Annotated in this window: 57 protein-coding genes and 1 pseudogene (1 of these 58 only partly in view); 44 read left to right on the forward strand and 14 right to left on the reverse strand. The window is 42.5% G+C overall.

All coding sequences use genetic code 11. The annotated features are described in order from the left end of the window. The 5 genes from T344_RS30130 to T344_RS31095 all read left to right on the forward strand — a co-directional run bounded on the left by T344_RS30130 (window position 1) and on the right by T344_RS31095 (window position 4,872). Complete coding sequence (locus T344_RS30130; protein ID WP_051572313.1) at window positions 1-759, forward strand: ferritin family protein; 759 nt, start codon at window positions 1-3, stop codon at window positions 757-759. Window positions 760-1,090: 331 nt separating this feature from the next. Continuing rightward, entirely contained in the window at window positions 1,091-1,738 is a 648-nt protein-coding gene (locus T344_RS0126300) for a DedA family protein (RefSeq protein WP_004623385.1), read from the forward strand. Between the two features lie 212 nt (window positions 1,739-1,950). Beyond that, a complete protein-coding gene (locus T344_RS0126305; RefSeq protein WP_004623392.1) occupies window positions 1,951-2,625 on the forward strand; it encodes a response regulator transcription factor in 675 nt (224 codons plus the stop codon). Beyond that, window positions 2,622-4,109, forward strand: a complete 1,488-nt coding sequence (locus T344_RS0126310; protein ID WP_027631180.1) for a sensor histidine kinase — start codon at window positions 2,622-2,624, stop codon at window positions 4,107-4,109. Before T344_RS0126305 ends, T344_RS0126310 begins: the two co-directional genes overlap by 4 nt. An 82-nt stretch (window positions 4,110-4,191) precedes the next feature. Continuing rightward, window positions 4,192-4,872 carry a hypothetical protein gene (locus T344_RS31095; protein ID WP_051572314.1) on the forward strand — a complete coding sequence of 227 codons (681 nt, stop codon included), beginning with the start codon at window positions 4,192-4,194 and terminating at the stop codon, window positions 4,870-4,872. Window positions 4,873-4,969: 97 nt separating this feature from the next. Here the strand turns inward: T344_RS31095 and T344_RS29405 are convergent, their stop codons facing one another. Next, window positions 4,970-5,896: a DMT family transporter gene (locus tag T344_RS29405; RefSeq protein WP_084331350.1), complete on the reverse strand. Its 927-nt coding sequence runs from the start codon at window positions 5,894-5,896 to the stop codon at window positions 4,970-4,972. Between the two features lie 183 nt (window positions 5,897-6,079). On the opposite strand from T344_RS29405, the gene T344_RS0126325 reads away from it, so the two are divergent. Beyond that, entirely contained in the window at window positions 6,080-6,958 is an 879-nt protein-coding gene (locus tag T344_RS0126325) for an AraC family transcriptional regulator (RefSeq protein ID WP_027631181.1), read from the forward strand. Between the two features lie 4 nt (window positions 6,959-6,962). Here T344_RS0126325 and T344_RS0126330 read toward each other — a convergent pair whose 3' ends face one another. Continuing rightward, window positions 6,963-7,733, reverse strand: coding sequence for a glucose 1-dehydrogenase (locus T344_RS0126330; RefSeq protein ID WP_027631182.1), 771 nt, complete (start codon window positions 7,731-7,733; stop codon window positions 6,963-6,965). Between the two features lie 167 nt (window positions 7,734-7,900). On the opposite strand from T344_RS0126330, the gene T344_RS0126335 reads away from it, so the two are divergent. The 23 genes from T344_RS0126335 to T344_RS0126460 all read left to right on the forward strand — a co-directional run bounded on the left by T344_RS0126335 (window position 7,901) and on the right by T344_RS0126460 (window position 31,362). Further along, window positions 7,901-8,560, forward strand: a complete 660-nt coding sequence (locus tag T344_RS0126335; RefSeq protein ID WP_027631183.1) for a ThuA domain-containing protein — start codon at window positions 7,901-7,903, stop codon at window positions 8,558-8,560. Window positions 8,561-8,685: 125 nt separating this feature from the next. After that, the gene (locus tag T344_RS0126340; protein WP_027631184.1) at window positions 8,686-10,650 is read left to right on the forward strand and encodes a bifunctional metallophosphatase/5'-nucleotidase; all 1,965 of its coding nucleotides are present in this window, start codon (window positions 8,686-8,688) and stop codon (window positions 10,648-10,650) included. A gap of 134 nt (window positions 10,651-10,784) precedes the next feature. Then, window positions 10,785-11,117: a PadR family transcriptional regulator gene (locus T344_RS0126345; RefSeq protein WP_027631185.1), complete on the forward strand. Its 333-nt coding sequence runs from the start codon at window positions 10,785-10,787 to the stop codon at window positions 11,115-11,117. After that, window positions 11,110-11,634 carry a DUF2812 domain-containing protein gene (locus T344_RS0126350; protein WP_027631186.1) on the forward strand — a complete coding sequence of 175 codons (525 nt, stop codon included), beginning with the start codon at window positions 11,110-11,112 and terminating at the stop codon, window positions 11,632-11,634. The genes T344_RS0126345 and T344_RS0126350 overlap by 8 nt, the downstream gene beginning before the upstream one ends. 34 nt (window positions 11,635-11,668) lie before the next feature. Further along, window positions 11,669-12,565: an ABC transporter ATP-binding protein gene (locus tag T344_RS0126355; RefSeq protein ID WP_027631187.1), complete on the forward strand. Its 897-nt coding sequence runs from the start codon at window positions 11,669-11,671 to the stop codon at window positions 12,563-12,565. After that, window positions 12,562-13,860, forward strand: coding sequence for an ABC transporter permease (locus T344_RS0126360; RefSeq protein ID WP_027631188.1), 1,299 nt, complete (start codon window positions 12,562-12,564; stop codon window positions 13,858-13,860). Before T344_RS0126355 ends, T344_RS0126360 begins: the two co-directional genes overlap by 4 nt. A gap of 195 nt (window positions 13,861-14,055) precedes the next feature. Next, on the forward strand, window positions 14,056-15,105 hold the full coding sequence (locus T344_RS0126370; RefSeq protein WP_027631190.1) for a type I phosphomannose isomerase catalytic subunit: 1,050 nt from the start codon (window positions 14,056-14,058) through the stop codon (window positions 15,103-15,105). A 340-nt stretch (window positions 15,106-15,445) separates the two neighbouring features. Beyond that, the gene (locus T344_RS0126380) at window positions 15,446-16,159 is read left to right on the forward strand and encodes an ABC transporter ATP-binding protein (protein ID WP_027631191.1); all 714 of its coding nucleotides are present in this window, start codon (window positions 15,446-15,448) and stop codon (window positions 16,157-16,159) included. Next, window positions 16,147-17,703, forward strand: coding sequence for a putative ABC exporter domain-containing protein (locus T344_RS0126385; RefSeq protein ID WP_027631192.1), 1,557 nt, complete (start codon window positions 16,147-16,149; stop codon window positions 17,701-17,703). The genes T344_RS0126380 and T344_RS0126385 overlap by 13 nt, the downstream gene beginning before the upstream one ends. 54 nt (window positions 17,704-17,757) lie before the next feature. Beyond that, window positions 17,758-18,177, forward strand: a complete 420-nt coding sequence (locus tag T344_RS0126390; RefSeq protein WP_162178057.1) for a pyridoxamine 5'-phosphate oxidase family protein — start codon at window positions 17,758-17,760, stop codon at window positions 18,175-18,177. A 272-nt stretch (window positions 18,178-18,449) separates the two neighbouring features. Continuing rightward, complete coding sequence (locus T344_RS0126395) at window positions 18,450-19,454, forward strand: energy-coupling factor ABC transporter permease (RefSeq protein WP_027631194.1); 1,005 nt, start codon at window positions 18,450-18,452, stop codon at window positions 19,452-19,454. Between the two features lie 28 nt (window positions 19,455-19,482). Further along, window positions 19,483-20,289 carry a cobalt ECF transporter T component CbiQ gene (gene cbiQ / locus T344_RS0126400; protein WP_027631195.1) on the forward strand — a complete coding sequence of 269 codons (807 nt, stop codon included), beginning with the start codon at window positions 19,483-19,485 and terminating at the stop codon, window positions 20,287-20,289. Window positions 20,290-20,602: 313 nt separating this feature from the next. Next, on the forward strand, window positions 20,603-21,364 hold the full coding sequence (locus T344_RS0126410) for an energy-coupling factor ABC transporter ATP-binding protein (RefSeq protein ID WP_027631196.1): 762 nt from the start codon (window positions 20,603-20,605) through the stop codon (window positions 21,362-21,364). A 56-nt stretch (window positions 21,365-21,420) separates the two neighbouring features. After that, entirely contained in the window at window positions 21,421-21,849 is a 429-nt protein-coding gene (locus T344_RS0126415; RefSeq protein ID WP_027631197.1) for a DUF3842 family protein, read from the forward strand. Window positions 21,850-21,955: 106 nt separating this feature from the next. Beyond that, window positions 21,956-22,150 carry a CooT family nickel-binding protein gene (locus T344_RS0126420; protein WP_004627424.1) on the forward strand — a complete coding sequence of 65 codons (195 nt, stop codon included), beginning with the start codon at window positions 21,956-21,958 and terminating at the stop codon, window positions 22,148-22,150. 69 nt (window positions 22,151-22,219) lie between these two features. Then, complete coding sequence (locus T344_RS0126425; protein WP_027631198.1) at window positions 22,220-23,107, forward strand: tetratricopeptide repeat protein; 888 nt, start codon at window positions 22,220-22,222, stop codon at window positions 23,105-23,107. A gap of 134 nt (window positions 23,108-23,241) precedes the next feature. After that, complete coding sequence (locus tag T344_RS0126430; RefSeq protein ID WP_027631199.1) at window positions 23,242-23,790, forward strand: biotin transporter BioY; 549 nt, start codon at window positions 23,242-23,244, stop codon at window positions 23,788-23,790. A 207-nt stretch (window positions 23,791-23,997) separates the two neighbouring features. Further along, window positions 23,998-24,579: an RNA polymerase sigma factor gene (locus T344_RS0126435; RefSeq protein ID WP_027631200.1), complete on the forward strand. Its 582-nt coding sequence runs from the start codon at window positions 23,998-24,000 to the stop codon at window positions 24,577-24,579. A gap of 3 nt (window positions 24,580-24,582) precedes the next feature. Continuing rightward, window positions 24,583-25,485 (forward strand): hypothetical protein, encoded by a 903-nt coding sequence (locus T344_RS0126440; RefSeq protein WP_027631201.1) that lies wholly within the window; start codon window positions 24,583-24,585, stop codon window positions 25,483-25,485. Window positions 25,486-25,689: 204 nt separating this feature from the next. Beyond that, window positions 25,690-26,547: a formate/nitrite transporter family protein gene (locus T344_RS0126445; protein WP_034863297.1), complete on the forward strand. Its 858-nt coding sequence runs from the start codon at window positions 25,690-25,692 to the stop codon at window positions 26,545-26,547. Window positions 26,548-26,765: 218 nt separating this feature from the next. Next, window positions 26,766-28,934: a DNA topoisomerase III gene (locus tag T344_RS0126450; RefSeq protein ID WP_027631203.1), complete on the forward strand. Its 2,169-nt coding sequence runs from the start codon at window positions 26,766-26,768 to the stop codon at window positions 28,932-28,934. Between the two features lie 432 nt (window positions 28,935-29,366). Beyond that, complete coding sequence (gene larE, locus T344_RS0126455) at window positions 29,367-30,188, forward strand: ATP-dependent sacrificial sulfur transferase LarE (RefSeq protein ID WP_027631204.1); 822 nt, start codon at window positions 29,367-29,369, stop codon at window positions 30,186-30,188. Window positions 30,189-30,201: 13 nt separating this feature from the next. Next, window positions 30,202-31,362, forward strand: coding sequence for a trans-sulfuration enzyme family protein (locus T344_RS0126460; RefSeq protein WP_027631205.1), 1,161 nt, complete (start codon window positions 30,202-30,204; stop codon window positions 31,360-31,362). A 119-nt stretch (window positions 31,363-31,481) separates the two neighbouring features. On the opposite strand, the gene T344_RS0126465 is transcribed toward T344_RS0126460, so the two are convergent. Continuing rightward, the gene (locus T344_RS0126465) at window positions 31,482-31,928 is read right to left on the reverse strand and encodes an RrF2 family transcriptional regulator (protein ID WP_004627469.1); all 447 of its coding nucleotides are present in this window, start codon (window positions 31,926-31,928) and stop codon (window positions 31,482-31,484) included. A gap of 506 nt (window positions 31,929-32,434) precedes the next feature. Here T344_RS0126465 and T344_RS0126470 point away from each other — a divergent pair. The 3 genes from T344_RS0126470 to T344_RS0126480 all read left to right on the forward strand — a co-directional run bounded on the left by T344_RS0126470 (window position 32,435) and on the right by T344_RS0126480 (window position 34,980). Next, entirely contained in the window at window positions 32,435-33,454 is a 1,020-nt protein-coding gene (locus T344_RS0126470) for a methionine ABC transporter ATP-binding protein (protein ID WP_027631206.1), read from the forward strand. Next, window positions 33,444-34,103 (forward strand): methionine ABC transporter permease, encoded by a 660-nt coding sequence (locus T344_RS0126475; protein ID WP_027631207.1) that lies wholly within the window; start codon window positions 33,444-33,446, stop codon window positions 34,101-34,103. Before T344_RS0126470 ends, T344_RS0126475 begins: the two co-directional genes overlap by 11 nt. 67 nt (window positions 34,104-34,170) lie before the next feature. Continuing rightward, entirely contained in the window at window positions 34,171-34,980 is an 810-nt protein-coding gene (locus tag T344_RS0126480) for a MetQ/NlpA family ABC transporter substrate-binding protein (RefSeq protein ID WP_027631208.1), read from the forward strand. Between the two features lie 309 nt (window positions 34,981-35,289). Here the strand turns inward: T344_RS0126480 and T344_RS0126485 are convergent, their stop codons facing one another. After that, entirely contained in the window at window positions 35,290-35,490 is a 201-nt protein-coding gene (locus T344_RS0126485) for a hypothetical protein (protein WP_207641881.1), read from the reverse strand. Window positions 35,491-35,579: 89 nt separating this feature from the next. Then, window positions 35,580-35,717 (reverse strand): hypothetical protein, encoded by a 138-nt coding sequence (locus T344_RS31100; RefSeq protein ID WP_154669480.1) that lies wholly within the window; start codon window positions 35,715-35,717, stop codon window positions 35,580-35,582. Between the two features lie 135 nt (window positions 35,718-35,852). Between T344_RS31100 and T344_RS29410 the strand changes: the two genes are divergently transcribed. Then, entirely contained in the window at window positions 35,853-36,383 is a 531-nt protein-coding gene (locus tag T344_RS29410; RefSeq protein WP_051572315.1) for an HXXEE domain-containing protein, read from the forward strand. A 45-nt stretch (window positions 36,384-36,428) separates the two neighbouring features. Further along, complete coding sequence (locus T344_RS0126500; protein ID WP_027631210.1) at window positions 36,429-37,556, forward strand: alpha/beta hydrolase family protein; 1,128 nt, start codon at window positions 36,429-36,431, stop codon at window positions 37,554-37,556. 59 nt (window positions 37,557-37,615) lie between these two features. Here T344_RS0126500 and T344_RS29415 read toward each other — a convergent pair. The 6 genes and pseudogenes from T344_RS29415 to T344_RS0126530 all read right to left on the reverse strand — a co-directional run bounded on the left by T344_RS29415 (window position 37,616) and on the right by T344_RS0126530 (window position 42,932). Further along, window positions 37,616-38,616, reverse strand: a pseudogene (locus tag T344_RS29415) (ABC transporter substrate-binding protein). Window positions 38,617-38,670: 54 nt separating this feature from the next. Further along, window positions 38,671-39,486, reverse strand: a complete 816-nt coding sequence (locus T344_RS0126510; RefSeq protein WP_027631211.1) for an ABC transporter permease — start codon at window positions 39,484-39,486, stop codon at window positions 38,671-38,673. Then, complete coding sequence (locus T344_RS0126515; RefSeq protein ID WP_027631212.1) at window positions 39,479-40,246, reverse strand: ABC transporter ATP-binding protein; 768 nt, start codon at window positions 40,244-40,246, stop codon at window positions 39,479-39,481. The genes T344_RS0126510 and T344_RS0126515 overlap by 8 nt, the downstream gene beginning before the upstream one ends. Window positions 40,247-40,555: 309 nt before the next feature. Continuing rightward, window positions 40,556-40,828: a hypothetical protein gene (locus tag T344_RS0126520; RefSeq protein ID WP_004627406.1), complete on the reverse strand. Its 273-nt coding sequence runs from the start codon at window positions 40,826-40,828 to the stop codon at window positions 40,556-40,558. A 119-nt stretch (window positions 40,829-40,947) separates the two neighbouring features. Next, window positions 40,948-41,844: a polysaccharide deacetylase family protein gene (locus tag T344_RS0126525; protein ID WP_207641882.1), complete on the reverse strand. Its 897-nt coding sequence runs from the start codon at window positions 41,842-41,844 to the stop codon at window positions 40,948-40,950. 26 nt (window positions 41,845-41,870) lie between these two features. Next, the gene (locus T344_RS0126530) at window positions 41,871-42,932 is read right to left on the reverse strand and encodes a M23 family metallopeptidase (RefSeq protein ID WP_027631214.1); all 1,062 of its coding nucleotides are present in this window, start codon (window positions 42,930-42,932) and stop codon (window positions 41,871-41,873) included. A 332-nt stretch (window positions 42,933-43,264) separates the two neighbouring features. Here T344_RS0126530 and T344_RS0126535 point away from each other — a divergent pair, with 332 nt between their 5' ends. The 9 genes from T344_RS0126535 to T344_RS29420 all read left to right on the forward strand — a co-directional run bounded on the left by T344_RS0126535 (window position 43,265) and on the right by T344_RS29420 (window position 52,988). Then, window positions 43,265-44,176 (forward strand): amino acid ABC transporter substrate-binding protein, encoded by a 912-nt coding sequence (locus tag T344_RS0126535; protein ID WP_027631215.1) that lies wholly within the window; start codon window positions 43,265-43,267, stop codon window positions 44,174-44,176. 162 nt (window positions 44,177-44,338) lie between these two features. Beyond that, window positions 44,339-44,971 (forward strand): amino acid ABC transporter permease, encoded by a 633-nt coding sequence (locus tag T344_RS0126540; protein WP_027631216.1) that lies wholly within the window; start codon window positions 44,339-44,341, stop codon window positions 44,969-44,971. 396 nt (window positions 44,972-45,367) lie between these two features. Then, on the forward strand, window positions 45,368-46,126 hold the full coding sequence (locus T344_RS0126545) for an amino acid ABC transporter ATP-binding protein (protein WP_027631217.1): 759 nt from the start codon (window positions 45,368-45,370) through the stop codon (window positions 46,124-46,126). Between the two features lie 317 nt (window positions 46,127-46,443). After that, on the forward strand, window positions 46,444-46,983 hold the full coding sequence (locus tag T344_RS0126550; protein WP_027631218.1) for a helix-turn-helix domain-containing protein: 540 nt from the start codon (window positions 46,444-46,446) through the stop codon (window positions 46,981-46,983). Window positions 46,984-47,007: 24 nt separating this feature from the next. Beyond that, a complete protein-coding gene (potA, locus tag T344_RS0126555) occupies window positions 47,008-48,060 on the forward strand; it encodes a spermidine/putrescine ABC transporter ATP-binding protein (protein WP_027631219.1) in 1,053 nt (350 codons plus the stop codon). Continuing rightward, window positions 48,057-48,884, forward strand: a complete 828-nt coding sequence (locus T344_RS0126560; protein ID WP_027631220.1) for an ABC transporter permease — start codon at window positions 48,057-48,059, stop codon at window positions 48,882-48,884. The genes potA and T344_RS0126560 overlap by 4 nt, the downstream gene beginning before the upstream one ends. Continuing rightward, the gene (locus T344_RS0126565; protein ID WP_027631221.1) at window positions 48,878-49,684 is read left to right on the forward strand and encodes an ABC transporter permease; all 807 of its coding nucleotides are present in this window, start codon (window positions 48,878-48,880) and stop codon (window positions 49,682-49,684) included. Before T344_RS0126560 ends, T344_RS0126565 begins: the two co-directional genes overlap by 7 nt. A gap of 32 nt (window positions 49,685-49,716) precedes the next feature. After that, a complete protein-coding gene (locus tag T344_RS0126570) occupies window positions 49,717-50,790 on the forward strand; it encodes an ABC transporter substrate-binding protein (protein ID WP_027631222.1) in 1,074 nt (357 codons plus the stop codon). A 284-nt stretch (window positions 50,791-51,074) separates the two neighbouring features. Then, window positions 51,075-52,988, forward strand: coding sequence for a DUF4832 domain-containing protein (locus tag T344_RS29420; RefSeq protein ID WP_051572316.1), 1,914 nt, complete (start codon window positions 51,075-51,077; stop codon window positions 52,986-52,988). Between the two features lie 322 nt (window positions 52,989-53,310). Here T344_RS29420 and T344_RS0126580 read toward each other — a convergent pair whose 3' ends face one another. The 3 genes from T344_RS0126580 to T344_RS0126590 all read right to left on the reverse strand — a co-directional run bounded on the left by T344_RS0126580 (window position 53,311) and on the right by T344_RS0126590 (window position 57,217). Continuing rightward, window positions 53,311-54,231 (reverse strand): AraC family transcriptional regulator, encoded by a 921-nt coding sequence (locus tag T344_RS0126580; protein ID WP_084331353.1) that lies wholly within the window; start codon window positions 54,229-54,231, stop codon window positions 53,311-53,313. An 85-nt stretch (window positions 54,232-54,316) separates the two neighbouring features. After that, entirely contained in the window at window positions 54,317-55,861 is a 1,545-nt protein-coding gene (locus T344_RS0126585; RefSeq protein ID WP_027631224.1) for a glycoside hydrolase family 31 protein, read from the reverse strand. A 75-nt stretch (window positions 55,862-55,936) separates the two neighbouring features. After that, on the reverse strand, window positions 55,937-57,217 hold the full coding sequence (locus T344_RS0126590) for a Gfo/Idh/MocA family protein (RefSeq protein ID WP_027631225.1): 1,281 nt from the start codon (window positions 57,215-57,217) through the stop codon (window positions 55,937-55,939). Window positions 57,218-57,617: 400 nt separating this feature from the next. On the opposite strand from T344_RS0126590, the gene T344_RS0126595 reads away from it, so the two are divergent. After that, window positions 57,618-57,671 carry the 5' portion of an ABC transporter permease gene (locus tag T344_RS0126595; protein WP_084331354.1) on the forward strand. Its footprint extends 936 nt past the window's final position, so only the first 54 of its 990 coding nucleotides appear in the window; its start codon is at window positions 57,618-57,620; the stop codon falls past the right edge of the window.

Here is a 57,671-nt window from a genome sequence, read left to right on the forward strand (position 1 = left end):
ATGACATCACCTGTAACCCAGCAAAAGCCCAACCAGCAGGCAATGTCAAACAAGAAGGGGCAGATGGAACCGATGCCCAAGATGACCTTGCCTACAGTACCTGCTCCAAAGGATAATTCCATGTTTGCAGTATCGATGAAGGGGATAAAGTCGGGACAGCAGAAGTCCAATATGATGAATCAGAATATGAATAATACGATGGGTCAGCATATGGGGAATGCCAATGTGATGGGTCAGCATATGGAGAATGCCAATGTGATGGGCCAGCAAATGGAAAACAGCAATTTGATGGGACAGTCCCTGAAAGGTAATGAATTGTCAGATACCGCAGATATCCAGGTCAGTTTGGTTGAAGCGCTGAGTCTTATTAAAGATGCGGTTGAAGGTGAAACAGAAGACCGGATGTTTTATGATTTTTTAATAAACAATGCGGCGTCAAGAAAAGACAAGGAAATAATCAAAGGTATCCGGGACGATGAGATAAAGCATGCAAGACTATTCAGACAGCTATATTATGAGCATACCGGAAAGGTTATCGGACCCAAGCAGAATGTTCAATTTGAAAGACCGGCCAGCTATTGTGAAGGGCTTATAAAGGCACTGATGGGTGAGCTGAACGCCGTGAGAAAATACCGCAGAATTCTTTTTGCCATGAAGGAAAGAAGTCATATAGATATATTGACCGAAATTATAACTGATGAAATAAGACATGCAAATCTATACAATCTGTTGATTCACAATAATGATTGCAAGTATTGATGCCGATGACTTGAATCATTGTGTTCCCGGCCGGTATCCAGCAGTGAATTGCCGCGAAGTTCTCTGAAACAGAATGGCTTTCCATTGCCGGATAACGGCCTCGTAATGCAAGGCAAAATGTAAAAAAATTTCTATGTTCTTGCTACGGGAAATAAGTCTGCAATTATTAATAAATCTTAAATTTATAATGAAAGGGTGTACATAATCAGACTTTTAGGTTAAATTGTATGTATATATGAAAAGATTACCTAATAGAATAAGGCATTGGTAAGTTTTATTGGTATTCAAATAATTGCATATGAATGCATAAATATAATAAAAGAGGCTGATTATGAACTTAATATTTCAATTTATCGACTTTGTAGTGCATTTGGATGTACATCTGACCCAAGTGGCAAGAGACTTTGGAATGTGGACATACCTTTTTCTGTTTTTAGTTATTTTTTGTGAGACAGGCCTGGTTTTTACTCCGTTCCTTCCCGGTGATTCAATGATATTTGTGATTGGAAATCTGGCCAAAAGCGGAGAACTGAACTTCCCGGCAATAATCGCGGTCCTGATGGTAGCAGCGGTTCTGGGAGATACCTGCAACTATCATATAGGCAAATTTTTTGGTCTTAAATTATTCAGTAAAGATAATGCCAGATTCCTTAAAAAAGAATATTTGATAAAGACGCAAAATTTCTATGAAAAATATGGGGGCAAGACCATAATAATTGCAAGGTTTATACCCATCATCAGAACCTTTGCACCTTTTGTGGCGGGAATGGGTTCTATGAATTATTCAAAATTTTTAAGCTATAATGTTATAGGCGGTATTTCATGGGTTGCGCTATTTTCTTTTGCAGGATTTTTCTTTGGCAAAATTCCTTTTGTTGAGAATAATTTCAGTGTTGTAATTCTGGCTATCATATTCATATCTCTGTTGCCGGGGGTAATTACCTTCTTAAGGGAAAGGAAGTCTTCACCTGCCAAGTAATCCGGCAATAGCTGTAATAATTTATTCAGAGTTTTAGAGTTTAAATTATCACCGGCCTTTGGAGTTGTCACTCTCCAGGCCGTTTTTTATCGTACAAATCATGCAATTGGAATTGATTTTTGAATGTTCACTTAATGTTCACAAATGATTATTATAATTTTATATGTAATCATTTGATAATAAATCAATCTAATCCGGGAGGAGGCTGCTTTATGATAAAAATATTACTTGCTGACGATGAAGAAAGAATGAGGAGATTGGTTTCGGACTTTCTGAAAAGGCAGGGATATAGTGTTGTAGAAGCAGAAAACGGACAGCAGGCTATTGAAATATTTAATACGGCAGGTGATACTCTGGCTTTGGTAATATTGGATGTTATGATGCCGGTGGTGGACGGGTGGGAAACTCTCAGACATATTCGCCGGCACTCCAAGCTTCCAGTTATCATGCTGACAGCCAAAAGCACCGAAGCGGATGAACTGTTCGGATTTGGACTGGGAGCCGATGAATACATAACAAAACCCTTCAGTCCGATGATACTGATAGCAAGGGTACAGGCGGTGCTTAAAAGATATAATGTGACGGTAAACGAAAAAAAGACTTACAATGGACTTGAAATAGACCAAACTGCTCATACTGTATTTGCAGACGGGGAAGAAATAGAACTGACACCAAAGGAATTCGAATTGCTGGTATATCTTTGTGACAATGTGGGGATAGCTCTGTCAAGGGACAAAATACTTAATTCTGTCTGGGATTATGAATATTTCGGGGACGCCAGAACAGTGGATACACATATAAAGAAGCTGAGACTTAAGCTGGGAAAAAAAGGAGATTACATACAGACTATCAGAGGCCTGGGATATAAATTTGAGGTAGAAAAATGAAAATATCATTAAAAACCCAGTTATTTTCAACTTTTTTTGGAATGATAGTATTCTTCGTCGTACTTTCGTTGATATTAAGCAGTACATTGCTCGAAAAATACTATTACAGTAAAAAAGAGGATGCCATGCTTCAGACTTTCGACTCAATTCGTGATGTATATAACCACGATCCCGACAATGTAATGTTTGATCTGGAAAAGATTGAAAGTCTTAGAGGTATTGGGATCATTTTTTTCGATAAGGATTTCAATATAATTTATCAGTCCAGACAGAGAGTTTTGAGTGCCGGTGCCAGGAAATTCAGAGTCGAGCCCAGGGAGCCGGCTCCCGATTGGAGAAATCTGAGAGATAAGTTTTCAAAGGTAGCCCCGGACAAGCCGCTTATAGAAAAACGTTTTGACATGAGAATGGAATCCAGTTTCGTATCGCTGTACGGCAAAATTGATGATGATGTGTTCGTTTATCTGGGGTCACCGGTGGCCGCAATACAGGAAAGCGCCAAAATAGCAGTTAGATTCTATATTTTCACAGGTGTTTTCATGGTTATATTCGGAGGTATAATCATATACTTTTTATCTCTGAGACTGACAAAACCAATCATCAAGCTCAACGGGATTGCAAAAAAGATGGCTGTTCTGGATTTTGAAGAAAAGTATGACGAAAAGAGAAATGATGAGATCGGAACACTGGGAGATAGCATAAACTCACTTTCAAATCAGCTGGAACGTTCGATTGGAGAGCTGAAGGCGGCGAATTACAAGCTGATGCAGGACATTGAGAAGGAAAGACAAATTGATGAAATGAGAAAGGATTTTATCAGCAACGTCTCACATGAACTTAAAACTCCCATAGCCCTGGTCCAGGGTTATGCCGAAGGGCTAAAGCTCAATGTCAACGATGATGAGGAAAACAAAAACTATTACTGCGAAGTAATTATTGATGAAGCCAATAAAATGAACAATATGGTGAGAAAGCTCCTGGCACTTTCCGAGCTGGAGTTTAACCGCATTGAGCCCGACAGGGAGGAATTCCGTGTAAATGACCTTATCAGGAATACCTTGAAGAAAAATTCCCTGCTTTTTGCCGAAAAGGGAGCCAGTGTGACCTTTGATGACAACGGCAATGGAGACATAAGGATAAATGCCGACTACTATCTGATGGAACAGGTGCTTATGAACTACCTAAGCAACGGGCTGAATCATCTGGACGAAAAAAAGATTATCAATATATATGCCAGGGTATTGGAAGACAAGGTTCGGGTGGAAGTATTCAATTCCGGTGCGAATATACCCGAAGAAGCACTGGAAAGTATCTGGCTGAGCTTTTATAAGGTGGATAAGGCAAGAACACGGGCATATGGAGGAACAGGACTTGGTCTTTCCATCGTAAAAGCCATTCAGAAAGCCCATGATAACAGCTATGGTGTGGAAAATAAAACCGATGGCGTTCTTTTCTGGTTTGAATGCGATTTAGTAAAAGGGTAAAAATTGGCAGACGGAATTTACAAAATGTACACAATATTTACACAATAGATGAGAAAGATATTGTTGAAAGGAGGTGATAGTATTGAAGAAGCTTCAAATCCTTGTTACTATCGCTTTTATCATTTCAATAATGTCTTTCGGTGTTTTTGCAATGCCGGAAGCCGGCGCCGGGCCAAACAGCAATATTGAAAAGAGTAATATTGATAACAACAATACTGAAAAGGGTAATGTTGAAAACAATAATACTGAAAAGGGTAATGTTGAAAACAATAATACTGAGAAAAGCAATATTGAAAACAACAATACTGAGAAAGGCAATGTTGAAAACAACAATACCGGAAAGAGTAATGTTGAAAACAACAATAAGGAAAAAAGCAATATTGAAAACAAGGGCGGCATATTGAAAAAGGGTAAATGCGGGAAATGTAGCAAGGACCCATTAAAAAGGCTTGAAGAGAGAAAGGAAAGTATACAGAAGGATTTAAAGGAAGGCAGGATAACCAAGGAAAAGGCTGAGGAATTGACAAAGAAAATCGATGAACGTATTGTCAAGGTCAAGGAATTCAACAGTCTGACCCTGCCTCAAAAGAAAGAGCATCTCTCAAAAAATTTCAGCTCTCATTTGGAAAAGCAAATTAAGGATGGAAGAATTACAAAGGAAGAGGGAGAAAAAATACAGGCCGATTTTAACAAGCAGCTTGAAAGCTGGGATGGCAAAGAGCCTCCAAAATTCATGCACAAAATAAAAAAACATAGGGATTAGAAATCAAAAGCCTGTAATGATAAAAGACACGTATGTCCGAAATTAATCCGACGTGCGTGTCTTTTACCGCATAAAGGGGGATGCCATGCTGCCGGACCTATATCCTTGAATTGGAGGATGGCCGTAGTTTGAACTTCTTCCCGGGATTGAAGCCCGGCAGTCTCAAAGCCGAAATTATTACAGTTAAAAGTATTACTACACAGCCGATTACTGAAGCTATTCCGGTAAAGTGTTCACCGAGTATGACTGCACCCAGCAGTGCGGTGGTTACGGGCTCAAAAGCATATAGTATGGTTGCGCTTTCAGGTCTGACATATTTGATTGCGGAACTCTGAAACAGCGAAGTGAATACGGTAACCATGGCATTCAGGCCGATCAGCAGGAAGAACAACGGACTGAGCATATTGGTGAACGTTATACCGCCCGACTCAAATACAAGAGCCAGTACAAAAAACATAACGAGATTGGTAGAGTGCTGTATGAAAGTAAACTGTATTGGATTTACCACCTGTGAAAATTTATTCTGCAGAGCAATAAACAGTGAGAAAAATATGGCGTTGCACAGTGCGAAAACATCTCCGGCATTGATGTTCAGCCCTTTTCCGGCACAGGTGATGAGATATATTCCCAGCATTGCCGAAAGAGCAAGCAAAACAGTTTTTGCAGAGGGGGATTTTTTCTCCAGTACAGCCATGATTACGGGGGTTATTACGATTGAAAGCTGTACTATGAAAGCGGTATTTGAACCTGAGGTCCTTTTCAGGGCCAGCATGCAGAAAGTGTTGCTGACTACTGAAACCAGACTGATCAGGGTACTTATGACAATGACTTTTTTGCTGAAGCTGTTGAGCCGCTTTCTGAATATCAGAAAGGTTGCAGCCAGACTCAGGGCCGCGCAGATAAACAGTATTGTAAATGATGGCAGAAAGCTCAACAGCATTTTTTGCCATATGTAGGATGAGCCCCAAAAAATAGCATTTAGTAGTAAAAAGAACTGAGCGTTGTTTCCGGTGATGATTTTCATTGCTGCCTCCATATAAGTTATTTACATAAATATTATATTCCAAGCTTTTGCAAAGTTTATTGCATTTTATGTTTAAAAATTTGCGAAAGCTGCTATTTTATCATTTATTTTTTCGCAGACATATAATAGAATTAAAATGGATAATAAGAATGGATAATAAAAATACAGAACCGGGAGGTCGGTATGGAACAAGGCGTTAAGAGAGGATACCTGCATAATGATTTCAAGTTCTTTCATTTACGGGATAAGAAGAACATTCAGTTTGAGCATCATTATCACGATTTCAACAAGATAATAATTTTTATTGACGGTAATGTGATCTATAACATCGAAGGGAAGTCTTACCGGCTAAAACCCTGGGATGTCCTGTTTGTGCCGGGGAATCAAGTTCATAAGCCAATTATAGCGCCTGATCAGGAGTATGAGAGAATAGTCATATGGATCAACAATACTTTCCTGGAGGAGCACGGCAATGCGGAAAACGACCTGCTGACCTGTTTTAATATAGCAAGGGAGAACAAGCATCTGGTCAGACTGGGAGAGAACTCCCTGAAATCCGTAAAGGCCATTCTTTCCAGAATTGAAAGTGAAATAAAAAACCGGCAATTCGGCTCTGTCATATTGGGGAATGCACTGTTTGTACAGTTTATGGTATATGTCAACCGGCTTCAGTTAAAGCCCGAAAAACAGGATGAGAGTATAGAAGTGGAGTATGACGAGCAGATACAGAAAGTCATCCGGCATATTAATGCCAACCTTGACGGAGATTTAAGCATAGCCACACTTGCAGGAATGTTTTACATAAATAAATATTATCTGATGCACAAGTTCAAGGACAATACAGGCTATTCAATACATAGTTATGTAAATAACAAGAGAATGCAAAAGAGCGCCGAGTACATAAAAACGGGCATGGCTCCTTCGGAGGCCGCAAGCAGGTGCGGCTTCAATGACTATTCCAGCTTTGTAAGAGCCTTTTCGAAAATGTATGGTGCCGCTCCGAAAAGGTATTACAAAGCCGCAATACTGTCAAAAGATAATGTTTACCAGGTGGAGGGGTAAAAGCTTATTCATATATCATCTTTTTGGTCATACCGCCGTCAACCGTTAAATTCTCTCCGGTAATGAAGCCGGATTTATCTGAAGCCAGAAACAGGCATGCCTGTGCTATATCTTCCGGAATGCCCACTCTTCCGGCAGGATGCTGCTTGTGGTCCCGTTGGGACAGTACTTCCTGCTTTGCCGCCGAACTCTTTTTCCAGGAGGAAACATCTATCCAGCCAGGGCTGACGGAGTTGACTCTTATGCCGTATTGACCCAGTGATATGGCCAACGCGTGTGTCAGGGCAAAAATACCGCCCTTGGAAACTGAGTAGGGTTCGGTATCGGGTTCTGACATGAAAGCCCTGGTGGAGGCCATATTTATGATGTTTCCGTAATTCATGTCCCGCATATGGGGTGCGCAGAACTTGGCGCAGTAATACATACCCGACAGATTGACAGAGATAGCTTTATCCCATTCCTCCACAGGGGTTTCAAAAATATTGCCGAAGCCCGAAACGGCAGCATTGTTAACAAGGATGTGAACCGTATCGTATTTCCTTGCGGCTTCATCTACCATGGCTCTGACCGAAGCCGCATCCGAAACATCGGTTTTGATATATGCGGCCTCAAGGCCTGAGCTTATAATGAATTTTTCATTTTCCAGACCGGCTTCCATGTCAATATCGGCTATTACCACCCTGGCTCCCTCCGACGCAAATGCCCTTGAGACAGCACGGCCGATTCCCTGACCTCCTCCTGTTACTATCACTGTTTTGTTCTTGAATTCATCCATTTTGAAAATCCTTCCGGTTAAAAATTTTTAATCCAATGGTTGCGGGGGTGTGTTTGAAATAAATTCCAACATGTTCTTGACATAATATTACTCATAAAATAACATTGTATCAATATTAATTTATTTGTGCTTGTAATTGTATGCTTTAAGAACGGAGGGAGATTATCATGAAGAAGAAAATTCTGACCATACTCGGTGACTTTTATCACAGTCATGACCTGGCATATACCGCAATGGAAAAAGCAGTGGCTGACTTGCAGCAAAAGGCCGGTGCAGATATTGAACTGATTGATTCATCTGTGGAAAATCTCGGAGAAATACTTAAACAAAAGTATGATCTGGTTGTACTATATAAGGAGAACAGAGTTAATCCTACCGATGAGGTTGTTTATAACTGGATGACCTCCCAACTGGAGCAGCAGATAACACGGTATGTAAAGGACGGAGGCAGTTTGCTGGCCTGGCATTCGGGTCTGGTAAGCTATGAGAGCCATGAACAGTTCACTGAAATGCTTCGCGGATATTTTGAATACCATCCCAGTGAGAGACAGGTAAAATATACGGGAGTGGGCAGTAATACTGGTATAATGCCTAAAGAGGCTTTTGAAGTGCTGGACGAACACTATATGATCAAAGCCATCCCGGTTGAAAACAGTGTTTTTCTCACTTCCGAGTCCACAGAAGGGAAGGTTGAAGCCGGTTGGGCTCATGAATACGGCAACGGGAGAGTCTGCTGCCTGACGCCCACTCACAGGGCCGAAGGGATGACAAATGAGGTCATGCTGGATCTTCTGGGCCAATGCGTAACCTGGTGCCTGAAATTATAATGCCTGCAAATTAACGGGAAAATGTGCCTGAAAACAGCAATTGGTAACTTTCAATTTGCAGTTATATTATTAATTAGCAGCTGTATTAGGCCTTATATAAGATGATTTTTGATTTTGGAGGGTATATGAAGTTCGGTAAATTTATCTGCCTTCTGGCTGTTTTAACAACTGTTTCAGCAGTATGCATGACTGCAAGGACAGCAGCAGCCCATGAAAACAAAACAATCAGGATACTTTTTACCCATGATATGCACGACCACCTTCTTCCGAACAAAGCGGAAAAGGATGGCCGGCTTGTGAGCTCCGGAGGATATGCCAGACTGAAGACGGCAATTGATCAGGAAAGAAAAAATTATCCGGGTTCTGTTTTGGTGGATGGGGGAGACTATTCCATGGGATCCCTTTTCCAAACCCTGTTTTCCGGTGCTGCACCCGAGCTTGGTATACTGGGACGGATGGGTTATGACGTGACGACGTTTGGGAATCATGAATTTGATTTCAGGGATACCGGCCTTGCGAGACATTTATATGCTGCTAAAATCAGCGGTGAAAAACTGCCAGAAATTGTAGCATCGAATTTATATTTTCCGGACAGAGAGAAAATTACCGGAGAGCTGTCGGAATTGAAAAACTCCATGACAGCTTTCGGAATAAAAGAATATACCGTTCTGGAACGCAGCGGTCTGAGAATAGGTGTTTTTGGCTTAATGGGAAAGGATGCGGCCGACAGTGCTCCCATGACCGGAGTTGAATTCAGGGATATTGTGAAAAGTGCAAAACTGACCGCAGGTAAACTGAAGGACCGGGAGAAGGTTGATATAATAATATGCCTGTCCCACTCCGGAACCTCAAAAGTGCGGTCCGAATCGGAAGATTTGCTGCTGGCGGAAAAAGTGCCCGAAATAGATGTCATAATCAGCGGGCACACCCATACCAGGCTGGAAAGGCCTATAATAGCAGGAAAAACCATCATCGGCTCCTGCGGGGAATACGGTAATTATCTTGGTATAATTGATCTGAGGCAGGGAACCGACCACCGCTGGGAGCTTGAAAAGTACAGTCTCAGGCCTGTTTCGGAAGATATCGAGTTGGATGCGGGCATATTTGAAGCTATTGAAAATTACAAGTCGGCTGTCCAGAAAGAGTATCTGGACAAATTTGCTTTAAAGTTTGATGAGGTTTTGGCAGAAGCTCCCTTCAGCTTTATTCCCACTGAAAAAATAGGGGCTGAATTTAAGGAAGAACCCCTTGGCAGTCTGATTGCCGACGGCTACATGTATTCTGTCAAAAAAGCTGAAGGGGCTGATTATGAACCGGTGGATGTTTCTATCGTTGCTGCAGGAACCATGAGAGGGTCTTTTGTCAGGGGTGAAATCTCGGTGGGTGACGCTTTTACAGCCAGCTCGCTGGGAACAGGTCCCGACGGTGTTGCGGGCTATCCTCTCATTTCGGTTTACCTCACCGGAAGGGAGCTTATGGAGCTGTGTGAAGTGGATGCATCGGTATCCCCGCTGATGAGCAGTGCCCAGCTATATATGTCCGGCCTTGTCTATACCGTCAATCCAAACAGGATGATATTTAACAGGGTGACAGAGGCGCATTTGACAAGACCTGACGGAACGCCTGAAAAGCTGCAGGAAAAGAAGCTGTACAGGCTTGTGACAGGTTTGTATAATGCACAGATGCTCTCCATAGTGGGAGAGAAATCTTTTGGTTTACTGTCCCTTGTTCCAAAGGATAGGAAGGGCAATCCCATATCGGATTTTGAGGAACATATAATTTACGATACCTCCAATCCAGGTAAAAATGAGGTCAAGGAATGGCTTGCCATAGCCCAATACCTTAAAAGTTTTCCCACGGTAAACGGAATCAGTCAGGTACCCGTCTATTACAGACAGCCTCATGGAAGGAAAGTAATAGATAACGATACCGGCCTGGGGGCTATATTGAAAAATCCCGGCAGGGTTGCTGTAAAGATATATATGATCTTATTGGCAGCCGTTATAATTACCGGTGCGGCAATTTATTTGCTTTTGCGGCTGAGGCGGTATCTGCGGAATAAAAAAAGAAAATTTCCTTTTATATTATAGAGTATATCTTGACGTGATATATCACGACATGATATACTCTATTCATGCTATATCACAGCTCGATATATTGAGCTGTGATATAGTGTTAAAAATATTTTTAAAATAACATTTAATTCTGTCAGAGGAGATGGAATATGCGGGAGCAACTGAGAAAAACTTATATGCCAATGACAGAGTCGGCATATTATATACTGCTTTCATTGAAAGAGCCCAGGCACGGGTACGGCATTATTCTGTATGTCAAGGAAATAACCCGTGACAGAATAGGCCTCGGGGCAGGTACAATATACGGCACCCTCACCAAATTTGAAAAGGACGGATTGATTGAAACCGCCGGAGAAGAGGACCGAAGAAAGCTGTACCGGCTTACCGAAGACGGTGTGTGGCTTCTGGAGCAGGAATTGGCCAGGATTGACGAGCTGGCCAGAAACGGGCATTGCATTATAGGGGGAAACAGTAATGATTAGGATATGTAAAATATGGTGGGCATGGAATTATGAGGAGATTGAAAACTGGTTGGAAAAGATGGAGGCCAACGGCCTCAGACTTGTTGAAACACATCTTAAGGGTATGATTTTTTATTTTGAGAAGTGCCAACCCTCTAAAGCAAGATACTGTATAGACTACCAGACAAAGCTTACACCCGATTATCTGAGCATAATAAATGACGATGGCTGGAAGCTTTATCAGATAGGCATGGGCTGGTATATATTAAGAAAGGATTATCAACAGGACCGCCCGGATTTATACACTGATTTTGAGGCACTCATAGCAAGAGACAAGCTGCTGCTGCTTATAGCATTGATACTGTTGGTATTTGAATTAGTGTCCCTGGGCAGCCTGGTATATAGCACCTGGAAGGAGCCGGTTATAGAGTGGATAGCTTATACAAGCATTTTTGGAGCGGTAGCCATATCCTTGTTTGTTTTCATTATCACCAATCTTGCTTTACAGATAAAAAAATTTACGGATAAAAAGCGTTAAGATATAAAAAAATAATTTTTAAGAGGTGAATTAATTGAGTTTAACGGTTGAAAATGTGTCCAAAAAATTCGGAGAGAAGCAGGTAGTCGACAATATCAGTTTTGAGGCCAGGGAACCGGGAGTTTTCGGACTGCTGGGCACCAATGGGGCGGGCAAGACAACCACTATCAGAATGATTTTGAATATTGTAAAGAAGGACAGCGGAGTCATTAAATGGGATAACAAGCCTGTCACAGAGCAGATAAAAAGCTTTGGCTATCTTCCTGAGGAAAGGGGCCTCTATCCCAAGGTTAAAGTTTCAGAGCAGCTGATGTATTTTGCAAGGCTTAGAGGGGTGAGCTCTCAGAAGGCCAAAAAGGATATTGAGTACTGGCTGGAGAGACTGGAGGCTGCCCAGTATATAAATATGCCGGCCGAAAAGCTCTCAAAGGGAAACCAGCAAAAAATTCAGTTTATAGCCTCCGTAATCCATGATCCCGAGCTGATATTCATGGACGAACCCTTCAGCGGTCTTGATCCTGTCAACACCGATCTCTTTAAAGGCGTAATTTATGAACTTACCAATAAAAATAAAATTATTATCATGTCCAGCCACCAGATGGCCACAGTGGAAGAGTTCTGCAAGGATATAGTGCTCTTGAAAAACGGGAATACCGTATTGAAGGGAAACCTCAAGGAAATCAAGCACAGTTACGGGAGAAACAATCTTATTATCAATTGTGAAGGTAATATTGCAGAACTGGCGGCAGAAGAAAATATCATCAGCTACAGGCAGAATGCCTCAGGCTATGAATTCAAGATCAGTGACGAGGAACAGGCATATAAACTGCTTGAAAAGATATTGAGCAGGAGGCTTTTACTGGATAAGTTCGAAATAAGGGAGCCCTCCTTGCATGAAATATTCATTGAAAAGATGGGAGAAGCAAAATGAGAGATTTTTTAGAAGTTTTTAAATACACATTTAAAGAAAACATAAGGAAGAAATCATTCATAGTTTCAACTGTTATCATACTTGTGATCATAATTGCCGGTATGGTGATTCCCGCAGTTGTAGCAAATATCAAGGCTTCGGACGGCAATAATGCGGCTGCTCCGGGCGCTGCGGCCTCAAATGAACCAAAAAGCATTTTATATATTTTGGACAAAAGCGGAAATTATTCAGATAAGCTCAATGTGTTTCAGGAACAGTTCGGGGAATATGACGTTAAACTGCTGACTGAAGACAGGGTTGACAGTGTCAAGTCGGAAATTGAAAAAGACGGAAAAAATTATCTGCTGATTATTGAGAATGAAAATGATAAACCCAGGATTGATTATTATACGCAGCAATACTCCGGGGGACCGGATATCAATGCGGTCAGAAGGATATTGGGAGATATCTACTCTACAAAGCTGCTTCAGGCCGAAAACGTCCCAGCTGAAACAATTACCAAAGCACTGGGCGACTTGAACGTAAATGTCAATGCCCTCGGAAAAAGTATGCTGGGAGCATATATCCTGGGTATAGTTATCGGAATGATCCTGTTCTTTGCAATTTATTTCTACGGCTACGGTGTATCAATGTCGGTAGCCTCTGAAAAAACATCTCGGGTAATGGAACTGCTGGTAACTTCAATAAAGCCGTCCAGAATAATACTTGGAAAAACTGCCGGAATGGGATTGCTGGGCTTGACGCAGCTTGCCATTCTGATGGCCGTCGGAATTGTTACCTATATTCTTGTGTTCCCGCAGAAACTGACCATTGAAGGAATGCCTTTGGAGTTTTCCAGTTTCACACCGCTTTCGGTATTGTTGATCATTATTTACTTTATACTGGGGTATACCTTGTATGCATTGATGAATGCCGTAGTTGGAGCAACGGTCAGCAAGGCCGAAGATGTACAGTCTGCCATGATGCCCATGTCGTTTTTGTCGGTAATTTCATTTTACCTGTCATACAGCACTTTTGCCATACCTGCCAGCAACTTTGCAGCACATGAAACCACCATGTCGAGGGTGATTACCCTGGTACCGTTCACATCACCTTTTTCGGTTCCTGCAAGGCTGATGACGTCAAATATACCGCTGTGGCAAATCGGACTTTCGCTGCTGATCCTCATTGCGTCCATATTTTTGATCGGTACTCTTTCAATCAGGTTATACGCCTTTGCTGTCCTGCACTACGGTGACAGACTGAAATTAGGCAGGCTCTTTGAAATGTCAAGGACTGAGAAAACAAATCAATAAACCTCAAAATGCAATGGGACTGTTTATTTGTTTATTTGGTATATTGCTAGAAGTACTTGTATGGAATATCATTGTAGTTGACAATAACCCGGCACCAATCATTTATTATTATCCTTTTAACTTCAGCAGATATATGCCGGAAAAAATGAAGCACTCTTTTGAAAATTTTTTAAAATAACCAGGAGGTTTATAAAAATGTACTATCCGATTAAATTTCAACCCGTATATAAGGCTTACATCTGGGGAGGACGCTATTTTGAAAAGTTTGACCGTGAACTGCCGGAGGGTATTCTTGCAGAAAGCTGGGAACTGTCCTGCCATAAAAACGGTGTAAGCATTGTTTCAAACGGGGAACTTGCGGGGAAATCCCTGCCCGACATAGTAAACGCAGATCCCGGGAACATTCTTGGAACCAGATTTCCTGCCGATTGTCAGGAAATACCCCTGTTGATAAAATTTATTGATGCAAATGACAAACTGTCTGTCCAGGTGCATCCTGATGACAATTACGCTGCGGTATATGAGGGCGGCCTGGGCAAAAACGAGATGTGGTACATAATGGATGCAAAGCCCGGCGCCAAGCTGGTTGCAGGTTTGAAACCCGGCGTGACCAGGGAGGTGTTTGCCCGGGCCATAAGTGATAACCGCATTGAGGAATGTCTGCTGGAGGTTGAGGTACAGCCCGGGGATGTGATAAATATTCCGGCCGGTCTGCTGCATGCCATTGGCGCCGGTATAGTGATAGCCGAAATACAGCAGACTTCGGATACCACCTACAGGGTATTTGACTACAACAGGGTGGACAGCAGCGGAGTGGGGCGCCCTCTGCATCTGGACAAGGCTCTGGATGTCACAAACTTCGGCGCCGGCAGCAGGAATGTGAAAACAAACGGCATAAAGCTTAAAATAAATGAGAGCTGTACAAAAACCATATTCCTGGCAAACCGCTTCTTTGCCTGTGAGAGATACCAGTCGGAGGGCAGTATTGCCGAAAAGACCGACGGCAGTAAATTCTATATCTTCATATGCCTCGAAGGCTGCGGAACAATCAGTTCCGACAGTATGACCGTTGAATTCAAGGCGGGGGAAACGGTATTTATACCGGCTTCTTTAGGTGAATACCGGCTGGAAGGTAAATTCACCTCACTTAAAACTTATATACCCGATTTCAAAAAGGACATAGTGGAGCCGATGAGGAATGCGGGCTGCACCGACGAGGAAATATTTTACGTTTTGAGCCGCTAAAGGGACATTTCCTGCATTATGAAGTATAATGTATGTTACCCTCTATTGACAATGTACAATACGTTTTTGAGTGGTTAATTTGCCCTGCGGCTGCGTTGAAGCCGCTTGCAAGGCACAAAGCCTTACTGCACGCCTTTGCCTTGCCGCAAGCCAAATTATCTCACTCAAAAATCACCGACCTCGCGCCGAGATATTTTGGCAATTTTCGAGGAGGATGGACGCAGCCTTGCTGACGCAAGGCAAGGACGACGACAAAGAAAAGTGGCAAAATAGCCGGCGTGAGGCGTGTTATACATTGTCAATAGAGGGTAAACAACGTTAGTAATAGCGGAGGAAACCTATGATAACCATTAATAACTTGACCAAGACCTATAAGAATTTCAAGGCGGTGGACAGTATATCTCTCACGGCAAAACCGGGAGAGGTCACTGTTCTGCTGGGGCCGAACGGTGCGGGAAAATCCACGACCATCAAGAGTATTGCAGGGCTTTTAAAATTTGAAGGGGATATAACCATTTGTGATTTTCCCAACAAAACAGTGGAAGCAAAGAAAGTGTTCGGATACATTCCGGAGACTCCGGCCCTGTATGATTTCCTGACTCCATGGGAACATGCACAGTTTATTGCAAAGGCGTACAAGCTGGACGATACCTGGGAACAGAAGATCAAGACCATATTCAAACGTCTGGAGATTTACGACAAAAAGGACAAGTATGTGAGGGAGCTGTCAAAAGGAATGACGCAAAAGCTCAGCATTGCAATTGCACTTTTAATAGATCCCAGAGCCGTACTGTTTGATGAGCCTCTGGTAGGTCTGGACCCCAAAGCTATCAACGAGGTGCTCAAAATATTTGAGGAACTGAAATCCGAAGGCAAGAGCATTCTGGTCAGCACCCACATCATAGACACCATTAATGAGGTCTGGGACAGGGCATATATAATGAATAAGGGTAAAATTATCCGTGATATTTCGAGGGACGAGCTGGAGGGAAGGGATCTCAAAACTATTTTCTTTGAACTTACGGAAGGAGAAACTGAAGAATGCGGGCAATGATGTTTTTACTCCGGAAATCTTATGCCAATAAGCTTAAGCGTGCTTTCTCCAGTGTGTTGTCCACTGTCCTGACAATACTTGCCGTAGGAGGCATAGGGCTTACTTTTGTGATGGCCTTCAGGATTGACAGGCCGTTGGTATCAGGGGCAGGAGCAGAAACCATACTGGCGGGTCTGGTGCTGATGATCGGACTGATACTCTACAACAGCTTTTTATCGCGGGATACGGGAATCCTGACAATGGCCGATGCCACCTATATGTTTACCGGGCCTTTTGAAAGAAGGACCGTTCTGGCGTACATTATTATATCAACCGCACCCGGAGCCGCTCTGACAGGCTTTTTCATATGCTTCTACATACCGTATTTTTTGGGCTCGCTGCTGACAGTTCCAAAATTTTTGGTTGTTCTGTTATTAATTAGTTTGATGTTTGGTTGTATTTACCTGTCATATTATTACATATATATTGTTGATACTGAAAAAACAGGCTGTAAAAAGAAGGCAAGATATGTTCTCTTTGCCTTTATAGGTATTCTTGCGGCAGCCTTTATCGTTCAGATGCTTGCTAACGGCCTCAGTATAACAGCCGCAGGAAAAAAATATTTTACACATTGGTGGTACAACTGGGTACCACTTTTCGGGTGGACAAAATGGGCAATAAATTCACTGCTTACAGGAAATTATCTTACGGGCCTCCTGCCGGCAGCTTCCCTTCTGGTACTGGCAAACATTGCATTGGGCATAGCCCTGTACAATGTCAAAGCGGATTTCTATGAAAAAGCTCTTGAGGATTCAACCAACCTTCAGAAGCTGATGGAGGATTACAAGGCGAATGGAAGTGCCGACGCCCGCTCTCTGGCAAAGTTAAGGAAAAAAGCCTCCTATGTGCGGTATCATGAGGGCGCGGCCGCAATATTTTCAAGACAGGTGCTTGAGAATAAAAAAGTCAGCTTTATGTCCAATATGAGACAGGTATTCGTTGGGATTTTTTATATTATAATAGGAAAAGTGTTCGGACTGGACTTCAGCTTCGTTTTTGCGATGGTGAGTTTCGGTGCTCTGTCCATGTCTCTTGGGGATTCCTGGCACAGGGATTTCAAAAAGCCATATGTATATCTCATTCCGGCCGGCTCTTTTCAAAAGGTGGTATTTTCAGTATTGCCGGGTTTGATCAAGTCGGTATTGAGCGGAAGTGTCTCCATAGCTCTCGGAGCATTGGTGTTTAACATAGGTGCACAACAAATTTTAGCCTATGTAATTATATTTGCAAGTTTTTCGATACTGTTTGTTTTCGCGGAGGTTTTCACCTACAGGATCATCGGCGGAGGTGCAAGTGCCATGGTAGTGGCATTTATGAGGATACTCTTCGTAATGGCCACCTGTATTCCGGCATTGGCAGTACTGATTGTTGTCATGATACTGTTCCAGGGTGTTCCGGACCTGCTGATCATATCCCTGGGCATGCTGGGCATCAATATTTTGTCCAGCGCCCTGCTGGCATTCCTCAGCAGAGGTATATTTGAAAAGAGCGAGCTGATGTCATAAAATAGTTGTAATACTAAAATATTCACTGATGAGATGAACCTGGAGGTGCAATTGATGAACAGTATGATTTTTGAAAAAGCCGTTGCTCTGGTAGATAGGAGTTTTACAGGAGTTTTGGGGACAGTCGAAAAGAGCGGCATACCCCAGCAAAAAGCCATGATAAAAACTCAGGCCGTGGGCTTGAAGGAATTTTGGTTTTGTTCGAATACCTCGTCAAAAAGAGTGCAGCAAATAAAGGATAATCCCAATGCAAGCCTGTACTTTTTTGATGAAGCGACCTTTGAAGGCTTGATGCTCACAGGCATTGCCCAAATCTCCTATGATGACGAAAAAAGGAAAAGTTTTTGGACCGAGGAAATGAAAATGTATTACCCGTTAGGCTGCTATGATCCTGATTTTGCGCTGGTGAAATTCACGGCGCATAAGGCTAACTACTATCATGGCCTTAAGAACTATGATTTTGACATTGAATAACTCCTGCTTACATAAAAATAATCTTTTTAGTAAAGTCATGAGTCAATAAAAATTGTTCGTTTGACATGAAAAAAATTTTATTATAGAATAACTATGAAAATGAGATCAGGAAGGTCTCAATTGCAAAAGGATATTTTTACAGATACGGTGGTTAACAGGTTTGTAATTTTGATTTTTTTTAAAAATTCCAAGTGTTAAAACTCAATTAGACCCATGAAGGGCTAGCAGACTAACCCTTTTGGGTCTAATATTATTTTGAGGAGAGTTTTATTATGCATATGGGAGACGTTTTGATATCTCCGGAGGTCGGAGGTACAATGCTGGCTGCAGCTGTGGGAGTAGCAGCTGTTTCAATCAAAAAAGTAAAGGAAATGGATGAGAAAAAGCTTCCCTTGATGGGTGTAATGGCAGCCTTTGTTTTTGCATCGCAGATGATCAATTTTACCATACCGGGGACCGGTTCCAGCGGACATCTGGGCGGGGGCCTGCTGCTGGCAATACTGTTAGGGCCTTACGCGGGATTTTTATCCATGGCTGCAATACTGCTCATACAGGCTTTGTTTTTTGCCGACGGGGGCTATCTGGCCTATGGCTGCAATTTGATAAATATGGGCTTTTATGCCTGCTTTATTGCATATCCCCTTATATATAAATTTATTACCAGGGCCAGGATGTCAAGGACAAGAGTAATCATCGGAAGTATTACAGCAAGCATTATAGGTCTTCAGCTGGGGGCCTTCAGTGTTGTGCTGGAAACCCTGCTGTCGGGGAAAACCGAATTGCCCTTTTCACAGTTCGCGGGAGTCATGCAGGGAATACATCTTGCAATAGGGCTTGTGGAGGGAATTGTCACGGCGGCAGTAGTATCCTTTGTCCTGAAGGTAAGACCCGATATTGTGGGAGAAGCTGTCCCAAATGGCAGCAGGAAAAGCAATAAGACAATTATAATAGGTTTTCTGGCGGCAGCCCTTGTTCTGGGCGGAATAGTATCCCTGTTTGCTTCGGCAAATCCCGACGGCCTGGAATGGTCAGTGGGAAAGGTAATGGGAGCGGAGCTCCAGGGAAATTCACAGGTACATGAAGCACTTGAAAAAGCACAGGAAAAGACGGCTATTCTTCCGGATTATGGTTTCAAAAGTCAGCCGGGCACAGGCGGTGAAGCTGCCGGTACGGTGGTTTCAGGTATAGTGGGTTCGGGAATCACACTTGGAGTGATCGTGCTGATAGGCTTTGTGATAAAATACTTTAAGAGAAGGAAGCCGGGGCGGATCGGATGATCAGCCTCGTGTGGAGATGGAGACGCAGATGGCAGATATAATAGGTTCGGTAATGGAAGTAAAGCATATTGACGAGCTTTCAAAACAGAAAAATCCTGTAAATAATATTCATCCTCTTTTCAAACTGATCCTGACATTGGTTTATATTTGCGTCCTCGCCTCCTTCAGCAGATATGAGGTTATCGGACTTCTGCCTTTTATCCTTTACCCTGTGGTAATTATACTGGTATGTGATATTCCGTTAAGTAAAATTTTTAAAAGGGTTCTTTTTATAGAACCCTTTATAGTAATTACCGGAATACTCAATCCGGTTTTTGATAAAAGTTTGGTTGAAATAGGCGGCTTTGTGGTGTCGGGGGGGTGGCTTACCTTTTTTTCATTGGTCATCAGGAGCACCCTGATGGTGACGGCAGGCTTCCTGCTGATTGCTACCACAGGCATAGATGATATTGCCAAAACCTTAAGCCTGTTAAAGGTCCCGTCAGTGTTCGTGCTGTTGTTCCTATTGACCTACAGGTATATTTTTGTGCTTATGGATGAAGCGGGCAGATTGCTGAAAGCATACTATATGAGGGCTCCCGGTCAATCCGGAGTGAGGGTAAGAGTCTGGGGCTCCATGGTAGGGCAGCTGCTGATAAGAACTTATAACCGTGCTCAGACCATTTATCAGTCAATGGTTCTGAAGGGCTACAACGGCAGGTATAATTCTGTGGCCGGAAAGCGGGTAAAGACCGGGGATGTGGCTTATTTTACGCTGTGGCTGGCATTTATTGCGGCAGTGCGCATATACAATATACCGCTCCTGATTTCGGCACTGGTGGCCGGGAACAGCTAAAACGTATAGGGTCCGGCGGGGAAAATTTTCTCGGGACAAGGCGGAACCCATTTGGACTGGTGTTTTCCAGCAATATATCTCATCAAAAATAAGGCAAATATCAAACAGAAGGCAAGGAGCAATGCTTTGCTTTTTATTTTGTCCAGATTTGGATATATTTTTTAATTGCTGCATATTCCCGGGTGCAGGTTTCCGATAAATATTCCGGATGGATGTGTGGGATAATTATAAAGTTTTCAATTATTATTGATTAGTTATCTGCGATTGTTTAAAATTAAGGATGATATAAATTTCGAGCAGTGAAAGGAAGATTATGAGCCATCATAAAGTTGAACTTAAAGAGGTAAGCTTCTCATACGCCGACGGACATCAGGCTCTGGACAATGTTTCCTTCCTGCTTGGCCACGGTGAGTCTGTTGGAATAGTGGGTGCCAACGGAGCGGGAAAATCCACTCTTTTATCTGTTTTGACAGGAATACAGTTTCCTCAGAAGGGAACGGTTAGAGTGGGAGATCTGCCGGTTAATAAAAAGACCCTGCCAGAGGTGAGAAGAAGTGTTGGTCTGGTTTTCCAGGAACCAGACGACCAGCTGTTTATGACCTCGGTATATGATGATGTTGCCTTTGGCCCCAGAAATTACAGGCTGGATGAAGAAGAGGTCGATCGGAGAGTAATGGAAGCTCTCGAAGAGGTGGGAATTATCCATCTGAAGGACAGACCTCCCTATAAGCTCTCGGGGGGCGAAAAGCGTCTGGCTGCCATTGCGGCAGTTATTTCAATGAAGCCCGATATATTGATTATGGATGAACCCACTGCATCTTTGGACCCCAGGGCAAGAAGAAAAATAATGAATATCCTGAAAGGCTTCAGCCATACAAAGATAATTACAAGTCATGATCTTGATATGATTATGGATATGTGTACAAGGACAATTGTTCTGAAACAGGGTAAAATAGCAGCCGACGGCAATACCGGAGAAATATTGAGCAATGAAAAGCTGATGGAGGAATGCGGCCTTGAAATACCTCTGGCACTCCAGAATTGTCCTGTATGCCGGTCGTCAAAAGCAATTTGATATTATAATATGAATTTAGGTAATCAGTGCTCACCTGAAAAAGAAATGGAGAGAAGATGAGAATAGCGGTTATAGACGGGCAGGGCGGAGGAGTAGGCAAGCTTATTGTAGAAAAACTTCGTATTGCCTTTGGAAATGACATCGGTATATTGGCCATGGGCACCAATGCACTGGCAGCATCTCTGATGCTGAAGGCCGGAGCAAATGAAGGAGCTTCGGGGGAAAATGCCATTGTGTACAATGCTCCGAAGGTTGATATAATTATAGGTTCGATAGGGATAGTATGTGCTAATTCCATGCTGGGAGAACTGACACCTGCAATGGCTAGGGCAATATCGGAAAGTGATGCGGCAAAAGTGCTGATTCCCCTTAACAGATGCAATATATTGGTTGCCGGCATAAAAGAGGAACCACTTCCCCATTACATAGACGATGCCATTGCAATAGTGGGAAAATTGCTGGGGGACATACCCCGCAGGAATTGACCAGTTAACCTCCTTTATTCGCCACATTGCGATAAAGGATATAGGTTTTCATTACATTTTGTGGCCGCTATGCGGCTCAAAGCCATACATGGCTTAGGAGGTTAATATGTGTGAAGCAAATGTATACCTTGTAGATGAAACAGGGAAAGAGGAATTGATCCTGGATTCGGTGGATAAGGTGATTCCGGATGAAAACGGAATTACACTTGAAAACATTTACAGTGAAAGAAAAACCCTAAGGGCAAGGATAAAACTGATGGAACTGGTGGAACATAGAATAATACTGGAGAATCTAGACTAACTAATGCACAGGACAGTGATGAATTTGAATCTTTTTACTTTTAAATTTTTATACTTATTGGCGGGAGTATTGGTCAATAATTTTCCGAGGCTCTCACTGGGCTTATACAACAGGGCAATTGATATCTACCTGAAAAAGGGTTTGAATTTTGATTTCATTGAAATCCTGCTGGATATAGCTATCAATCTGGATATACTCGGAATGAAGGACCAGGCGGTGCAGTCCTATAAAAAAGCAATTGAAATTAATCCCAATGAGGCTAGGGCGTACTACGGACTGGCCATTATTTATGACGATAACAGAGAATTCAGTAAGGCCATCGAGTTCTACCAAAAAGCCATAGAGCTTGACCCTTACTATTCCAAAGCTTATTTCTTTATGGCCAACGCCTTCGACGAAAACGGACAGAAGCAGGAAGCCGCCCAATATTACGAAAAAGCGGCTGAACTTGATCCCACTCACTTTTGGGCCTTCAACAACCTGGCGGCGGTCTATGAGGAAACCGGGCAGTATGATAAGGCTTTGGCTGCAATACGCAAGGGCCTTGAACTGGAGCCCGAGCATTTCAAAGCTCTTTTTAACGCCGGAGTGATTATGAACAGGCTGGGGTATCCCAGGAAGGCTGTAGAATATTACCGGCAGTCGCTGGAGAGAAATCCCAGGTATTCCTACACATATTTGAACCTGTCTCTGATACATCTGGAGGAGAAAGATTATCAAAAGGCTGTTGAAGTAATATCCAAAGGTATAAAGTATGTGCCGGAGGCATCCTTTCTGTATTATAACAGGGCATGCTTTTACGTGCATCTGGATATGTATGACCTGGCTGTGAAAGATTTGATAATTGCCGCAGACATGAGCCGCGAGCTTGAAGAATACATGTGGAATGACAGGGAACTGGACCCCTTAAGGGATTTGAAATTGTATAAGGAGCACTTTAAAGCAACCGTATCCTGATTGAAAATAAATCGTTCTGTTGCGTTAAAATGTAATATAAGCCCTATTGTCAACCGGAAGTTAATGTTTTGGTTGACAATAGGGCTTATATTGGTTTACAATACCAATATAATTTACATATCGGAGGTTAACCAATGAAAGCAAAACATATTATTTTTGCAGGATTATTTGCCGCTTTGACGGCTATAGGCGCGTTTATAAGGATTCCTTTACCATATGTCCCCCTGACACTTCAGGTGTTCTTCTGCCTGCTTTCAGGCATCCTGCTGGGGGCCAGGCTGGGCTTGCTCTCCCAGATAGTCTATATTGCAGTAGGACTGATTGGTCTGCCGGTTTTCACGGCGGGAGGAGGCCCCGGCTATGTTCTCAACCCAACTTTCGGTTATCTGGCAGGTTTGATTGTCTGTGCCTTTGTAACAGGAAAGCTCTCTGAGCGCCTGACAAAACTCTCGGTTTTAAAGCTATTTTTGATTAATATTTTCGGTGTTCTGATAATATATGCCATAGGAGTTCCCTACCTGTATTTGATAAAGAATCTCTACCTGGGAGCTGAAACTCCTTTGTCAAAGGTACTGTACGGGGGATTTCTGTTGACGGTGCCCGGTGATATTCTAAAGAGCTATCTTGCGGCTCTTATTGGAGTCAAACTGATTCCGGCTGTTAAAGACATAATTAACAGATAAATAAAAGAAGTAATGAATATGCAAAGTTAAATGGAGTGCTGTAAAATGAAAGTAATTTCATTCTGCAGCACTCCATTTAACTTGTTGGTTTAACCGATTTTTTTCTACGGTTTATAAACATAAGTTAAAAAATGAACCATTTTAGCACTTCTTGTCTCATATATTATGTGTTAACACATGTTAAGGAATAACAAAGGGGATGATTACTTGCAACTAAATGACATTGTAAATCACTGCCGGATGGGTGATTTAGAATGCTTCGAGGAACTATACAAACTATATTACAATAAGGCCTATGGAACAGCCTATATTATTTCAGGGCAGAAAAATATTGCCGAGGACATCGTACAAGAGGCGTTTATTATTTGCTATAGGTCTATCAAACATATAAAGAATCCTCAAACCTTCAATACCTGGTTTTACAGAATTGTAGTAAGAGCAAGCTGGCGAATTACTAAAAAGCAGAAAAATTCATATGTTGAAAGTTTTTCTGCCAATTTAGATTGCGGTGACCCAGTCAAGAGTAATGAATATAATCCGTTTGATTTAATAACCGGTAAACTGCTGATACGCCAGAAGATACAAACACTAAAATTACCGCTGAAAACGGTACTGATTTTATATTACTACAATGATATGTCGGTTAAGGAAATTTCAAAGGTATTGGATTGTTTTGAGGGCACAGTTAAGTCAAGGCTCTTTAAGGCACGCAAAATTTTAAAAAAAGAGCTTTCCTCCTACTATGAGGATGTGGGTAAAAGTCTGGATTTGATGGAAGGTGAGGCGTAAATTATGGAAGAATTAGATGTTTTATTAAAAGATATTCTAGAGGAAGATGTGAATACTTCCGACAGGGATATTAATAATAATTTTTTAAAATTAAAAAAGATTTTAGTTAAAAGCAATAAGAAAAGGGACTTTTGGTTCAGCTTCAGTTGTATAGACTTTAAAAGGGTGGTCACCATTGCGGTTTGCAGTATTTTATGTGCAATCACAATTTTAATAAGTTCCTCAAGTACTGTCAGGGCCTCTGCACTGAATGCTTTAAACGGCATAAAAACGATTTTTGTTGTTGAAGGAAGCGGTAATGATGTAAAAATAGTTCAAAAACCGGCCGATGAAGACTATTTTACAATATCTGAGGGATATAATACTGCAAAAAGTGATGCTGAATTAGGCGAAATAATCGGTTATAAGGTAATGTATCCGGAAACGCTGGCTGGTTTTGACCTTGAATGCCGCGCTCTCCATGCAGCCTTGTGGAAGAAACTTTCCTATGACTCTATACCCAAAATAAGGCAGCAACTTAATAAAGCAATTGTAAATCAACAGGAATTCTCAAAATTAGCCGGTTATTCTCCGTTCAGGTTTGTTTCGGGGAGCTATAAAAAAGGGAATAAAAGCATTTATATCTATGCATTTCCGGAACAGTTCAGCACCCCGCCTGACTGTAAAAAGGCAGAAGAAATTATAATAGGTGATATAAAAGGGTTTTGGTGCGAGACCATATTTGCCGACTATCCTGAAAAAGCCGGTGAGGCAAATATGTCGGTCAAACCTGATATTGAAGACACCTCTTTGCTTTACTGGGTAAACAATAATGTTTATTATACCTTGACATCACTTGCCGGAGATGACTTTTCCAAAGAAGATGCTGTCAGGCTGGCTTCAAAATTTCAAGCCGCACAACCATGACGGGACAACAGCAGGTTATTTCTAGACTCAATTTGCTGTAAATTCAAATTCACTGAAAGAGCAGGCTGCCAGATTGTATTTTCTGGGATGAGTAAGACCACTATTTAAATATTTTTATTATTTGGTATAATAACTTAGACACTACAATTAAAGCTGTAGCTTAATTAAAATACTTATACGAAAAAGCAGGGGTAAAATAATAGTATGCCGGATAATGATACATACAAAAATTTTAATATACTGGCACCTGATCAAATAGCTGAGCAGACGGTTGAAAACGGATATAAAAAAGCCAATACCAGGGTCTCCAGACTTTTTGTACTCGGAATACTTGCGGGGGCCTTCATTGCGTTTGCCTCGGAAGGCTCGAATGCCGCAATATACAACATCCCCTGGGCGGGTGTCGGTAAAACTCTGGCAGGAGCAATATTTACAACAGGGCTTATGATGGTGATTGTTGCGGGAAGCGAGCTCTTTACCGGAAATACCCTGATGGTGGCCGCCCTGGCTCAAAAGAGAATAACTCTCGGGAGTATGCTGAAGAACTGGATTACGGTATATGCAGGTAACTTTATGGGAGCGGTGCTGATAGCCTGGCTTGTTTTCATGTCGGGGCAGCTTGACTTCACAGGAGGACTCCTGGGCGGCTTCACTATCAAAACCGCAGCCTATAAGGTATCCCTGAGTTTTTCAAAAGCCTTTATCATGGGCATATTGTGTAACTGGCTGGTATCTCTGGCAGTATGGATGGCCTATGGTTCAAAGGATATGACGGGAAGGCTTCTGGCCATATTCTTCCCCATATGGCTGTTTATAACCTCAGGCTTTGAGCACTGTGTGGCAAACATGTACTATATTCCGGCGGGTATACTTGCAAAGTCCAATCCGGAATGGGTTAAAAATGCCATTTCCCTCGGGGTAACACCCGAAAAGATAAGTCATCTGACCTGGGGCAGCTTTTTCACCCACAACCTGATTCCAGTCACTCTGGGAAATCTTGTGGGAGGAGTCGTATTTACCGGAATGGCATACTGGTTTGTCTACCTGTTCAGAAAGAACTAGAGGCTTGTAACATCTGAATTCATACACTGCCGGCGGTTAAAATCCTCCGGTACAATACATTTGATATATTAAATGCCAGGGCGCGGAAACAGTGGAATTATGGACTTGTTTCGGCGCCTTTTGTCATGTTTGCATGAATAAATGAAGTATATATGTTAAAATAATAAAGAGCATTTAGTATTGTTGGAAATTTAATAGATTGAGAGGTTTACACATAGATGGGAAAAACTTTAGTACTTGCCGAAAAACCTTCGGTTGCCAGGGATCTGGCAAAGGTTTTAGGCTGCAATCAAAATGGAAACGGCTGTATCATGGGTTCAAAATATATTGTGACCTGGGCGCTGGGCCACCTTGTGACTCTGGCAGATCCGGAAGCTTATGGCAATAAGTATAAGGCCTGGAACCTGGAGGATCTGCCCATGCTTCCCAACAAAATGGAACTGGTTGTCATAAAGCAGACCTCAAAACAGTTTGGTGCCGTAAAGGCCCTTATGCACAGGGAGGATGTTGACGAGCTGGTAATTGCCACAGATTCGGGGAGAGAGGGAGAGCTTGTCGCCAGGTGGATAATCCTCAAGGCCGGCTTCAAAAAGCCTATAAAACGGTTATGGATCTCCTCCCAGACAGACAAGGCCATCAGGGAGGGTTTTGCAAATCTGAAGCCGGCGCGGGAGTACGACAATCTTTTCTACTCGGCTCAGAGCAGATCGGAAGCCGACTGGCTGGTAGGCCTCAACGTGACCAGGGCGCTCACCTGCAAATACAATGCCCAGCTGTCTGCCGGGAGAGTACAGACTCCCACGCTTGCCATGATTGTGGCGCGCGAGGAGGAAATCAGAAAATTCGTTCCGAAGGACTACTGGACCATTACGGCGCAATTTAACGGCTTTACGGTTCAGTGGCAGGACAGGGCTACAAACCAGACCCGTACCTTCAGCAAAGAACAGGCAGACGGAATTGTCAGGAAAATAACCGGACAGACCGGTGAGATTGTTGAAGTCAGGAAGGATATGAAGAAGGAACTGCCGCCTTTGGCCTATGACCTTACGGAATTGCAGAGGGATGCCAACAGAAAGTATTCCTATTCCGCAAAGCAGACCTTGAATATAATGCAGAAGCTGTATGAGACCCACAAGCTGGTCACATACCCCAGAACTGATTCCAGGTATATAACCGAGGATATTGTGCCCACACTTGCAGAAAGGTTGAGAAGTATTGCAGTGGGACCATATGCCAGACCGGTGCAGGGTATTCTGAGGAACAAACTCAGTGTGACAAAGCGCTTTGTTGACAACAGCAAGGTTTCGGATCATCATGCCATCATACCTACTGAGCAGTATGTCAACCTGTCTGCTCTCAGCACCGAGGAAAGAAACATTTACGATTTGATTGTAAAGCGCTTCATAGCAGTTCTCAGCAGCCCCTTTGAGTATGAGCAGACCACCGTAAGGCTCGACCTGGCAGGAGAAAACTTTACCGCCAGGGGCAAAATAGTCAGGGCCTGGGGCTGGAAAACAGTTTACGAGGGCTTTGGAAAGCTGGAGGAAGACGGTGAGGAAGAGGAGGATGACCAGTCACTGCCTGAGATTCAAAAAGGGCAAAAAGCAAAGGTGCTCTCTCCTAAAGCAGTAAACGGAAAGACAAAGCCTCCTGCAAGGTATAACGAGGCCACACTGCTGTCAGCTATGGAGCACCCGGGAAAGTTTGTTGACAACAAGGCCCTGAAGGAAACCCTGGAAAGCACCAGTGGTTTGGGAACTCCTGCCACAAGGGCCGATATAATTGAGAAATTGTTCAATACCTTCTATATAGAGCGCAGAGGAAAGGAAATCCACCCCACTTCAAAAGGGATTCAGCTTGTGGGCCTTGTTCCGGAGGATCTCAAATCACCAGAGCTCACAGCAAAGTGGGAGCAGCAGCTTGCGCTGATAAGCAAAGGCAGGGTGAGCTCGGCTGCATTTGTGGGTGATATGAAGAGCTATGCCTCAAAACTGGTAGGTGCGGTAATAGCAAACTCGGAGCAGTTCAGGCATGACAACGTCACCAGGGAGAAATGCGCAGAGTGCGGGAAATATCTGCTGGAGGTTAACGGCAAGAAGGGTAAAATGCTGGTTTGCCCCGACAGGGAATGCGGTTACAGAAAAACGGTGACCCTGGTATCCAATGCCAGATGCCCCCAATGCCATAAGAAAATGGAGATCCGCGGGGAGGGTGACAACAAGTCTTTTTACTGCGCCTGCGGGTACAGGGAAAAGCTGGATGCCTTTAAAAAGCGCAAGGGAGACCAGGTGGACAAAAGAGAGGTTGCCAGGTTCATGAGTCAGCAGGATGCCGCAGAGCCTATTAATTCCGCACTTGCCGATGCACTGGCCAAGTGGAAGAAATAGTGACTATAAGTTAATGCGCGGACAAATCCATGGATTATATTAATTATAGTGCGCGAGTACAACATCAATAAGTGGATGCTCCATTAAAAGTACATGCCTGAAATTGTAGGCGAAACCCCAAGTGTTTTAGCTGGCAAATCGGCAGGAAGCCGATTTGAGCAGCAACCCGAGACACGATGTCGAGTGTTCTGCGACAGCAAAAACACTTGGGGTAAGCTGTACAAATTTCAGGTGTGTACTTTGTGAGCACCATTTATTGATGTTTGTACGGGAGCACCATAATAATATTTTTCTATGCATATTATTTTTTGGTTGCTTTTGCAATTGACAATGGCAACAAATTTATAGTATCATCTTAATAATTTACATAGGAATACTAGGAATTTATTGGTGCTTTAATAAGTATATATATAAATTAAAGGAGTAAATAAAATGAGCGTACATGATAAACTGGAAAATCTAAAAAATATAATAAAGAAGCGAAACAGTGCTGCCGTGGCTTTTTCAGGCGGTGTTGACTCAACCTTCCTGCTTAAGGTTTCAGCAGAGGTGCTCGGGGACAAGGTTGTAGCAATTACTGCTCATTCGTCGACCTACCCTGAAAGGGAATTGCGTGAAGCCAAGGAATTCGCCAAACAAAATTCAATCCGCCACAGGGTTATCATATCGGAAGAACTTGATGTGGAAGGGTTTTCGGATAATCCGGTCAACAGGTGCTACCTTTGTAAAAACGAGCTTTATGAAAAAATAAAGGCAGTTGCCGATGAAGAGGGTATGGAGTATATTTTTGAAGGTTCGAATGTGGACGACCTGGGTGATTTCAGACCCGGAATGCAGGCTGTACGCGAACATGGAGTAATCAGCCCCCTGAAGGAAGCACAGCTGACAAAGGAAGAAATACGGACCCTCTCAAAGGAAATGGGACTTAATACCTGGGATAAGCAGGCATTTGCCTGTCTGTCCTCAAGATTTCCCTACGGAGAAAAAATCACTAAGGAAAGACTTCAAATGATAGACCGGGCAGAGCAATTTTTGCTGGATTTAGGCTTTAAACAGGTAAGGGTAAGATTCCACAAGGATATTGCCAGAATAGAAGTAACTCAGGATAGCTTTGAAAAAATAATTGAACCTGCCACAAGGGAAAAAATATATACGGAATTCAAAAACATAGGTTTTATGTACACAGCTCTGGATTTAAAGGGATACAGGACTGGAAGCATGAATGAAGGACTGAGCCAGGAAGAAAAGAAATGATCCGGAGGTATGTATGGAACCAAATGACTGTCAAAACACAACACAAATGGATACCAAAGTAGTGCATGGCTGCAAAGGTTATGATTCACATACCGGTGCCATAAGCTTTCCGATATATCAGAGTGCCACCTTCAGGCATCCGGGATTGAGCCAGACAACCGGTTACGATTACTCCAGACTTCAGAATCCGACCCGTGAAGAATTGGAAAACACAATGGCCATATTGGAAAACGGCAAATATGGTTTTGCTTTTTCCAGCGGCATGGCTGCCATATCTTCGGTACTAAAAATGTTTTCTCCCGGACAGCATATAATTGTTTCGGATGATCTCTACGGGGGCACTTACAGAATATTTGAAGAGGTTTACAAAAACTACGGGCTGGAGTTCAGCTATGTGGACACCAGCGGAATAGAAGCCATAGAAAAGGAATATAAGGCCAATACGGCGGCTGTTTTTATAGAGACACCTACAAATCCCATAATGAAAGTGGCCGATATAGGTTTGATCGCCCAATTGGCCAAGTCCAGGAATTCCTTGTTCATAGTGGATAACACTTTTCTGACTCCGTATTGCCAGAGACCTTTGGAGCTGGGGGCGGATATTGTTATTCACAGCGGAACAAAATATCTGGGAGGCCATAACGATACTCTGGCAGGCTTTGTGATCCTGGAAGACGATGTTTTGGCAGAAAAGCTGAAGCTTATTCAGAAATCCGAGGGTGCGGTACTGGCACCCTTTGACAGCTGGCTGCTGCTGAGAGGGATAAAAACACTGGGCATAAGACTTGACAGGCAGCAGCAAAACGCCATGGAACTTGCCAAGTGGCTGAAAGAAAATAAAAATGTAAAAAGGGTATATTATGTGGGCCTGCCGGAGCACGAAGGTTATGAAATATCCTTAAGGCAGGCTTCGGGATTCGGTGCCATGATCTCCTTCGAGGTGGCCTCGGCTGAGCTGGTGGAAAAGGTACTCGGCAGGATAAAGGTCATCATGTTTGCGGAAAGCCTGGGAGGAGTGGAGAGTCTGATAACCTACCCAATGCTGCAGACACATGCTGCGGTACCCGAAGAGATCCGGAACAGGCTGGGTGTAAATGACAGGCTGCTGAGACTTTCAGTGGGGATCGAAAATGTTAAGGACCTGATAGCCGATCTGGAACAGGCGCTGGAATAAGAGACAAATTGAGAGAAGAGTAAGAAAAGAGTGATAAAAGGCAGTAAACCATAAATTTAAATGTGAATAGATATAAACAAAAAAGCAGGCATAATAAATATGCCTGCTAAATATATCTGCTAAATGTAAAACATAAATTCTTCTCCGCTTTTTGCCTTGTCAGCTTCGGCAACAAGGTCGCTCAGGGTAACTTTTCCCAAGGTGGTAACCACAGCATTGTCCAGGTTATCCCATATAAGATTTTTTAAAGAACTCTCGATTTCCATTGCTTCATCCGAAACGGAACGCTCTGTTTTTTCAAACAGGCTTATTTCAACAGCCTGCAATATTTCCAGAACAGTAATCTTTTCAGATGGCTTTGAAAGCTGGTAGCCACCCTGTGAACCTTTTATGGATGTGACAAGCTTTGATCTTTTCAGCAGGGAAAAGACCTGTTCAAGATATATTTTTGAAATACCCAGTTTTTCCGCAATGCTTATAACTGTAACAAACTCACCGGTACTTCCCAGCTGGGCAACGCTGATCATTGCTGCGAGGCCGTACCTGCCCTTTGATGAAATCCTCATATATTCTCCATTTCCGGCATGGATGATTTATGCCGTATTCCAGCAGTCTGTAAAGGATGGATTCATATATTGCCGGCGGTTAAATTTTTCCGGGACAATAGACGTTTTAATATTACAGTCTGCTTAGTAATATTTATTATTAAGTATGCTCATAATTATGGAATATTATGTCATAGTAATTATATATGTTTTATTAAATCATATATAATTATATGTGTCAACTCCTTTTAAACTGATTACATTGACAAACTGGTTCATCCCAAATATACTTTTATTTGGGGAATTCACACTTATCATAGTATTCATATATGATTTATAAAAAACATATTGACAAATATTTGTTGGTAATCTATACTAAAGAAAACCGACAGAAAACATATATGAATTATATGGATACTTTAAGCTTGTGGTAATTTATAATATGTTTGCTTATCCGGCTACTTCAAAACCAGTCATCTATTGTTTTATATGGCGGTTTTGGCGTGCTTATGAGTACTGGAGGTTGTATGCATACGAAAAACAATATCATAGAAATCAAATCGCTGACAAAGATATTCCATACAAAGGAAAGAGAAGTAAAAGCCCTGGAGAATATCGACCTTTCCATAGGGGAAGGCGCGGTTTATGGAATCATTGGAATGAGCGGGGCTGGTAAAAGTACCCTGGTACGGTGTATAAACTACATTGAGCGGCCCACAAGCGGAACAATAGTAGTGGACGGAAAAGACCTGTCTCGGCTGAATGAAAGAGAGTTGAGGGAAGTCAGGAGGTCCATGGGAATGATCTTTCAGCAGTTTAATCTGCTTATGCAGAGAACGGCTGAGGAGAACATTACTTTTCCGCTTGAAGTTTCGGGGATGAAAAAAAATGAAGCAAGGATGAGAGCAAAAGAGCTTCTGGAAATAGTCGGGTTATCCGACAAGGCGGCTGCATATCCCTCCCAGCTTTCGGGCGGACAGAAGCAGAGAATAGCAATAGCCAGGGCATTAGCTACAAATCCCAAGGTGTTGCTGTGTGATGAGGCCACTTCGGCACTGGATCCCTCAACCACCAAATCGATTCTTGAACTTTTGAGGGATATAAATAAAAGGCTGGGAATCACAATAGTGATAATAACTCATGAGATGAGTGTTATAGAGCAGATCTGTACACATGTGGCCATAATCGACGAAAGCGGGATTGCTGAAACAGGAGCGGTTTCGGAAGTGTTTTCACATCCAAAGACTGCCGCTGCTCAAAGACTTGTATTTCCGGACGGAAAAAGGATTAGCCAGCTTATAGGAAGGCGCTGCTGCAGAATTGTATTTGAAGGCAGTTCCTCCTTTGACCCGGTTATATCAAGGATGATCCTTGAATGTAAGGCCCAGGTGAATATATTGTTTGCCGATATGAAGGATATTGACGGGAAGGCATTCGGACAGCTGGTATTACAGCTGCCCCAGGAGGACGAAGTATCCGACAGGATAATCCGTTACCTGCAATCTCAGGATTTATCAGTTGAGGAGGTAAACGGATATGTGGGATAGTTCAACCATTACCATGATTTTGGTGGGTCTTTTGGAAACCCTGTACATGACACTGTTTTCCACTTTGCTTGCTTACGTGCTCGGGCTCCCTCTGGGAGTATTGCTGGTGACCAGTGAGAAAGACGGAATAATGCCGCTGCCGAAACTGAATAAGGTCCTGAATTTCATAGTAAATATTTTACGTTCGGTGCCTTTTCTCATTTTACTTATAGCCGTTATACCTTTTACACGGTTCATCATCGGGACAACGATCGGTTCAACAGCTACCGTGGTTCCGCTTGTAATAGCGGCAGCACCGTTTATAGCCAGATTGGTTGAGTCCTCCATCAAGGAGGTTGACAAGGGAGTTATAGAAGCGGCCGTTTCAATGGGCTGCAGTCCTTTTCAGATAATATACAAGGTAATGATACCCGAAGCGGTGCCCTCCCTGATAGTAGGGGCGGCAATAGCCACAACCACCATATTGGGTTACAGTGCCATGGCAGGTATAGTCGGGGGAGGCGGTCTGGGTGATATAGCCATCCGGTTCGGCTACTACAGATATCAGAAGGACATTATGATAGTCACTGTTGCGCTGCTTGTAGTTGTTGTACAGGTGGCACAGGAAGTTGGGATGCTGATCGCCAGGAAGCGCGACAAGCGGAAGTGATAAACAAAGCAATAAACAAAATTGCATTGGCATAAAAATAAAACATAAAAATTAGGGGGACAACAAAATGAAGAGAAGATTATTGGCTCTGGTTTTAACATTAAGTTTTATAGCAGCCGGAGTTTTATCAGGCTGCGGTTCACAAACCAAAAAGCTGGTCGTGGGAGCGTCACCTTCCCCACATGCCGAAATACTTAAGCAGGTTGTGGATGATTTGAAGGGAAAGGGAATAGAACTCGAAATCAAGGAATTTACCGATTACGTTCAGCCGAATCTGGCTTTACAGGACAAAAATCTGGATGCAAACTACTTCCAGCACAAGCCGTATCTTGATGATTTCAATGTAAAAAACAAGACCGATCTGGTATCGGCGGGAAATATCCACTATGAGCCGCTTGGCTTATATCCGGGCAAGGCAAAATCACTTGATGCCATAGCAGACGGAGCAACCATTGCAGTACCAAATGATACCACAAATGAAGCGAGAGCACTTCTGCTGCTGGAAACCATAGGACTGATAAAAGTTAAGCCTGATGCAGGTTTGAATGCCACAGTAAAGGATATTACAGAAAATCCTAAAAATATTCAGGTAAAGGAACTTGAAGCTGCACAGCTTGCAAGATCATTGCCTGATGTGGATCTGGCGGTCATAAACGGAAACTATGCCATAGAAGCGGGCTTTAATGCTGCTACTGACGCATTGGCAAAGGAAGAGGCGGATTCTGTTGCAGCCCAGACTTTTGCCAATATAATAGCCGTGCGCAAGGGCGACGAGAACAGGGAAGACATCAAGGCTTTGATAGAAGCATTGCAGAGCGAAAAGGTAAAGAAATTTATTGAAGAAAAATACAAGGGTTCGGTTGTCGCAATATTTTAATTGACCCGATAATATCTGAAAAGAGCTCGCTAATTGTGTTTTAAGTTAGCTTGCTCTTTTTTGTTTGCCGAAACTTAAAGTCAATTCCGGTATTTATATTGCCAAAGATCATGAAGGTTGTTAATATAAAACTATTATAGAATTTTATTACATATTATTAACCGAGGAATTTATCATTTGCTATAATAGAAAGGTAGAAAATTGCAGTTGAAAAAGCTCCAATACTAAAATAACGAATGTGCTGTTTATATTATCCGGGGCATTTCTTTTACCGGCGATACTGGCGTTTTTGCTTTGAAGTGAAATTGTTTAGATGAGAAGCCGTATTGCCTTTTCCATTAGTTTGGCTAACTCATCCGGAGTTTTTTCAGCACCTTCATTTAACCATAAAGTGAGTATTCTTCCAAAGCCTCCAATACTGAAAGTCAAAGCAATGCGGGCCAATTCAATATCATAGCCAACTGAGGGTCCTCTTAACTCCAGATGGAGCGGAAGGAGAAATGCATCCATTTCTTTTATAAAAAGCTCCATGATATGATGTTGATTGATTAAAAAAAGAAAGTCCAAGTGTCCCTGCATGGTGGAAAAAAATATATTCGCTATGATTGTGCGGCATCTGTAATGTTTTGAATGGATATTTCTTCATATGGTTTTGCCCGCATCAATTGAAAAAGAGATTCTTTCATCCATTTTTGCGATTGCTGTGCTTTAGTATTCCCCTTATTTTTACAAGCCATTTTCAGCTTCCTTTCATCGTCACAATTTTACCGATATGTAGCGATTGAGCCATATATCTTGACGCTGTTATACCATCTTATTATACTTAAAAATGAAATAGACGCAAGTGTGACGATTTTAAAAGAGGTTGCTTTATGAAAAATTTATCTATGGAAGTTATTTCTTTTGCATTACCTATCATTTTTATGCTCCATGATTTTGAAGAGATCATAATGGTGGATGTTTGGCAAAGAAAATATAAGAAATTACTGGAGATTTCGGCATCAAAGCCGTTTGCACATTGGGTATCAACGGATTCAGGAGCTGTCGCCGTTTTAATCGAATTTTTGATTCTGTTGGCAGTATCACTTATTTCTATTTTTTTTCAAAAATATTTGATTTGGTATGGCGTATTCTTTGTCTTCATTATCCATTTTATTATTCATTATATTTTAAGTTTCCGTTTCCATCACTACACACCGGGCGTTACAACAGCCGCTGTTTTTATGCCGTTATGTCTGTTCATTCTATATGACTGTACAAGGCAATTGCCGTATGGAATAGGTACACTGGTTATTACTTGCTTTGTGAGCCTGAGCATATTTATTTTATTTTTTAAATGGTTGACAAAAATGATTCAGACTTTTGGAAAGTGGCTGTCTTTATATGCAAGCAAAGAGAAATGAGTATTGTTTAAGTATAACTTATTATTTTGTGAGTGGGGTGAAGCTATGCCATATATAAAGCTGCATCAAATAAAACAATTGGATTTTCAAATAAACCGCATCTTGATGTATGGAGATTGTGCCTGTAATTTTGAGGAAGTTAAAAATGCAGCCTCCAATATTACAGATTTGGATACATGGAATAAGATGTGGTATGCGCTTGGAGAGCAGGCCGAGAGTGAAAACCGCATATTACATGCCGCATATTACTATCGATTGGCCGAATTTTTTCTGCGTGATAGCGCCGAAAAACAGGAAATGTATCGGAGAAGCATTAAAAATTTTCATAAGGTTATCGGCACTGATAAAGCGATGGATATTGAATATGTACCATATCAGGGTGCTGCAATGAAAACGTTCATATTCAAATCCCATAGCGCGAAAGGCAATCTGATTGTATTTGGCGGATATGATTCCTTTATAGAGGAATTTTACCTGGCAGTCAAAGAGTGGGCAAATTGCGGCTATAATGTTTATCTCTTTGAAGGCCCGGGTCAAGGTGAGACCCTTAAAAAAGGACTTACTTTTGAGCCGGAGTGGGAGAAGCCTGTAGGCGCGGTTATAGATTATTTTAAGCTGAGGGATATAGGCGTAATTGGCATTTCATGGGGAGGATATCTGGCTTTACGTGCCGCCGCTTTTGATAAGCGGATTACAAGAGTAGTGGCTTACGACATTCTCTATGATGGCTTCGATTGTATGACAAACCCTATTGCAAAAAGGACAAAATCAATTCTTGATTTTTTGTTCAAAATAAGGGTGAAGCCTGTTATTAACCTTATAATTCACTCTTTGATGAAAAAGGAATTAATTATTAATTGGGCGGTTTCTCATGGGCAATATATCACCGGAACAGATAATCCCTATGATTTTTATTGCCACCTGATGCGTCATTCATTAAAAGGAATTATGGAAAACATTCAGTGTGATGTATTACTGCTTGCAGGAGAACGCGACCATTATGTACCGGCCTCTCATTATGACATCTTAATGCAGGGACTAACAAAGGCAAAAACTTTGTCCGGCAGGGTTTTCATGGCAGCCGAAGGTGGTGCGGAGCATTGTCAGGTCGGAAATCATCGTCTGGCTTCAGACTATATTATGGATTGGTTGAATAGTTTTCAGGTTCAATAATGACATGAAAAATCCTCCCAGGCAGCAATTATTCCAGTTACTGCCTGGGAGGATCGGTATTACTTTTGGCTGTCCTTCATTGCCTTTTCCGCATAGGTATTATTAACAACTTTATCATAAGGTGCTTTTTGCTTCAATTGTCCTGCCTCATCCATAACGGTCTGCAGCAGTTCAAAGGAGGATTCCTTCATAACCGGGTCTTTGGACCAGGCGTCTATATCCTTATATCTCTTTGCCACTGTCTCCAATATTGCGGTATCGGTATCGGGGAACGAGGGCTTTATTGTTTCGGCTATCTCTTTCGGTGAATGGGAATCAACCCACTGCTGCCCCCTGTATATGGCTTCGGTGAATTTTTGAACCGTATCCCTGTTTTTTTCTATGTAGTCTTTTTGGCAAAGTATGCAGTATAGGGGATTTCACCGCTTTCCTGGCCCACTGAAGCCAGAATATAGCCCCTTCCTTCTTTTTCAAGCATGGAGGCTGTGGGCTCAAAAAGTGTTACATAATCGCCCTTGCCGCCTGTGAAGGCTCCTGCCATCAATGCAAACTGTATGCTGGTATCGACCTCCACATCTTTTCCCGGGACAAGCCCGTTTTTGTTGAGAACATATTCCACCGTCATTTCGGGTACGCCGCCCTTACGGCCGCCGATTACATTCCTACCCTTCAGGTTGCTCCATTTAAAGCCGGCATCGGGATTTCTTCCTACAAGGAAGGAACCGTCCCTTTTTGTTAATTGTGCAAAGACCACAGCGTAATCTTCCTTGCCTTCGTTATAGACGTATATGCTTGCTTCGGGGCCTGCCAGGCCGATTTGGCACTGACCCGACAAAATTGCGGTCATGACCTTGTCGGCTCCCTGACCGTTCTGTAATTCCACATCGAGACCAACGTCATTGAAAAAGCCTTTGTTGATTGCGATGTATTGAGGTGCGTAAAATACCGAATGAGTCACTTCACTTAATACTATTTTTGTCTTCTGTTTGTCTGCTCCGCATGAGCACAGTACAAGTGCCGCGCATAGAAGCACTGCCGTAATGAGACAAAACCTTTTCAAACTGACCTCCAATCTGCATGCCTTTGCGGCATGCTTCCACCGGGTGATATTACTTTATATATGGCTCTTTATAAAAAGCTGCTGAAGGAGAACTACGGCTTTATACATTATTCCTGCCGCAATACAGAGTATTATTACACTGGCCATGACCAGATCCAGCTGGAAAACCTGCCCGCCATAAACGATAAGGTAGCCCAGGCCCGATTTCGACACCAGAAATTCCCCCACAATAACGCCAACCCACGAGAGGCCCACGTTAATCTTCAGGGAGCTGATTATGACGGGCAGATTTGCCGGTAAAACAACTTTTGTAAAAATTTGAAGCCTTCCGGCACCAAAAGTTTTAACAAGCTTTATCTGCTCTTCATCGGTTGCCAGGAAGCCGTTAAGCACCTCAAGGATGGATACTATTAAAGATATTGCCAGGGCTATTACAATGATTGAGGTGGTTCCTGCACCAAACCACACAATAAATATGGGACCCAGCGCTATTTTAGGCAAACTGTTCAAAATGACCAGATAGGGTTCCAGAACCTTTGACAGAAACTCCGACCACCACAGGATAATGGCTATGGCGGTTCCCAGCAGAGTGCCTGAAATAAAGCCTACGATTGTTTCAAAACAGGTAACGCCTATATGCTGGAAAAGTTGTCCTTCATTGTACAATCTTATGATTGTATTAACAATCCTGGATGGCTGGCTTGTTATAAAGGGGTCGATTAATTTCAGACGGGCGCAGATTTCCCACTGGGCTATAAATACAATCAGGAGCATTATTTGTGTAAGGCTGATTAGAAATTTTTTTCTTTTGCGTGCTTTTAAGTATTGGATTCTTTCCTTTGAAGGATTAATTTCAATATGTTTAGACATGTACATCCAGCTCCTTCCATATGGTATTGAAATAATGCCTGAATTCAGGAGCTTCCCTGCTGCAAAAAGGAGTCCTTTTTTCACAGGTCAGTTTTATATTGTGTATGCTCTTGATAGTTGCCGGTCTGCTGGACAGAACAATTACCCGGTCGGCCATGCTGATGCTTTCGGCAATGTCGTGGGTAACAAGAATGGCGGTTTTGTTTTCCTTTTTGATGATTGAATAAATATCGTCTGCAACTGCAAGTCTTGTCTGATAATCCAGAGCCGAAAAAGCCTCGTCCAGGAGAAGAATTTCAGGTTTGAGAGCCAGGGTTCTTATGAGGGCCGCCCTCTGCCTCATACCTCCCGAGAGCTGTGAAGGATACTTGTTTCTGAATTCATACAGACCATAGGTTTTCAACAGGTTGTTAACGTACTCAATATTGTCATTTGTTTTTATTTTTCGTATTTCAAGGCCCAGCATAACATTCTGAAGAATTGTCCTCCATTCAAAGAGATAATCCTTCTGCAGCATATAGCCGACTTTCTCGCAGGTACCTGATATTTCTTTTCCATTTATGGCGATACTGCCGGAGGATGGCTTCAAAAGCCCTGCAATGATGGACAACAAGGTGGATTTTCCGCAGCCGCTTGGTCCCACAATACAAATGAACTCACCCTTTACTATCTTAAGATTGACATTGGTGATGGCAGGTATTTCGCCATTGGGTGACTGGTAGTTCATAGCGATATTATTAATTTCAACTATGTAAGACAACGTATAACATCTCCTGCCACGAATTGAACGCTAAATTATTTCTAATATATTATATAAATTGAGGGCGGATTTGGTTAAAGCTTTTGGATTTGTTTTTTGAGGATATGAGGTTATAAAGAGAGGACTTGATTTTGCTTTACTTTTGTAATTTTTTTATATCAAATGGTAACTTCCGTACTAACTTCATGAAATAAGGCTGCACCCAAAACAATTGCGGTAAATTGTTTTTAACCGTGCATCTTATTTCATGAAGTTGTCCTCGCGTTACCAGTTGATTCTGATTAAATTTATCTGTAAAGCAAAACAATATCAATATGTTTCCGCTTTTTTCTCCAGGGCTCTGTTGCGGTAGTATAAAACTATATCGGCCGAAACCATCAGGAGATTGATAATATACAATACCATTACTATATCTCTGCTGTACAATATTTTATGGACTATACCCGAAAGATAACCAAAAATAACTATGTAAAGGAACAGTACGCTCTTACCCTTTGTACTTTTGGAGGTATAGGATTTAAAAATTTGTGTGGGCCATGCGGCACCGAAACTCAGCAGCATAAGTGCTTCAAATATACTCATGTCATTTCCTCCCGGCATAAAATCATCTGCAAAATGCCGTAACTGTCATACATCATAATATGAAAAGCACAGCTTGCAGCCTTAATAATTATACACCTTCAGGAGACAAATACACCAATTTACGGACAAAATCTTTTAAAAAATTTTTCGGAGGTCATGCCATGGGGGCGGTTTTTGCGCTTGAGGCCGAATAAGACATCTTCCTTGTCCTTATTAATGAGGTTGACACCCTCCAGGCAGGACAGGGAGGCTTTAAAGCCCAATTCCTTGATTATTTCCTTGGATTCGCTGCTTATTGCTCCATAGGGGTATGTAAAAGTATTTGGTGTAATGCCGCAAGCGTCCTTCAATTTGTTCTGCAGCTTCATAATATCGTCAGTGAGCATATTCCTGTAACTTTCCAGGGATTCGCCCTTTTTTCTTTTGGCTCCGTTTCTTTTGTTGATGGAGTGGAGGCTGTAGGAATGATTTTGGATCTCAAAAAAACCGGAATCATGCATGGCTTTTATCTGATCCCAGGATACATGGGCATAGGCAGGGTCGTTTGTGGGATAAGGCGCCTTTGAAAAGGCTTCGGTGTAGGAACCTATAACCGATATCACTGCCTTCATATTATACTTTTGCAGCACGGGCTGACCATATAAATAATTATTCAGATTTCCGTCGTCAAAGGTGATTATAACCGGTTTAAGAGGAATATCACCATTGTTGTATACGTAATTGATAAGGTCTGTCATGGTAATGGAATTATAGTTGTGTTCACTCAGATATCTGATGTCGTCTTCAAATTCGGTCGGTGTGATTACATACTTGCCCAGGTGGGAACTCTTTAATATGCTGTGGTACATTACAATTGGTACGGCAATACCATCTTCTGTTATTTGGCCGCCTTCAACGTCGGTAAAGGCATCGGTTACCGAAGACAAAACAAGGATGGAACAAAGGGCCAGAGTGAAAGAGACAGCAATAATAAGTGAAATATATCCGGCCAGCCTGTTATTCGAAAAAAGCTTCATCAATAACACCTCATAGTATCATATTATTAAAAATCATAGCCACTGTTCTGTTCCATGATGTCGTAAACCCTGTAATAGTCACGGGTCTCTTCGTCCTTTACAACAGCAGAACGGTTTTTCTGAAGCAGATTTACAATCTCATAAACGTTGATCCATAATTCGTTTACGCATTCCTTCTGAGATTCGTCAAAAATTATCTGCATGCCGAAATGGAGATGGGGAGTAGTTATATTATTTACATTTTCCCTTGTGCTGTAACCGGTCATACCCAGATAACCGATGACTTCTCCTGCTTTGACCACTTTTCCTTCATACAGGTCCGAATGGAAGGGCTTATCTTTTCTCAAATGAGCGTAATAATAATATCTCTTCTGGTCAAAGCTTCTGATACCAATCCTCCAGCCTCCGTACATGTTCCAGCCCATAGCTTCCACAATGCCCGATTCCACAGCCATAACGGGAGTTCCAATGGACCCCATGAGATCATTTCCCAGATGCTTTCTGGCATAGCCAAAGCTGCGGCCGGTTCCGAAATCGTCATAATGACTGAAACTATAACCCCTGGCAATGGGTGAAAAAACTTTAAGACCGTATTTTCTTTCCCATTTCAAATCGCCATTGTTGTCCTGGTCTTTGACCTGGATTTCATATTCGCCTACAAAATTTCCAAGGATTGCATCATAAGCTTCATAGTAGTAATTATAATATTTCATATTTTCGGTCAGCTGCTGAATTGTCTGGCCCTTATTAAGTTTTGCAACCAGCTCATCCATGTCTTTCGACTTGTATTTCTTGAAATCTCCTCCGTACCTGGCTCCCAAATATGCAAGCAGCTCCACCCAGTTGAGCTGTATCTCCTTGTTATGGGATTTCACATCAAGGGTTAGGGCCTTTTCCATGGCCTCATAACAGGCATTGAATTCCACCCATTTAATGAATTTTTTCTCACCTGTGGAATCAACCGCTACCACAGAGAAAACCTTACTGCTGTCGTTATAGATTACCAGAGTGGAGGTAGCAAGGAGTGCTATTATCAGTACAAAGGCGATTAAAATTTTATATATATTTCTATTTGGGAACTTATCCAATTTAGGGCCACCTTTCCAATATAAATATAAATTAAATTTACTACTATAAACTTTATGCTGTTTCATCAAAACATATCCTTATTGGAGCTAAAAAGTCGTCTGTAATATTTTTCAATAAATTAGTGATTTACTTTATTAAAGTTATGAAGTAAAATACCATATGAGAGTAATTTACCATGGTAAATTATCTGCAGCGTATAGAGAAAACAGACCATGCAGCAGCATGGCTCAAATTAAAAACTACTTATCGGAAATTTCCCCGTAACAAAACATGTTTTAGATGTTACAGACTACCAGTGGGATCCGGTCAGATTGTGAAGGGATGGATTATTTTGAAAAAGAGATCATTAACTAAAGTTTTGGCATGTATTATAGCAGCAGTGTTCATATTTGCAGGCTGCGGAGTAAACAACGGAGCAGCGTCGAAAACTGCGTCAGCCTCATCATCAACTGCCCAATCGTCGGCAGCGGCTGCCGGAACATCAGAAGCAGGTACTGCTGCTGAAGCAACTCCAGCCTCCGATTCTTCATGGGACAAGGTCAGGGAAAAAGGCGAATTTGTTCTTGGACTGGATGAAAGCTTCCCGCCAATGGGCTACAGAGATGAAAAGAACAATATTGTGGGTTATGATGTTGACCTGGCTCAGGAGGTTGCAAACAGACTGGGTGTTAAATTGAAGCTCCAGCCCATCAACTGGGACACCAAGGAGCAGGAACTCAATACAGGCAATATAGACTGCATTTGGAATGGCTTTACTATAACGAAGGAGAGAGAGGGAAACGTACTTTTCTCCGAACCGTATATGAATAATCAGCAGATTCTCGTTGTTTTGGAAGACTCAAAATACAAAACCCTTGCCGATCTGAAAGACAAATCTGTTGCCTTGCAGGCAGCTTCCAGTGCTGCTGATGCTTTAAACGGCAAAGCGGACTTTAAGTCAACACTCAGGGAAGTGGTGGAATTAAAGGATAATAACCTTTGTTTGATGGATTTGAAAACAGGCAATGTGGATGCCGTTGCAATGGACGAAGTTGTTGCAAGGTATTATATTAAAATGAAGAGTGAAAAATACAGGGTCCTGGATGAAGGCCTTTCCTACGAACAATACGGTATAGGCTTCAGAAAGACTGATGTACAGCTCATGACAAAAGTAAACGATACATTGAAGGAAATTGCCAGGGACGGAAAGATGGCTGAAATATCAAACAAATGGTTTGGCAAGGATATTTCAATAATCAAATAAATCCGGTGGTACGGATACTATTAACATATCAATCCAGGGCTGATACCGACAGGTATCAGCCTTAATTGGCAATTTTTTTAAAAAATAAATATTAAGTAGATTATGATAAAATTATTCTATATAATTACTTACATGTATTGATTTTACGGGAGGAGATTTTCTGTGGATCTTTTATTGCTGTTGGGCAAGGGAATGGTGGTAACCATTCAATTATTTTTACTCACTCTGATTTTTGCACTTCCGCTGGGTCTTGTGGTATCCTTCGGGAGGCGGTCAAAAAACTTTATTATAAATGGCTTGACAGGAATTTACATCTCAATAATGAGAGGGACCCCGTTAATACTTCAGCTGGTTGCGGTATATTTTGGCCCCTATTATATTTTTGGAGGAAAAATAGACCGGTTTACCGCCGCTATTATCGCCTTCTCCCTAAATTATGCAGCTTACTTTGCGGAAATATACAGGGGCGGGATAGAATCCATTCCCAGGGGCCAATACGAAGCAGGGGAAGTTTTAGGCTTTACAAAAGCCCAGGTGTTTTTTAAGATAATATTACCTCAGGTTATAAAGAGAATACTCCCTGCCATAAGCAATGAAGTTATCACCCTTGTAAAGGATACGGCTTTGGTGACCACCATCGGAGTAGCTGAAATGTTCAGAGCGGCAAATAATGAGATGAGCAGAATAGCCTCAATTCAGCCTTTGTTTGTTGCCGGCGTATTTTATTATATAATGAATCTTGTTGTCGCGCAGGTTTTCAAATTTACCGAGAAAAAATTAAGCTACTACAGATAAATTAACGCGTTGCTGGCCGGTTGATTTTAATTTGACAAGTAAAAAAATTACTTGTTATACCGGTACTTCCGTACTAACTTTAAGCAATGGATAGCACACAAAGCGCTTGCTTGAAATAGTACGGTTCACAACAAGTATTTTGGTGCCGTCGCAGCGACTCGGCCATCCGGGCCTCGTGTGCTGCTCAAAGTGACATCGTGTCACTTTGCCGGCTAAAATACTTGTTTTTCACCTACAAATTTCAGCAAGCACTTTTACCGTGCTCTCCATTGCTTGAAGTTGTACTCGCGTACCAGTATAATCAAGATGTTAATATCAAAACTAAAAGTAAATCTATCGGCACAACGGATTAATTTAACAGTATTCGCTTAAACCGAAAGGATGGTTGAACAGACAATGAAAATGATTGAAGCTTCGAATATATATAAGAGTTTTGGCGGAAAAGCAGTGCTGTCGGGAATCTCCATGGAGGTAAACAAGGGAGAGGTAGTGGCCGTAATAGGACCTTCAGGTTCGGGAAAGAGCACGCTTCTCAGGTGTATCAATCTTTTGGAGAGGATAGACAGGGGGCAGATAGCTGTTGAAGACGAGATAATGGTCAGGACCAACAGCCAGGGGAAAGCTGACTATGCCGACAAGCAGAAACTGCGGGCAATAAGGCTGAAAATAGGTCTGGTATTCCAGAATTTCAACCTTTTTCCCCATTTCAATGTCCTGAAGAATATAACACAAGCGCCTGTCAGTGTGGCGGGTGCCGGCAAAGAGGAAGCGAGGCAGACGGCCATGCAGCTTTTAGAGAAAATGGGCCTGGAGGACAAGGCAGACGCATATCCTTTCGAGCTGTCGGGAGGGCAGAGCCAGCGTGTTGCCATAGCAAGAGCTCTCGCTTTAAAGCCGGATGTCCTGTTTTTCGATGAACCCACCTCGGCACTTGATCCGGAACTTACACTGGAGGTTATGAAAGTTATCAGAAAGCTTGCAGAAGAGCATATGACCATGGTGGTGGTTACGCATGAGATGGGATTTGCCCGGGAAGTGGCCGACCGGGTCATATTTATGGATAATGGAGTTATTGTGGAGGAAGGAGTACCCGAAGAACTGTTCACAAATCCCAAAAACGAGAGAACCAGAATGTTTATCAAGGGTTTTAACTGACTTTAATCAACTATGGTAAATATATAAATTCAGCTGAATAAATATTAAAAAAAATAAACGGCATATCTTCCGGCACGGTGACTCAAACCAGCCATATATAAGGGCTGCGGACGATATGCTTTTTTGCTGCGTTAATAATGCATAAAATGTATAAAAAGTGTAATATATTTTGTGCTTTGTAATTATTGACATTATTTTTAGAATGTGATACTTTATTTCTTGGTTTACCATGAGTAAACAAAAAGTTTACTTTACCCAAACTGAAATAAGGTTTGTAATATTAAACCAAAAGTTTACAAATATAAAAGAGGTATCAAATGAATATTGGTGAGAAGATTAAACAGCTGCGTATCAAAAATGGGCTGACACAGGAAGAACTGGCCAACCGGTGTGAACTCTCAAAGGGGTTTATATCGCAGCTTGAGAGAAATTTGACGTCGCCTTCCATAGCAACACTTATGGATATACTCGAATCCCTGGGAACCAATTTAAAAGACTTCTTCAATGAATCGGTAAACGAAAAGGTTGTGTTTAAGAAAGATGATGTCTTCGTAAAAGAAGACAGGGATTCAGGTTTTGAAATACGATGGCTTGTTTCCAATGCACAGAAAAATATGATGGAACCCATACTGATTACATTGTCTCCCAATGGAAATTCGGAAATTGACAATCCCCACGAAGGAGAAGAATTCGGTTTTGTGGTCAGCGGTGTAATAACGGTATGTTTGGGAACACAGAAATTCAAGGTTAAAAAGGGTGAGAGCTTTTATTTTAAGCCCAGTGCACCTCACAATATATTAAATGCAGGTAAGAGCAATGCGGTGGTATTATGGGTTTCATCTCCGCCGAATTTTTAAATATGGAGAACTTGGGGGAAGAGTATGAACGGGAGTCAGCCAATTATTTTATTAAAGGAAATCAGGAAGAACTTCGGACAAACAGAGGTTCTGAACAATATCAACCTATATGTGCTAAAAAATGAATTTGTTACGCTGCTGGGGCCCAGCGGATGCGGAAAGACTACAACCCTGAGAATTATCGGAGGCTTCGAGACTCCCGACAGCGGAGATGTGTTTTTTGAAGGCAACCGAATAAATAATGTACCTCCCTATCAAAGAAAGGTCAATACGGTCTTTCAGAAGTATGCGCTGTTTCCGCATATGAATGTATACGACAACATAGCTTTTGGGCTTAAGATAAAGAAAATGGACAAGGCGGTCATCGGCAAAAAAGTGGATGAAATGCTTGAAATGGTCAATCTCCAGGGTTTTCAAAAGAGATCGGTGGAGTCTCTGTCAGGAGGACAGCAGCAGAGAGTGGCAATTGCCAGGGCACTTGTGAACCAGCCTGAGGTGCTCTTGCTGGATGAGCCTCTGGGAGCCCTTGACCTGAAGCTCAGAAAGGAAATGCAGCTGGAGCTGAAAAACATACACAAAAGGACAGGAATAACCTTTGTCTATGTCACCCATGATCAGGAAGAGGCTTTGACCATGTCGGACACAATAGTTGTCATGAACAAGGGTAAAATCCAGCAGATAGGTACTCCCCAGATGATATACAACGAGCCTAAGAATGCTTTTGTAGCTGACTTCATAGGGGAGAGCAATATCATAAAGGGTAAAATGCTCAAGGACTACTCTGTTGAGTTTGCAGGCCATGTTTTCGAATGTCTGGACAAGGGGTTTGAACCTAATGAGGATATCGACGTGGTTGTCAGACCCGAAGACATAAAGCTTGTCAATGTGGAAAATGCAATGATATCAGGAGTGGTAAAATCGGTTACCTTTAAAGGTGTTCATTTTGAAATGCTGGTGGAGGGACAGGGTGTCACCTGGACGCTGCACAATACCGAAATGGCCCAGGTGGGCACCGCCATAGGCATGTCCCTCAATCCCAATGATATTCATATAATGAAAAGGACGGGAAGTGTATGAACAGAAAGTGGGTTTCCTATCCATACCTGATATGGATGATTATTTTTATAGTTATTCCTTCATTCCTGATCCTTTTCTATGCTTTTACCGCCAGAGACGGGCAGGGAATAAGATTTACCCTGGACAACTTTTACAAGTTCTGTGAACCCATATATATATCGGTGCTGCTGAAATCCCTTGGATTGGCTTTATTCAGCACTTTTGTCTGTCTGGTAGTGGGTTATCCGGTTGCCATGATACTGGCCAGCAAGCAGTTCAGCAAAAGTGCAACCCTGTCCATGCTGTTTATAATTCCAATGTGGATGAATTTTTTGCTCAGAACCTATTCCTGGCTTACGCTGCTTGAAAAGAACGGAATAATAAATTCCATATTGTCCTTCTTTAACCTGCCGAAGATAGATATTTTATATACCGATGCGGCGGTAGTACTCGGTATGGTTTACAACTTTCTGCCGTTTATGATACTGCCGATTTATACGGTACTTATGAAAATAGACGGCAAGCTGGTTGAAGCGGCACAGGATCTGGGCGGAAACAGTATGACGGTTTTCAGAAGAATAACCCTGCCACTGAGCATACCCGGTGTCATGTCGGGAATAACAATGGTATTTATGCCGGCCGTCACGACCTTCGTTATTTCAAAATTACTGGGGGGCGGGCAATATACGCTCATAGGCAATTTCATTGAAAGGCAGTTTATTCAGCTCAGTGACTGGAATTTCGGTTCGGCCATTTCAATGATAATGATGATATTCATACTTATAAGTATTTGGATTATGTCCAAATTTGATGAGGACAAGGGAGGAGGAGCTGCGCTTTGGTAAAAAAAATTATAATGAAGTCCTATCTTGGACTGATTTTACTGTTCATGTACCTCCCCATAGTGGTACTCATCGTTTTCTCGTTCAACAAGTCAAAATCCCGGGGAAACTGGTCGGGCTTTACTTTGAAATGGTACAGGGAGCTTTTTACCAACTCCCAGATTATGGATTCACTGTATAATACGCTGATGCTGGCTTTGATCTCGTCAATAGTGGCAGTGCTCATAGGAACTTTTGCCGCTATCGGTATTCATAATATGAAGAAGTTCAAAAAATCAGTTGTTATGAATCTCACATACCTGCCTGTTTTGAACCCTGACATTGTAACAGGGGTATCACTGATGATAATGTTTGTTTTCATAGGCTCGCTGATAGGCTTGAAGCTGGGTTTTCTGACAATGCTGCTGGCTCATATCACCTTCAACATACCCTATGTCATATTATCGGTGCTGCCGAAGCTGAAGCAGATGAACAAGCATATGTATGAAGCCGCTCTGGACCTTGGAGCCACATCCATGTATGCGCTCAGGAAAGTAATACTTCCCGAGATAATGCCGGGGATTATTTCAGGCTTCCTTATGGCTTTTACACTGTCCATTGACGATTTTGTCATCAGCTATTTCACTTCGGGCTCGGGGGTGGCAAACCTGTCCATAACCATATATTCAATGGCCAGAACAGGTGTAAAGCCTACGATAAATGCCCTGTCGACCTTGATGTTTGTGAGTGTGCTGCTGCTATTGATTTTGATTAATATCCGTTCTTCACGTGAAGAGAAAAAGAAAAGGCAGTATGATGCCTGAGATTAATTTAATTGTTGGAGGTTGCTAATAAGATGAAAAGATTTTTATCCAAATTATTGGTTCTGGCAGTGGTACTGTCAACGGCAGCACTTGCAGGCTGCGGAACAGCCGGTTCTACAGCAGGGGGTTCGGGTGATAAGGTAACTCTCAAGGTCTACAACTGGGGTGACTATATAGGTGAGGACGTAATAGAAAAATTTGAGAAGCAATATAACATAGATGTGGTATATGATACCTTCTCGGACAATGAGGTAATGCACACAAAGCTCAAATCAGGGGGCGCTGATTATGATGTTGCCATCCCGTCGGATTATATGATAAGACGTATGATCGACGAGGGTATGGTTAAAAAGCTGGATTTTAACAATATTCCCAATTACAAATATATTGACCAAAAATTCAGGGACCTTGCTTTCGACCCTACAAACGAATATTCCGTACCTTATATGTGGGGGACGGTAGGTATCATATACAATAAGACCATGGTAACCGACCAGGTAGACAGCTGGAATATTCTCTGGAATGATAAGTATAAGAAGCAGGTATTTATGCTGGACAGCCAGAGAGACTCCATAGGGATTACTCTTAAAAAGCTGGGATTCTCTCTGAACACCAAAAAGACGGAGGAATTGGAAAAGGCAAAGCAGGAGCTTATAAAGCAAAAGCAGCTGGGTGTGGTTCAATCCTATGTGGGGGATGAAGTCAAAGATAAGATGATTATGGGTGAGGCTGCCTTTGCAGTGGTATGGTCGGGTGATGCTGTATTTATGAAGCGCGAAAACCCTGATCTGGAATATGTAATTCCGAAGGAAGGCAGCAACCTCTGGGTCGATTCAATGGTGGTACTGAACAGCACCAAACACCAGAAGGAGGCAGAGCAGTTTATAAACTTCATGTGCGAGACTGATATCGCTTTTGAAAATGCGGATTATATCGGATACTCCACACCTCACTCAGAGGCTAAGAAGAAAATGTCTCCCGACCTTCTCAATGATATTGCGGCATATCCGACTGACGAGCAGACAAAGAACTGTGAGGTATTCGAAGATCTTGCCGGTTCCATAAAGGAATACGACAGGATATGGACAGAAATTTCAGCAGAGTAAAACAGAATATTACAGGCTAAAGAGGATGTACCGGATCAGATTTTCCGGTGCATCCTTTTTTGGAGTGTGGAGGTTTATATTTTTTTAACAAGGGTCCGAGTATCTCACAAAATAACTTATTTATCCGGCATTAATACATATTAAGTAATTTTTGGAAATGCTAGAATTTAATTAACCTGGGAGCCGGTTTAAATTGACTTTCAAGTTTACAGTTAATTGGTTTATGTTAATTATACCGTCTCATGGTTCAGTAACTGCAAATCTTATTAAAGGAGACCTGAATTATGTTAAGAAAGAAAATTTTTTCTCTTACCCTCTGTTTTGCTCTAACGCTGGGAATATGCCCTGTAACGGGTGAGCCCGGTACTGTTCTGGCAAGCACGTCGGGACATACTGCGCATCCCATCGGAACAGGTGCCTCTTTCGACAACAATCCTCTTAAAGGTTTTGTGCCCTTTGACGGGAGCACCACAACCTTCCCGCACAGCCTTGAATGGTTCTACATTCCGGTAAGGGATGTTCAGACAGGGATGAATACCTTTAATTGGTCGGCTCTGGAAACCAGGCTGAATGCTATTTCAGGCAGGGGACATCAGGCCGTATTCCGTTTTTATTATGATTATCCCGGAGTGTCCACAGGTGTGCCGCAGTTTCTCATAGACGGCGGACTGACCATGCGCCGCTACGATGAGCCCGCGGATTTGGGCGGCGCAGGCTACTGTCCCGATTACGAAAATCAGACCTTCAGAAATTCCATGCAAAATTTTATCAAGGCCTTCGGTACTAAATATGACGGCGACCCGAGAATCGGATATATAACGCTGGGGCTTTTGGGGTTCTGGGGAGAATGGCATAATTGGCCCTATGATGAAGATACTTCCGACGGCAAACCCAACTGGAACATTTCCAATACTGTATATAATGAGGTTTTGACAACTTTTGACGCATATTTCAGCAAAACGCAGTTATGTGTGAGGGAGCCGAAAGCAGGTGTGCCAAATGCCAGTGCAAATATAGGCTATCATGATGATTCTTTCGGTTATGCAACCTTATCTTCAGGGGCAGGAGGCCAAACCTGGAGTTTTGTACAGAAGTTAATAAATTTAAATCAGCAGAATAAATGGACTTCAAATTGTATAGGAGGAGAAGTATATCCTCCCGATCAGAGTACTATTTTTGCAAGTACCCCATGGAAGGGCTCCACAAATCAAACCTGGGCCGCCTGCTTAAGTGAAGCACATCCTACCTGGCTCATGTGTGAGCAGATAAAAAATTATACCGGCACCACTTTGGCCAATGCCAGGACGGCCTCCAAACAGTTGGGTTATGACTTCCAGGTTGCTGCTGCGTATTATGACAATTTATCTTCGTCCTCTGCCTTGTACCTGGGAATAGATATTAAAAACATTGGTATTGCTCCGTTCTATTATGACCATACAATGTGGCCGGTACAAATAGGGGTGAAGCAGGGCGGCACCCTGGTTAAAAGCTGGACCACCACATGGGACCTGAATACAATACCAGCAGGCGGTTCGGTAAAAACCTTTGAACACACTGTAAGCTCACCCGGATTGGCGTCGGGTACCTACAATATGTGCATAAAGGTTATCAATCCGCTTTCAAACGGAAATAAGCTGGGGTTTGCAAATGTCGGACAAAATTCAGACGGCTGGCTGGATCTGGGGAGTTTAACCGTGGGCGGAACGGTGCCGCCGCCAACCGGAAGCATAACAATTGACGGGGATGCCTCGGATTGGAGCGGCATATCATCTCTGGCAACGGCGGCAGGTCAAACGGCAACCAGCCTTAAGGTGACTAATGATGCAAACTACATATACTTTTGTGTCCAGGGGAGTAACCTGTCTGCAAATGGCCAAATATTTATCAATGCCGATAATAACTCTGCTACGGGTTATGTGGAAGGAAGCTGGACCGATTCGGGCTGCGACTATATGATTGAAACCGATACGCTGTACAGCCATCCTGCAAATAACAACAACTGGAGCTGGAATGATCTGGGCACATCAAATGTGACCGTTTCAAGGAATGCATCGGTATATGAGGCCAGGATTGCCAGGTCTGCAATTGGCAGCCCCGGCGGAACAATACGTGCAGGCTTCAAGGATATGAACGGCAACTGGGAGCTGGTATGCAGACTTCCTGCATCAGGAGCACTCCCGGGCTATACATTGAAATAGAGTTAGATGTTTGTATGTGAGTTATAAAGGGTGGACTGCAAAGCTTGTGTGCTGCAGTCTACCCTTTTCTTGTTGTCATGAAAAGTATGAATTTCTGGTACTAAAATAAGTGTTGAAATATCCGTGATAAATTATTTTGCGTGCGATGAGACAATATGATAATAGTTCGCGAGGCCGACCTCTGGAAATGGCAGCCCGGGAGAACTAATACCAACTTGCAATGTCATCCATGCTGGTTATCTATACATGAAGTTAGTCCGGGAGTACAGTTTATATAAAAAACACATGGATAAAGCAAGCGACAATTTATAACCACAACCGTTCAAATAAATTTTTTCCTATACTTATTCGGCGATATCCCCATCACATTTTTAAAGAACTTCTGAAAGACAATGGGATCCCGGTAGCCTGATAAACCGGCAACCTCCACTATTGAAAAGGAACTGTCCTTCAGGAGTTCACAGGCCTTATTGATCCTGTACTGGGACAGATATTTACGGGGCGAGGTGTTCAGGAATTGTTTGAACAGGGAGGAGAGATAGCTTCTATTCAGCCCGATATGGCTTGCAAGCTGGGAAATGCTGATATCCCGCATATAATTGTTCTGGATGAATTCTATGGATTTTCTTATATAGTGATTCTTGCTGTAGACGTTTTTGTTGTTGATAATATCTTCCCGGGAGTTTTCAATCAATTCCGAGAAGAGCATATAGAGAAGTGCCTGGAGGCGCAGGGTGGCTCCATATCTATACTCCTCAAAGGACTTTACCATATCAAGCAGGCAGTTCTTCAAGAGCTCTCCCCGGGTAAAAGTGAAGACGGGATTTTGTTTTGACAGCCCGGCAAGTTCCAGATAGGACCTGGCATTTAAGCCGTGGAACCCCACCCACGCATATTTCCAGGGATTTGTGATGCCGGCCTCATAATGGGAAAGTTCATTTGGACACAGCAGAAAACCTTGGTTTTTTACAAGCCTGTATTCCTTGCCCCCGACTTTGAGAATGCCTTCACCCTCCAATATGTAGTGCAGCAGGAAATGCTCCCTCACTGCCGGACCCCAGGAATAACCCTCCCGGCATGATGAAATGCCGCAATAATACATAAATAAATCGGCTGAGTGTGAATTGTCATTAACACTTATTACCTTACTCCTGTCATCAGTATATAGTTCCCTTATCGGGGCCGGAATCTCCTTTAGGATTTCACCGTTATCCAAATATAAGGTAAAATCATTTCTTTTCATTACATTACCCCCATTAACAAAATAATGAATTTTAAAGAAATATGACCTTTGATTTTACGTGTAAATAGTATGACTCTGCTGTGATTTAATCTGCTTTTTTTATATAATACGGCAGCCTGCCAAGAGGTACTTCTATATCTTTTACTGCCGGTCCAAGCACGGTACTTCCGTCGTCGCCCACCCATATTCCGGCAGGGAAGGTAACGGCTCTGCCTCTGGCGCCTTTCTCCAGAACAGGGGCAACCAGGATGTCATCCCCCAGCATGAATTGATCGTTTATTCTTTCATAATTGCAGCCTGGGAATACGTATTCCATATGCCTGATAACAGGTTGGCCCGTGCCGGCAGAATTCCTGGCTAATTCCAGAATGCCGGGAGCAAGCTTCTGACGCAGTTCTATCATATCGGAGCAATATTTGAAGTGCTCCTTGTCCAGAACCCTCCAGGGTGCAATGGAGAACTGTATGATGGGGAACAGCAGTGAACACTGGAGAAATCTTACAAAGAGCTCCTGGTCGATTTTAAAGTCGGGTGAATTGATATCTCCTTCCATACCGCCGCCTATCATGTCGGGGCAGTTAAAAGGATATCCGATCAAGCCCTGTAAAAGGCCGTTGGGTATTAAGCTGTCCAGCCCGTTTCCGGCCCACGCCGGTTTTTTATCCTTTTGCCTCTGAATGAGATGGCGGCCGCCGCAGCCCCAGCAGGCCCTGTATTCACTTAAACTGTAATCCAGACCGATTTTTGCATAGGCTTCACAGTCATAATTAGAATAGGGAAGGAATTCCCAGCTGTACGGTTTGTTCCAATCGGCCAAATCCGTTCCGCTGGGGTCACCGGCGTCAAATTTGAAGCCATCGACACCGTATTTATTTATCAGTAATTGCAGCTGAGCTTTAAACCATTGTACGGCAGCGCTGTTGGTATAATCCAGAACGGCGCTGTAGCCGTTCCACCATCTTCTTATGGCCGGTGTTCCATCCTTTGCCTTCAGGAGCAGCCCCTTGGCCTGAAGCTCTCTGAAAATGCAGCTGTCAGGGCTGACATAGGGGCATACCCATAACATGACTTTAAACCCCAGCTTATGCAGCGTATCAATCATCTTTTTTGGATCGGGGAAATTGACAGCTGAGAAATCCCAATTGCCGTAGTCCTTCATCCAGTTATCATCAATTATCATAATTCCGGGAGGCATTCCGTTTTCTATTATGGAGTTTGCATAACTGAGTACTTTTTCCTGGGTTGGTTTATAAAACATCTCTATCCACGTATTATACTGGGGAGAGAGGAAAGCCAGCTCATCGGGCAATTTGCCCGCCGGAGGAAAATATTTGTGTGAAACATGTTTATAAACGGTCCTGAGATTTTCAAAGCCCTCTTCAAAGATAATAGTTTCATTTGAAGCTATAGTTAATTTTTTATCCTGAAACTTAAAGGTATAAGGGGAATTGCACCATATATACCGACCCTTATTGGATATTAATAAGGGGACTCCCTGGTTTTCCTCCAGATTGTTCAGGTTCCTGCTGAAGAGGCCGCCGCCGAAGGGGGTTCTGATGCCGTCGCTGACAGCGCCGCCCCACCAGAATTCACCCGGTAACAGGGGTATTTCATAATGTTTGGTATTCATTGAGTGATCCTTTCTTTATATGTATTCTTTTATAAACAAACGATAATAGCTTGAGAGGCACATAAGGCGGGAAATTCAATCACCCCTTTGTGTTATAAGCCGGTCCAGCCAAACGGTCCGGTTTTCAAGACGGGATATTTCCGCTGCAAAGGCCATCAAATGGCTTTGAAGGGAAGCCCTGGCAGAGGTAAGCCCATCTGCTTCAGAACCTGAGCTTACCAGGCGGACAAAATCCTTCATCAAGCCGTAGTCCCCGCCTCCATGACCGTATGCGGCGGAATCTCCGGTTATTTCATAATTTAAAACCGGATAGGCTTCAGCTTGTTTTTCACCGAAAATATGAACTTCAATCTCGTTTTTTTCCATATGCCCCCGGATCTGCCCCTTGGTTCCCATTGCCTTGACGGTTCGCCCGCCGTCGGCTGTAAAGGCACACATGGTAAAAGATGCGGTGGCTCCTCTTTCAAATTCCAGATTGACCACCTGATGGTCTACAACATCATTGTCACAATGGTAGACACAACGGCCATAAGGCCCTTCCTTTAAAGCTTTGGTCCTCCCTTCAAGACTTAAATCATTGCTGATTGCCGAAGTGGGCCAGCCTGTGTCACCGGTCAGATACTGTCCCGGTGCATAGTAGATACAGCTGCCGCTCACAGGACAGCCGTCCAGACACCTTTTTGGAGAGCCCTCGGGGGCATTGCTGCTTTTGAAATGACTAAGGGAACCGAAAGAGGATACCTTTGTGCATTTTTGATCTATCAGCCAGGAGATTATATCCATATCATGACAGGATTTTTGCAGGATCATGGGACTGGATTCCCCGGCATTTCTCCAGTTGCCCCTGACAAAACTGTGAGCCTGATGCCAGTAGGCCACATTTTCAGTTTGCTGTATGGACATGATATCCCCGATTTTTCCACCGGCTATTATATCCTTTAATGCGGCGTAAAAAGGGCTGTATCTCAGCACATGGCAGACTGAGATAAACCTTTTGTTCCTGGCGGCGCACCGCTCCATTTCCATACATTCGGACATGTTATTTGACATGGGCTTTTCCAGAAGGATGTGGTAGCCCTTCTCCAGGGCCTCAAGAGCGGGTTTGTAATGCATTCTGTCCTGGGTGCATATAAATGCCGTATCGGCCATCCGGGGCCTGCCCAGAAGCTCCTGCCAGGATGTAAAACTGTTTTCTTCAGGGATATTATGCGCTTTGCAAAACATGCTTCTCCGGGCCTCATTGGGTTCGGCCACCGCAACAAACTTTATTTCGCCGGGGTTTTGAAGGGCATATGCTGCGTATACATCCATTCCGCGGAGTCCGGCACCAATTAAAACAGCGGTTATTGTTTTCATTAAAAATCCTCCCTTGTTTGATCTTTATTTAATCTTGGATTTAAGATACTTACAGATGAGCTTGAAGAATAGATCAAAAAAATGTAAAAGTTAATGTAAAAGTTAATGTAAATAAATTTTTTCCGGTTGGAAAATGTTTAAGTTAATTTATTGTTATATTATTTGGGAATATTAATAAGAATTTTGAAGCAGAGAATTTGTTTTTCTACTGAATCATAATAAAATAGCCCGTTTTAAAAGTCAATTCATTGTTAATTCATTATAAAAAAATTAAAAAAATGTACAGTTAAAATGTTAATTTTGTTAACATAAATGAATTTATTGAAATTTACTTGGGGTGATTGCCTATGCTAAGATTTTTCTGAAAGGGCAAACCAAATCGATGCAAAGGATGATGCAGATGGACGCAAGCAGTATGGAAATTAAAAATAAAAGTATAGGGGTATATCAGCCG

The sequence above is a fragment of the Ruminiclostridium cellobioparum DSM 1351 = ATCC 15832 genome (assembly GCF_000621505.1).
GTDB lineage: Bacteria > Bacillota > Clostridia > Acetivibrionales > DSM-1351 > Ruminiclostridium > Ruminiclostridium cellobioparum.

Excerpts from the sequence above, each read along its gene's own strand:
- T344_RS0126475 (WP_027631207.1), top strand. The coding sequence starts at position 33,444 with ATGTGGGATAGTTCAACCATTACCATGATTTTGGTGGGTCTTTTGGAA.
- T344_RS0126585 (WP_027631224.1), bottom strand. The coding sequence starts at position 55,861 with ATGAATACCAAACATTATGAAATACCCCTGTTACCGGGTGAATTCTGG.
- T344_RS0126480 (WP_027631208.1), top strand. The coding sequence starts at position 34,171 with ATGAAGAGAAGATTATTGGCTCTGGTTTTAACATTAAGTTTTATAGCA.
- T344_RS0126360 (WP_027631188.1), top strand. The coding sequence starts at position 12,562 with ATGAGAGATTTTTTAGAAGTTTTTAAATACACATTTAAAGAAAACATA.
- T344_RS0126510 (WP_027631211.1), bottom strand. The coding sequence starts at position 39,486 with ATGTCTAAACATATTGAAATTAATCCTTCAAAGGAAAGAATCCAATAC.
- T344_RS0126485 (WP_207641881.1), bottom strand. The coding sequence starts at position 35,490 with ATGGATGCATTTCTCCTTCCGCTCCATCTGGAGTTAAGAGGACCCTCA.
- T344_RS29405 (WP_084331350.1), bottom strand. The coding sequence starts at position 5,896 with ATGAAAATCATCACCGGAAACAACGCTCAGTTCTTTTTACTACTAAAT.
- T344_RS0126335 (WP_027631183.1), top strand. The coding sequence starts at position 7,901 with ATGAAGAAGAAAATTCTGACCATACTCGGTGACTTTTATCACAGTCAT.
- T344_RS0126350 (WP_027631186.1), top strand. The coding sequence starts at position 11,110 with ATGATTAGGATATGTAAAATATGGTGGGCATGGAATTATGAGGAGATT.
- cbiQ (WP_027631195.1), top strand. The coding sequence starts at position 19,483 with ATGGCAGATATAATAGGTTCGGTAATGGAAGTAAAGCATATTGACGAG.
- T344_RS31100 (WP_154669480.1), bottom strand. The coding sequence starts at position 35,717 with ATGGCTTGTAAAAATAAGGGGAATACTAAAGCACAGCAATCGCAAAAA.
- T344_RS0126345 (WP_027631185.1), top strand. The coding sequence starts at position 10,785 with ATGCGGGAGCAACTGAGAAAAACTTATATGCCAATGACAGAGTCGGCA.
- T344_RS0126300 (WP_004623385.1), top strand. The coding sequence starts at position 1,091 with ATGAACTTAATATTTCAATTTATCGACTTTGTAGTGCATTTGGATGTA.
- T344_RS0126430 (WP_027631199.1), top strand. The coding sequence starts at position 23,242 with ATGAAAGCAAAACATATTATTTTTGCAGGATTATTTGCCGCTTTGACG.
- T344_RS0126310 (WP_027631180.1), top strand. The coding sequence starts at position 2,622 with ATGAAAATATCATTAAAAACCCAGTTATTTTCAACTTTTTTTGGAATG.
- T344_RS0126525 (WP_207641882.1), bottom strand. The coding sequence starts at position 41,844 with ATGAAGCTTTTTTCGAATAACAGGCTGGCCGGATATATTTCACTTATT.
- T344_RS0126370 (WP_027631190.1), top strand. The coding sequence starts at position 14,056 with ATGTACTATCCGATTAAATTTCAACCCGTATATAAGGCTTACATCTGG.
- T344_RS0126395 (WP_027631194.1), top strand. The coding sequence starts at position 18,450 with ATGCATATGGGAGACGTTTTGATATCTCCGGAGGTCGGAGGTACAATG.
- T344_RS0126445 (WP_034863297.1), top strand. The coding sequence starts at position 25,690 with ATGCCGGATAATGATACATACAAAAATTTTAATATACTGGCACCTGAT.
- T344_RS0126450 (WP_027631203.1), top strand. The coding sequence starts at position 26,766 with ATGGGAAAAACTTTAGTACTTGCCGAAAAACCTTCGGTTGCCAGGGAT.
- larE (WP_027631204.1), top strand. The coding sequence starts at position 29,367 with ATGAGCGTACATGATAAACTGGAAAATCTAAAAAATATAATAAAGAAG.
- T344_RS0126570 (WP_027631222.1), top strand. The coding sequence starts at position 49,717 with ATGAAAAGATTTTTATCCAAATTATTGGTTCTGGCAGTGGTACTGTCA.
- T344_RS30130 (WP_051572313.1), top strand. The coding sequence starts at position 1 with ATGACATCACCTGTAACCCAGCAAAAGCCCAACCAGCAGGCAATGTCA.
- T344_RS29410 (WP_051572315.1), top strand. The coding sequence starts at position 35,853 with ATGAAAAATTTATCTATGGAAGTTATTTCTTTTGCATTACCTATCATT.
- T344_RS0126500 (WP_027631210.1), top strand. The coding sequence starts at position 36,429 with ATGCCATATATAAAGCTGCATCAAATAAAACAATTGGATTTTCAAATA.
- T344_RS0126560 (WP_027631220.1), top strand. The coding sequence starts at position 48,057 with ATGAACAGAAAGTGGGTTTCCTATCCATACCTGATATGGATGATTATT.
- T344_RS0126465 (WP_004627469.1), bottom strand. The coding sequence starts at position 31,928 with ATGAGGATTTCATCAAAGGGCAGGTACGGCCTCGCAGCAATGATCAGC.
- T344_RS0126590 (WP_027631225.1), bottom strand. The coding sequence starts at position 57,217 with ATGAAAACAATAACCGCTGTTTTAATTGGTGCCGGACTCCGCGGAATG.
- T344_RS0126470 (WP_027631206.1), top strand. The coding sequence starts at position 32,435 with ATGCATACGAAAAACAATATCATAGAAATCAAATCGCTGACAAAGATA.
- T344_RS0126340 (WP_027631184.1), top strand. The coding sequence starts at position 8,686 with ATGAAGTTCGGTAAATTTATCTGCCTTCTGGCTGTTTTAACAACTGTT.
- T344_RS0126415 (WP_027631197.1), top strand. The coding sequence starts at position 21,421 with ATGAGAATAGCGGTTATAGACGGGCAGGGCGGAGGAGTAGGCAAGCTT.
- T344_RS0126385 (WP_027631192.1), top strand. The coding sequence starts at position 16,147 with ATGCGGGCAATGATGTTTTTACTCCGGAAATCTTATGCCAATAAGCTT.
- T344_RS0126460 (WP_027631205.1), top strand. The coding sequence starts at position 30,202 with ATGGAACCAAATGACTGTCAAAACACAACACAAATGGATACCAAAGTA.
- T344_RS0126550 (WP_027631218.1), top strand. The coding sequence starts at position 46,444 with ATGAATATTGGTGAGAAGATTAAACAGCTGCGTATCAAAAATGGGCTG.
- T344_RS0126380 (WP_027631191.1), top strand. The coding sequence starts at position 15,446 with ATGATAACCATTAATAACTTGACCAAGACCTATAAGAATTTCAAGGCG.
- T344_RS0126325 (WP_027631181.1), top strand. The coding sequence starts at position 6,080 with ATGGAACAAGGCGTTAAGAGAGGATACCTGCATAATGATTTCAAGTTC.
- potA (WP_027631219.1), top strand. The coding sequence starts at position 47,008 with ATGAACGGGAGTCAGCCAATTATTTTATTAAAGGAAATCAGGAAGAAC.
- T344_RS0126580 (WP_084331353.1), bottom strand. The coding sequence starts at position 54,231 with ATGAAAAGAAATGATTTTACCTTATATTTGGATAACGGTGAAATCCTA.
- T344_RS0126410 (WP_027631196.1), top strand. The coding sequence starts at position 20,603 with ATGAGCCATCATAAAGTTGAACTTAAAGAGGTAAGCTTCTCATACGCC.
- T344_RS0126420 (WP_004627424.1), top strand. The coding sequence starts at position 21,956 with ATGTGTGAAGCAAATGTATACCTTGTAGATGAAACAGGGAAAGAGGAA.
- T344_RS0126305 (WP_004623392.1), top strand. The coding sequence starts at position 1,951 with ATGATAAAAATATTACTTGCTGACGATGAAGAAAGAATGAGGAGATTG.
- T344_RS0126520 (WP_004627406.1), bottom strand. The coding sequence starts at position 40,828 with ATGAGTATATTTGAAGCACTTATGCTGCTGAGTTTCGGTGCCGCATGG.
- T344_RS0126390 (WP_162178057.1), top strand. The coding sequence starts at position 17,758 with ATGAACAGTATGATTTTTGAAAAAGCCGTTGCTCTGGTAGATAGGAGT.
- T344_RS0126330 (WP_027631182.1), bottom strand. The coding sequence starts at position 7,733 with ATGGATGAATTCAAGAACAAAACAGTGATAGTAACAGGAGGAGGTCAG.
- T344_RS0126440 (WP_027631201.1), top strand. The coding sequence starts at position 24,583 with ATGGAAGAATTAGATGTTTTATTAAAAGATATTCTAGAGGAAGATGTG.
- T344_RS29420 (WP_051572316.1), top strand. The coding sequence starts at position 51,075 with ATGTTAAGAAAGAAAATTTTTTCTCTTACCCTCTGTTTTGCTCTAACG.
- T344_RS0126545 (WP_027631217.1), top strand. The coding sequence starts at position 45,368 with ATGAAAATGATTGAAGCTTCGAATATATATAAGAGTTTTGGCGGAAAA.